Source organism: Nocardia sp. IFM 10818 (genome assembly GCF_054655275.1).
The window spans coordinates 1,817,499-1,875,169 of record NZ_BAAHJH010000001.1; the positions used below are offsets into that span (position 1 = coordinate 1,817,499).

At 68.8% G+C, this 57,671-nt stretch carries 42 protein-coding genes (2 of these 42 cut by a window edge); 23 read left to right on the plus strand and 19 right to left on the minus strand.

The window, feature by feature from the left end; all coding sequences use genetic code 11:
• The 3 genes from ACYQ5L_RS08130 to ACYQ5L_RS08140 all read right to left on the minus strand — a co-directional run.
• A protein-coding gene (locus tag ACYQ5L_RS08130; RefSeq protein ID WP_459956782.1) for an ABC transporter permease crosses the window boundary here: on the minus strand, positions 1-592 show its 5' portion. Its footprint begins 443 nt before the window's first position; the window shows 592 of its 1,035 coding nt (coding positions 1-592); it begins with the start codon at positions 590-592; the stop codon falls past the left edge of the window.
• Between the two features lie 10 nt (positions 593-602).
• On the minus strand, positions 603-1,364 hold the full coding sequence (locus tag ACYQ5L_RS08135) for an ATP-binding cassette domain-containing protein (protein ID WP_459956783.1): 762 nt from the start codon (positions 1,362-1,364) through the stop codon (positions 603-605).
• A gap of 96 nt (positions 1,365-1,460) precedes the next feature.
• The gene (locus ACYQ5L_RS08140; RefSeq protein ID WP_459963356.1) at positions 1,461-2,642 is read right to left on the minus strand and encodes an acetyl-CoA C-acyltransferase; all 1,182 of its coding nucleotides are present in this window, start codon (positions 2,640-2,642) and stop codon (positions 1,461-1,463) included.
• Positions 2,643-3,132: 490 nt separating this feature from the next.
• Between ACYQ5L_RS08140 and ACYQ5L_RS08145 the strand changes: the two genes are divergently transcribed.
• The 5 genes from ACYQ5L_RS08145 to ACYQ5L_RS08165 all read left to right on the plus strand — a co-directional run bounded on the left by ACYQ5L_RS08145 (position 3,133) and on the right by ACYQ5L_RS08165 (position 19,913).
• Positions 3,133-4,440 carry an MFS transporter gene (locus ACYQ5L_RS08145; protein ID WP_459956784.1) on the plus strand — a complete coding sequence of 436 codons (1,308 nt, stop codon included), beginning with the start codon at positions 3,133-3,135 and terminating at the stop codon, positions 4,438-4,440.
• Positions 4,441-4,576: 136 nt separating this feature from the next.
• The gene (locus tag ACYQ5L_RS08150) at positions 4,577-16,510 is read left to right on the plus strand and encodes an amino acid adenylation domain-containing protein (RefSeq protein WP_459956785.1); all 11,934 of its coding nucleotides are present in this window, start codon (positions 4,577-4,579) and stop codon (positions 16,508-16,510) included.
• 6 nt (positions 16,511-16,516) lie between these two features.
• The gene (locus ACYQ5L_RS08155; protein WP_459956786.1) at positions 16,517-17,836 is read left to right on the plus strand and encodes a hypothetical protein; all 1,320 of its coding nucleotides are present in this window, start codon (positions 16,517-16,519) and stop codon (positions 17,834-17,836) included.
• 30 nt (positions 17,837-17,866) lie between these two features.
• Positions 17,867-18,646, plus strand: a complete 780-nt coding sequence (locus tag ACYQ5L_RS08160) for an alpha/beta fold hydrolase (protein WP_459956787.1) — start codon at positions 17,867-17,869, stop codon at positions 18,644-18,646.
• 25 nt (positions 18,647-18,671) lie between these two features.
• Complete coding sequence (locus tag ACYQ5L_RS08165; RefSeq protein ID WP_459956788.1) at positions 18,672-19,913, plus strand: cation:proton antiporter; 1,242 nt, start codon at positions 18,672-18,674, stop codon at positions 19,911-19,913.
• A 125-nt stretch (positions 19,914-20,038) separates the two neighbouring features.
• Here the strand turns inward: ACYQ5L_RS08165 and ACYQ5L_RS08170 are convergent, their stop codons facing one another.
• Both ACYQ5L_RS08170 and ACYQ5L_RS08175 read right to left on the minus strand, forming a co-directional pair.
• The gene (locus ACYQ5L_RS08170; protein WP_459956789.1) at positions 20,039-21,424 is read right to left on the minus strand and encodes a decaprenylphosphoryl-beta-D-ribose oxidase; all 1,386 of its coding nucleotides are present in this window, start codon (positions 21,422-21,424) and stop codon (positions 20,039-20,041) included.
• Positions 21,425-21,497: 73 nt separating this feature from the next.
• Positions 21,498-22,571 (minus strand): AraC family transcriptional regulator, encoded by a 1,074-nt coding sequence (locus ACYQ5L_RS08175; protein ID WP_459956790.1) that lies wholly within the window; start codon positions 22,569-22,571, stop codon positions 21,498-21,500.
• 83 nt (positions 22,572-22,654) lie between these two features.
• Between ACYQ5L_RS08175 and ACYQ5L_RS08180 the strand changes: the two genes are divergently transcribed.
• Together ACYQ5L_RS08180 and ACYQ5L_RS08185 are read left to right on the plus strand one after the other, a co-directional pair.
• Positions 22,655-23,491, plus strand: coding sequence for an oxygenase MpaB family protein (locus tag ACYQ5L_RS08180; protein ID WP_459956791.1), 837 nt, complete (start codon positions 22,655-22,657; stop codon positions 23,489-23,491).
• 150 nt (positions 23,492-23,641) lie between these two features.
• Complete coding sequence (locus tag ACYQ5L_RS08185; RefSeq protein WP_459956792.1) at positions 23,642-24,037, plus strand: RidA family protein; 396 nt, start codon at positions 23,642-23,644, stop codon at positions 24,035-24,037.
• 116 nt (positions 24,038-24,153) lie between these two features.
• On the opposite strand, the gene ACYQ5L_RS08190 is transcribed toward ACYQ5L_RS08185, so the two are convergent.
• Positions 24,154-24,813 (minus strand): response regulator, encoded by a 660-nt coding sequence (locus tag ACYQ5L_RS08190; RefSeq protein ID WP_459956793.1) that lies wholly within the window; start codon positions 24,811-24,813, stop codon positions 24,154-24,156.
• Positions 24,810-25,928 (minus strand): sensor histidine kinase, encoded by a 1,119-nt coding sequence (locus ACYQ5L_RS08195; protein WP_459956794.1) that lies wholly within the window; start codon positions 25,926-25,928, stop codon positions 24,810-24,812. Before ACYQ5L_RS08195 ends, ACYQ5L_RS08190 begins: the two co-directional genes overlap by 4 nt.
• Before the next feature lie 186 nt (positions 25,929-26,114).
• Here ACYQ5L_RS08195 and ACYQ5L_RS08200 point away from each other — a divergent pair, with 186 nt between their 5' ends.
• Both ACYQ5L_RS08200 and ACYQ5L_RS08205 read left to right on the plus strand, forming a co-directional pair.
• Positions 26,115-27,857, plus strand: a complete 1,743-nt coding sequence (locus tag ACYQ5L_RS08200; protein ID WP_459956795.1) for a hypothetical protein — start codon at positions 26,115-26,117, stop codon at positions 27,855-27,857.
• Between the two features lie 105 nt (positions 27,858-27,962).
• Complete coding sequence (locus ACYQ5L_RS08205) at positions 27,963-29,339, plus strand: hypothetical protein (RefSeq protein WP_459956796.1); 1,377 nt, start codon at positions 27,963-27,965, stop codon at positions 29,337-29,339.
• 60 nt (positions 29,340-29,399) lie between these two features.
• On the opposite strand, the gene ACYQ5L_RS08210 is transcribed toward ACYQ5L_RS08205, so the two are convergent.
• A complete protein-coding gene (locus ACYQ5L_RS08210) occupies positions 29,400-30,776 on the minus strand; it encodes an MFS transporter (RefSeq protein ID WP_459956797.1) in 1,377 nt (458 codons plus the stop codon).
• 80 nt (positions 30,777-30,856) lie between these two features.
• The gene (locus ACYQ5L_RS08215; protein WP_379201505.1) at positions 30,857-31,063 is read right to left on the minus strand and encodes a heavy-metal-associated domain-containing protein; all 207 of its coding nucleotides are present in this window, start codon (positions 31,061-31,063) and stop codon (positions 30,857-30,859) included.
• Between the two features lie 240 nt (positions 31,064-31,303).
• On the opposite strand from ACYQ5L_RS08215, the gene ACYQ5L_RS08220 reads away from it, so the two are divergent.
• Entirely contained in the window at positions 31,304-32,470 is a 1,167-nt protein-coding gene (locus ACYQ5L_RS08220) for a glycosyltransferase family 4 protein (RefSeq protein WP_459956798.1), read from the plus strand.
• A gap of 12 nt (positions 32,471-32,482) precedes the next feature.
• On the opposite strand, the gene ACYQ5L_RS08225 is transcribed toward ACYQ5L_RS08220, so the two are convergent.
• The 5 genes from ACYQ5L_RS08225 to ACYQ5L_RS08245 form a co-directional block, all read right to left on the minus strand.
• Positions 32,483-33,250: a TetR/AcrR family transcriptional regulator gene (locus ACYQ5L_RS08225; RefSeq protein WP_459956799.1), complete on the minus strand. Its 768-nt coding sequence runs from the start codon at positions 33,248-33,250 to the stop codon at positions 32,483-32,485.
• Positions 33,251-33,259: 9 nt separating this feature from the next.
• A complete protein-coding gene (locus tag ACYQ5L_RS08230; RefSeq protein WP_459956800.1) occupies positions 33,260-34,777 on the minus strand; it encodes a cytochrome P450 in 1,518 nt (505 codons plus the stop codon).
• 83 nt (positions 34,778-34,860) lie between these two features.
• Positions 34,861-36,369, minus strand: coding sequence for a tripartite tricarboxylate transporter permease (locus ACYQ5L_RS08235; RefSeq protein WP_459956801.1), 1,509 nt, complete (start codon positions 36,367-36,369; stop codon positions 34,861-34,863).
• A gap of 1 nt (position 36,370) precedes the next feature.
• Positions 36,371-36,952, minus strand: coding sequence for a tripartite tricarboxylate transporter TctB family protein (locus tag ACYQ5L_RS08240; RefSeq protein ID WP_379201495.1), 582 nt, complete (start codon positions 36,950-36,952; stop codon positions 36,371-36,373).
• Positions 36,949-37,929: a Bug family tripartite tricarboxylate transporter substrate binding protein gene (locus ACYQ5L_RS08245; RefSeq protein ID WP_459956802.1), complete on the minus strand. Its 981-nt coding sequence runs from the start codon at positions 37,927-37,929 to the stop codon at positions 36,949-36,951. The genes ACYQ5L_RS08240 and ACYQ5L_RS08245 overlap by 4 nt, the downstream gene beginning before the upstream one ends.
• A gap of 170 nt (positions 37,930-38,099) precedes the next feature.
• Here ACYQ5L_RS08245 and ACYQ5L_RS08250 point away from each other — a divergent pair, with 170 nt between their 5' ends.
• From ACYQ5L_RS08250 to ACYQ5L_RS08260, 3 genes are all read left to right on the plus strand, one after another.
• Positions 38,100-39,680, plus strand: a complete 1,581-nt coding sequence (locus tag ACYQ5L_RS08250) for a sensor histidine kinase (RefSeq protein ID WP_459956803.1) — start codon at positions 38,100-38,102, stop codon at positions 39,678-39,680.
• Positions 39,677-40,348, plus strand: coding sequence for a response regulator (locus ACYQ5L_RS08255; protein WP_459956804.1), 672 nt, complete (start codon positions 39,677-39,679; stop codon positions 40,346-40,348). Before ACYQ5L_RS08250 ends, ACYQ5L_RS08255 begins: the two co-directional genes overlap by 4 nt.
• A 74-nt stretch (positions 40,349-40,422) precedes the next feature.
• Positions 40,423-41,676 (plus strand): glycosyltransferase 87 family protein, encoded by a 1,254-nt coding sequence (locus tag ACYQ5L_RS08260; protein WP_459956805.1) that lies wholly within the window; start codon positions 40,423-40,425, stop codon positions 41,674-41,676.
• Between the two features lie 18 nt (positions 41,677-41,694).
• On the opposite strand, the gene ACYQ5L_RS08265 is transcribed toward ACYQ5L_RS08260, so the two are convergent.
• Positions 41,695-43,860: a hypothetical protein gene (locus ACYQ5L_RS08265; protein ID WP_459963357.1), complete on the minus strand. Its 2,166-nt coding sequence runs from the start codon at positions 43,858-43,860 to the stop codon at positions 41,695-41,697.
• A gap of 222 nt (positions 43,861-44,082) precedes the next feature.
• On the opposite strand from ACYQ5L_RS08265, the gene ACYQ5L_RS08270 reads away from it, so the two are divergent.
• Positions 44,083-44,721, plus strand: a complete 639-nt coding sequence (locus ACYQ5L_RS08270) for a class I SAM-dependent methyltransferase (RefSeq protein ID WP_459956806.1) — start codon at positions 44,083-44,085, stop codon at positions 44,719-44,721.
• Here the strand turns inward: ACYQ5L_RS08270 and ACYQ5L_RS08275 are convergent.
• Both ACYQ5L_RS08275 and ACYQ5L_RS08280 read right to left on the minus strand, forming a co-directional pair.
• Positions 44,672-45,292 carry a phosphoribosylanthranilate isomerase gene (locus ACYQ5L_RS08275; RefSeq protein WP_459956807.1) on the minus strand — a complete coding sequence of 207 codons (621 nt, stop codon included), beginning with the start codon at positions 45,290-45,292 and terminating at the stop codon, positions 44,672-44,674. The genes ACYQ5L_RS08270 and ACYQ5L_RS08275 overlap by 50 nt on opposite strands.
• Positions 45,293-45,637: 345 nt before the next feature.
• On the minus strand, positions 45,638-46,123 hold the full coding sequence (locus ACYQ5L_RS08280; protein WP_459956808.1) for a cupin domain-containing protein: 486 nt from the start codon (positions 46,121-46,123) through the stop codon (positions 45,638-45,640).
• A 105-nt stretch (positions 46,124-46,228) separates the two neighbouring features.
• Between ACYQ5L_RS08280 and ACYQ5L_RS08285 the strand changes: the two genes are divergently transcribed.
• On the plus strand, positions 46,229-47,116 hold the full coding sequence (locus ACYQ5L_RS08285) for a LysR family transcriptional regulator (RefSeq protein ID WP_459956809.1): 888 nt from the start codon (positions 46,229-46,231) through the stop codon (positions 47,114-47,116).
• A 102-nt stretch (positions 47,117-47,218) separates the two neighbouring features.
• Here ACYQ5L_RS08285 and ACYQ5L_RS08290 read toward each other — a convergent pair whose 3' ends face one another.
• Complete coding sequence (locus ACYQ5L_RS08290) at positions 47,219-49,555, minus strand: bifunctional salicylyl-CoA 5-hydroxylase/oxidoreductase (RefSeq protein ID WP_459956810.1); 2,337 nt, start codon at positions 49,553-49,555, stop codon at positions 47,219-47,221.
• Positions 49,556-49,654: 99 nt separating this feature from the next.
• Between ACYQ5L_RS08290 and ACYQ5L_RS08295 the strand changes: the two genes are divergently transcribed.
• Positions 49,655-50,497: a PaaX family transcriptional regulator gene (locus ACYQ5L_RS08295; protein ID WP_459956811.1), complete on the plus strand. Its 843-nt coding sequence runs from the start codon at positions 49,655-49,657 to the stop codon at positions 50,495-50,497.
• A gap of 15 nt (positions 50,498-50,512) precedes the next feature.
• On the opposite strand, the gene ACYQ5L_RS08300 is transcribed toward ACYQ5L_RS08295, so the two are convergent.
• A complete protein-coding gene (locus tag ACYQ5L_RS08300) occupies positions 50,513-51,814 on the minus strand; it encodes an MFS transporter (RefSeq protein WP_459956812.1) in 1,302 nt (433 codons plus the stop codon).
• A gap of 137 nt (positions 51,815-51,951) precedes the next feature.
• Here ACYQ5L_RS08300 and ACYQ5L_RS08305 point away from each other — a divergent pair, with 137 nt between their 5' ends.
• The 7 genes in view from ACYQ5L_RS08305 to ACYQ5L_RS08335 are tightly spaced (at most 36 nt apart) and all read left to right on the plus strand, a layout consistent with a single transcriptional unit that may run on beyond the window.
• On the plus strand, positions 51,952-52,743 hold the full coding sequence (locus ACYQ5L_RS08305) for an SDR family NAD(P)-dependent oxidoreductase (RefSeq protein ID WP_459956813.1): 792 nt from the start codon (positions 51,952-51,954) through the stop codon (positions 52,741-52,743).
• 1 nt (position 52,744) lies between these two features.
• Positions 52,745-53,302, plus strand: coding sequence for a MarR family winged helix-turn-helix transcriptional regulator (locus ACYQ5L_RS08310; protein ID WP_459956814.1), 558 nt, complete (start codon positions 52,745-52,747; stop codon positions 53,300-53,302).
• A complete protein-coding gene (locus ACYQ5L_RS08315; protein WP_459956815.1) occupies positions 53,299-54,147 on the plus strand; it encodes an enoyl-CoA hydratase family protein in 849 nt (282 codons plus the stop codon). The genes ACYQ5L_RS08310 and ACYQ5L_RS08315 overlap by 4 nt, the downstream gene beginning before the upstream one ends.
• Before the next feature lies 1 nt (position 54,148).
• Positions 54,149-55,324, plus strand: a complete 1,176-nt coding sequence (locus ACYQ5L_RS08320) for an acyl-CoA dehydrogenase family protein (protein WP_459956816.1) — start codon at positions 54,149-54,151, stop codon at positions 55,322-55,324.
• A gap of 36 nt (positions 55,325-55,360) precedes the next feature.
• Positions 55,361-56,998: an AMP-binding protein gene (locus ACYQ5L_RS08325; protein WP_459956817.1), complete on the plus strand. Its 1,638-nt coding sequence runs from the start codon at positions 55,361-55,363 to the stop codon at positions 56,996-56,998.
• Positions 56,995-57,411, plus strand: a complete 417-nt coding sequence (locus ACYQ5L_RS08330) for a RidA family protein (RefSeq protein ID WP_459956818.1) — start codon at positions 56,995-56,997, stop codon at positions 57,409-57,411. The genes ACYQ5L_RS08325 and ACYQ5L_RS08330 overlap by 4 nt, the downstream gene beginning before the upstream one ends.
• 16 nt (positions 57,412-57,427) lie before the next feature.
• Positions 57,428-57,671, plus strand: the 5' portion of a protein-coding gene (locus tag ACYQ5L_RS08335; protein WP_459956819.1) for an acyl-CoA dehydrogenase. 953 nt of this gene lie beyond the right edge of the window; 244 of the gene's 1,197 nt are visible here — the first part of the coding sequence; its start codon is at positions 57,428-57,430; its stop codon lies off the right edge, out of view.

The following is a 57,671-nucleotide window of genomic DNA, read 5'->3' on the forward strand; positions in this document are numbered from 1 at the left end:
CGGCGGCCACCAGCACCAGGATCGGGATGCCGCCCAGCAGGGTGCCGAAACCCAGTGAGTTGCGCAGCTTCTCGGGCGCCGTGCGGGTGTCGACACCGCCGGTGATGAGCTGCGCCGCGCCCAGCGCCGCACCGAAAGAGCCGAGTGTGACGATCAAGGGCGGAATCTTGGCCTTGGCCACCAGGAAACCATTGATCAATCCCCAGAGCGCCCCGCCCGCAAGCGATATCAGCAATCCGAGCGCTATGAGGCCCCATCCCGCATGGGTGGCATCGCCGCCCGGGCTGAGCCGCTCCATGGTCTTGGCGGCCACCACCCCCGAGAAGATGAGCACCATGCCCACCGAGAGATCGATGCCGGCGGTGATGATCACGAAGGTCATCCCGACCGAGAGCACCAGCAGGACCGAGGTCTCGATCAGCAGGGTCTGCAGCGTGAACCGGGTCGGGAAGGCATTTGGGCGCAGGATGCTGAACACGAGATAGAGCACCACCAGCACGATCCCGATCCACAGCGTGCTGGCCCCCGCGAGCCGCTGCCACCGGGCCGGCGCGGGCAGCTCGGCGCTGTCGTTGTCGGCGCTCACGGCCATGCCGCCTCCCTCATGCCGGATCCTCGGTGTTCAGCGCGCCGGTCATGGCGCCGACCAGCTGTTCCAAGGTGGCGTCCGCGCCGAAGCGCGCCACCCGGCGTCCCAGCCGCAGCACCTCGATGCGATCGGCGACGGCCAGCACCTCGGGCATGTTGTGGCTGATGAGCACCACCGCGATGCCCTGATCGCGCACCCGGCGAACGACATCCAGCACCCGTTCGCGCTGCACCACGCCGAGGGCGGCTGTCGGCTCGTCCATGAACACGACCTTGCTCGCCCACATGACCGCGCGCGCCACCGCGACGGTCTGCCGCTGCCCGCCCGACAGCGCCCCGATCGGCACATCCGCGCGCGGCAGCACCACGCCGAGCCGCTGAAAGTGCTCGGCCGCTTGGGTTCTCATGCCTTTGCGGTCGAGCATGCCGAGCCATCCGGGCAGTCCCCCGCGGAACAATTCGCGCCCGAGGAAGAGGTTGGCGGCCGGATCCAGATCGGGCGCCACGGCCAGATCCTGGTACACCGTCTCCACCCCGAGCCGCCGCGCGGCCGTGGGCGAGGCCATCCGCACCGGTTTCCCGTCCAGCAGAATCCGCCCGCCATCGGGCTGTTCGGCGCCGGACAGGCATTTCACCAGTGTCGACTTACCGGCGCCATTGTCCCCGATCAGCGCGACGACTTCACCGGGACGAACCTGAAAGTTGGCCCCGCGCAAGGCTTCCACGCCGCCATACCGCTTGAGGAGCCCCTCGGCTTCCAGCACCACGGCAGGCATCGGCGATCACCCCGGCTACATTGCTCGAGCGGACGTCCGGTCCGCTCGCCGATCGTACGTTCGATCACCGTCCGCCGGGGCCGATACCGCGAAAGATCAGGCCACTTCGACGATCAGGGCGTCACCCTGGCCGCCGCCACCGCACAGCGCGGCCGCGCCCATGCCGCCGCCCCGGCGGTGCAGCGCATTGATGAGCGTCACGGTGATGCGGGCGCCGGTGCAGCCGAGCGGATGTCCCATGGCAATGGCCCCGCCGTGCACATTCACGATGTCCTCGGAGAGGCCGAGATCGTCGACCCCGGCCATGGCGACCGACGCGAACGCCTCGTTCAGCTCGTACAGGTCCAGGCCGGCGGGATCGACGCCGATCTTGGCCGCCGCCTTGCGAATCGCATTCGACGGCTGCGGCAGCAGCGACAGCGGACCGGCGGTGGTGCCCCAGGCCTTGATGGCGGCCAGCACCGGCAGCTCCAGTTCCGCCGCCTTGTCGCGCGACATGAGCACCAGCGCGGCCGCGCCGTCGGAGGTCTGCGAGGCGCTGCCCGCGGTAATGGTGCCGTCGGCGGTGAAAGCCGGTCGCAGCGCGGCGAGTTTCTGCGCCGTGGTGTCCGGGCGAATGCCCTCGTCCTGATCGAAGACGACCGGATCGCCCTTGCGCTGCGGCACCTCGACCGCGACGACCTCGTCGGCGAAGGCGCCGTTCTTCCATGCGGCGGCGGCGCGTTCGTGCGAGCGCGCGGACCACTCGTCCTGCCGCGCCCGGCTGTAGTGATGCGACAGCGCCTGGTACTCCTCGGTCGCCAGGCCCATCAGCTTGTGGTCGAACGGACAGGTAAGGCCATCGAAAAGCATTGTGTCCTTGAGTGTTCCGTCGCCCTGGCGATAGCCGAAGCGCGCCTTGTCGAGGACATAGGGCGCATTCGACATGGACTCCATGCCGCCCGCGACCACGATGTCGAACTCGCCCAGCGCGATCAGCGACGCCGCGCGTGCGATGGCGGTGGTGCCGGACAGGCACACCTTGTTCATGGTCTCGGCGGCCACGCTCAGCGGGATGCCGGCGCCGACCGCGGCCTGGCGGGCGGTGATCTGACCGGCTCCGGCCTGCAAGGTGTGCCCCATGACGGTGTACTCGACCCGGTCGCCCGGCAGCTGGGCGCGAGCGAGCGCGCCGGCAATGGCCTTGCTCCCGAGTTCGGTGGCAGCGAAGGGGGCCAGGCCCCCGCCGAACTTGCCGATGGGAATGCGAGCGTATCCGACTACGACGGCCTCGTTCATGCGATCGGACATTACCGTTCATCGCTATTTTTCTGAACGGGCTGCAATAAATAAAACCGACCAGTCGCTAATTTCATATCCATAATGATAGAGATGGAGTGTTAACATTTCAGAGCGAAGAACTATCTATGTGGGATTCCCACACCGCCGCGACCTGCGATATGTGGTCCGCGATCATTCGGTCACCCTTGCGAAAGGGTGTTGGATCACATACGCTTTCGATAGTTTGAGGCATCGGGCATGGCTACTCGTACTCCCCGAGGACAATGCGCCCTCTCCGTACAACGGACCGGGCGCTATTCAACTGCGCAAGAGGCACAATGGTTCCGAATTCCGGATCCGGAGATAATGCCGGATTCCATAAAGTAATGCCCGATTTCATTCGCCGGCCGGAGCGGGTTGTATGGCTGACGCGGGCCTAGAACGAAAGCGTGTAATCGGCGAAATCGTTCCGGCACGCGTGCTGGCGATGTGCAGCGGAATCACCTTCATGGCGTTTCTCGACTTCACGGTCGTCAATATCGCTTTCCCGGATATTCTGCGCGACTTCGAGAACACGCCGCTGGACACCCTGACGTGGGTCGTGAGCGGATACGCGGTCATGTTCGCGGCGCTGCTGGTCCCGGCCGGCCGGATCGCCGACAGCATCGGCCGCCGGACCGTCCTGCTCTGCTCGCTCGGCCTGTTCACGCTCGCCTCGCTCATCTGCGGTATCGCGCCGACCATCGGCCTGCTGATAGCCGGCCGGTTCCTGCAGGGCGCGGCGGCCGGCGGAATGATCCCGGCCGCACTGGGTTTGATCCTGGCGACCACGCCCCGCGAACGCATCCCGCGCGCGGTCGCGACCTGGTCCGCGGCCGCGGGCTTCTCGGCGGTCATCGGTCCCGCGGTCGGCGGCCTGCTGGTGCGCGTACTCGATTGGCGGTGGGTCTTCTTCGTCAACCTGCCCGTCGGCGCCGCGCTGCTGGCAGGCGGTCTGGCCGTACTGCCGGGACAGGTGCGGGTGGCCGGTGCGCGCTGGCCGGATCCCCTCGGCAGCATTGCGCTGGGCCTGGGCATCGCGGGCATTGTCAGCGCGCTCACCAAGGGCGATCACTGGGGCTGGGCGGATATCAGGACCATCGGTCTGGGCCTCGCCGGGCTGCTGCTCATCGGCGTGACGGTGCTGCGGTCGCGCGCACACGGTTCTCCGGCAATCGATCTCGCGGTGTGGCGCAGCCGCACCTACCGGATCGCCTGCCTCGGGCTCGCCCTGTTCAGCGCCAATATGTTCGCCTGGAATCTGGCCGCGCCGCTGTTCGCCACCGCCATCTGGGACTGGACGATCCTGGAGACGGGCGGAGCCCTGTGCATCGGCGCGGTCGGCTCCATGGCCGGTTCGCTGTCCGCCGGACGGCTGCGGACCCGGGCGGCGCAGGTGCGGGTCGCGATAGCGGCGGCCTTGCTGTTCGCCGTGAGCAATGCCATCTGGGCCTCGAATCTGTTCGGATCCACGCCGAATTTCTGGACCGGCTGGCTGCCCGCGGCGATTCTGGGCGGCGTCGGACTGGGTCTCGGATTCACCTGCCTGTCGACTCTGGCCGCGGGCGCGGTGGAGCCGCTGAAATTCGCGGGCGGGCTCGGTATGACGGTGGCGGCGCGCCAGGTCGGCGGCGCCGTCGGGGTCGCGGGATTCGCGGCCATCATGCTGTCGAGTGCCGAGCCGGGAAGCCTCTCCTCATTCCATTACGTATTCATTGCCGCAATGGCGGTGAACGTTTTATGCGCGCTCGTGGTGGCCGCATTGATACGCAACTAGCTACACAGCTCTGATCTGGCTTTGAGAAAACGGAAGTAATCCGATGTCTGCTACAGCTTTCCTTTTGATCGGTTCCGGTAGTGTGCTCGCGCGCTGCGGTGAGGCCCTCTTGGCGAAAGGGCACCGCATCAGAGCGGTGATTACCGATGACGCCACCGCTCGGGCCTGGGCCGTCAAGGCGGGTATTCCCGGATATGAACTCGGCGCGGCCGTCGATCGTGCACCCGAATGGGAATGCGATCTGCTGCTGAGTATCGGCAACTATGCCATTGTTCCGGACGAGTTGCTGGCGTGCGCGAAACGCATGAGCGTCAATTACCATTACGGCCCGCTGCCGGAATACTCCGGCCTGTACGCGCCGTCCTGGGCGATCGCCGACGGTGTGCGGGAGTACGCCATCACCTGGCATCGCATCGGCGGCAAGGTGGACAGCGGCGATGTCCTGCGGCGCGTCCCGGTGCCCATGGAAGCCGGTGAGACGGCGCTGTCACTCGGCCTGAAGTGCGACGACGCCGCGGTCGCGAGCCTGGCGGAGCTGATCGACGAGATCGTGGAGGGCCGCGAAACGGCCACGCCCCAGGATCTTTCGGCGCGCCGCTACTTCTCCCGGCACACCCAGTTCCCGGCCGAGGGCCTCATCGACTGGCAGCGCCCGGCCGATGAGATCGCCGCCATGGTGCGCGCCGCGGATTACGGCCCGTTCAGCAGCCCGCTGGTGTGGCCCAAGCTGAATATCAATGGCCGGTTCATTGCCGTGCGCGAAGCCCATACCGGCGCTGCCGCCGGTGACGCCGGGCCGGGCGAGGTCCTCACCTGTGACGAGATCTCCGGTCTGCGGATCGCCACCGCCTCCGGCATCGTGCAGCTGGCCCGCACCAGCACCCTCGAAGGCGATGCGCTCGATATCGCCACTCTCGCAACGTCTTACGGCCTCACGCCGGGCTTGATCCTGACCGCGCCCGGCGCCGCCGCCGCGAGCGCGATCACCGCCGCGGGCAAGGCCGCGTCCAAGGCGGGCGCGTACTGGCGCGAGCGCCTGACCGCGGGCGATCCGTATCGTCTGCCCTTTCCCGCCCCGGAGACCGGCGCTACGGCGGCGGCCGGTCCGGTCACCGTGCACTGCCGCGTGGAACTCGACGACCCGGACGAGATGTCGGCGACGGCGTACCTCGCCGGTGCGTGGTGCACCTTCTTGAACCGGGCGACGGGCGCGCCGGATATCCACCTCGGGATGGCCGCGCCGCGCGACGACATCGCGGCGGCCTACCGCGACCTGTTCGCGGCCTGGCTGCCGCTGTCCGCGCGCCTGGACGCGGCGACAACGGTTGCGCGGAATCTTGCCGAGGTCGGGCGGGAGTACACCACCGGGCAGGAGCAGGCGTGGCTGCGGCGGGATTTCATCGGCCGTGACGAGACGCTCCGGAAGCGCTGGCACGGCGGGGAATTGCTGCCCGATGTGGTGATCTCCAGCGGCGCCGCGGCTTTCACGGCCGAGGACCATCGGCCGGTGCTGGAACTGGTCGTTCTGGACGACGGCGAGACGGTCGAGTTCCATTACGACGCACAGCGTCTCGCGCGCACCGATGTCGAGCGGCTGGCCGGACAGTTCGGCGACTGGTGCGACCGGCTGCCCTCGCTCGCCGAGATGGCCCTGGGGTCGGCGCAGGTCGTCTCCGCGGCGGAACGCCGCACCCTGATAGAGGAATTCAACGCCACCGTCGATGACGCCGTGCTGGGCCGCGCCCTGCCGCGGCTCTACGAGGACGTGGCGGAAGTCCACCCCGACAGCACCGCCCTGATCTGCGCCGGCGCCGAGCTGACCTATCGCGACCTCAATGCGGACGCGAATCGCATGGCCCACGTGCTGGTGGACATGGGCATCGGGCGCGGCGATCTGGTCGGCGTGGCCCTGGATCGCTCCATCGATCTGGTGGCGGTGCTGCTGGCGGTCACGAAGGCGGGCGCGGCCTATGTGCCGATCGACCCGAACTTCCCGGCGGAGCGGATCCGCCAGATGGTCGAGGACGCCGACCCGAAGACGATCATCACGCCCGCCGTCACACCGGCGAGCCTGTCCGAGTGGGAATCGCGCTGCCTGAGCGTCGACGCCGCCCGGGACGGCTCCGAGAACGCCGAGAATCTCGAAAGAGACGTATACGCGGAAGATCTCGCGTACGTCATCTACACCTCCGGATCGACCGGCCGGCCCAAGGGCGTCGAGATCACCCATGGAGCGCTGTGCAATTTCCTGTTCTCCATGCGGCGGCAGCCCGGCTGCACGGTGTCGGACCGGCTGCTCGCGGTCACCACGATCTCCTTCGATATCGCGGTCCTGGAACTGTTCCTGCCATTGCTGTGCGGCGCGACGACCGTCATCGCCCAGGCGCACGAAACCATCGACGCCGCGGCGCTGCTCGCCCTGGTGCGCCGGCACGCCGTCACCATGGTGCAGGGCACCCCGGCCACCTGGCAGCTGCTGCTGGATTCCGGATGGCGCGGGGAGCCCCGCCTGGCCAAGATCCTGTGCGGCGGTGAGGCATTGCCGCGCCGGTTGGCCGATCGGCTGCTCGCCTGCGGCGACGAGGTGTGGAACATGTACGGCCCCACCGAGACCACCGTGTGGTCGAGCGTCTGGCGGGTGCGGGCGGGCGGCGAGGTGCTCATCGGCGAGCCGATCGCGAACACCCAGCTCTATGTCCTCGGCGCCGATCTGTCGCCGGTGCCGCTCGGTTTCCCGGGTGAGCTCTGCATCGGCGGCGCGGGCGTGGCGCGCGGGTATCGGGGCGATCCCGAGGTCACCCGGAATCGGTTCGCGGACAACCCCTTCCATCCGGGCGTCCTCTACCGGACCGGTGATGTGGCGCGCTTCCTGGAGCCCGGGCGGCTCGCCGTGCTCGGCCGTGACGACAACCAGGTGAAGCTGCGCGGCTACCGTATCGAACTGGGTGAGGTCGAAGCCGCCGTCGCCGCGCACGACGAGGTTTCCCGCGCCGTGGTCGTCGGTCGCAACGAGCAGCTGGTCGCCTACTGCGTGCGCGATGCCGCCCGTCCGGCCGGGACCGGCCGGGTCGACGGTGACGCCGTCGCCGAGTGGGCGGGCGCCTGGGATCGCGCCTACGCCACCGAGGCGGAGGATGCCACCTTCAACCCGGCGGGCTGGCACAACAGCTACGACGGGCTGCCGTTCTCCAATAGCGAGATGCGCGACTGGCAGATGGGCTCGGTGCGCCGGATCCTGTCGCACGCGCCGGAGCATGTCTTCGAAATCGGTTCCGGCAGTGGGCTCATGCTGTTCGGCATCGCACCGCACTGCGGGTCCTATCACGCCGTGGACGCCTCGCGGCGAGCGGTGGAGCTCACCCGCGCGCACCTGTCCTCGCTGCCGCACGTGGTCTGTGAACAGCGACCGGCCCATCAATTGCCGGAGGTGGCGGCCGGATCCTTCGACACCGTCATCGTGAACTCGGTGGCCCAGTACTTCCCCTCCCTCGACTACCTGACCTCGGTGATCGAATGGGCGACCGCGGCGGTCGGCACCGGACGCGTATTCCTCGGCGACATCCGGGATCTCGCGCTGCTCGAGGTCTTCCACGCCGATGTGATCGATTTCCGTTCCGGCGGCAGGCTCACCCCGGACGAGCTGGCCGGGCGCGTCGCGCAGGCCGTGCGCTCGGAGCGTGAACTGGTGATCTCGCCCGGCTATTTCGCCGACCTGCCGAGCCTGTTCCCGCGCATAACGCGCGTCGATATCGCGCTGCGGGACGGCCGCTATGTCAACGAGATGACCCGCTACCGCTTCGATGTCACCCTGCATATCGGCGACAGTCCGGTCACCGCCGCGGAGGTCACCGAAAAGAATTGGCGCGCCGAGCGGATCGACCTGGATTCGGTGCCCGGGCAACTCGCGGCCGCCGGCGGAAACGCACTGCGCCTGAACGACATTCCCAATGTCCGGCTGCGCGAGGTGCACGCCCGCGTCGGGACCGCGCTGGGCGAGTCGGCGGAACCCGCCGGACCATGGGTGGATCCGCGCGATCTCACCGCCATCGCCACCGCCGCCGGCCTGGAAATGGCGGTGCTGCCCAGTCGATCCGGTGACAAGTGGCGCATGGACGCCCTGTTCTGGCCCGCCGGTACGACACCGGATCTCGCCCTCCGGCCCGCCCGGCCCATGGCCCGCGGTGCGCTGGACGGCTGTGCGACCGTGCCCGCCGTCGGCGAACCGGTCAAGACCGCACTCGGCCGCCTGCTGAGACCGTGGCTGGCCGAGCGCCTGCCCGCCTATATGGTGCCCGCCTTCTTCGTCGAACTGGACGACCTCCCGCTCACACCCAATGGGAAGATCGACCGCACGGCGCTGCCGGATCCGGTGGCCGGTATCGAGGTCACGGCCAAACCCGCCACGGAACTCGAACGCGACATCCTGGCCATCTGGTCGGAGGTCCTCGGCCACGATCGCATCGGCCTCACCCAGAACTTCTTCGAGATCGGCGGCGACTCGCTGCGCGCCGTGCGCGTGCAGGCCGAACTGGAGCGGCTGCTCGGACGGCCGGTGTCCTCGGCGAAACTGTTCGAGCACTTCACCGTCAAATCCCTGGCCGCCGATCTGGCCGGGGTCGCCAAGGCCGGGCCGGAACGCATTTCGGCCTCCCGCCGCGCCGCCTACGACGAGGACATCGCCATCATCGCCATGGCATGCCGGCTGCCCGGCGAGGTGACCACGCCCGAAGAGTATTGGGAACTGCTCGAACGCGGCGGCGACGGCATTGTCGAGGTGCCGCCGGACCGCTGGGACGCCGACGCGCTCTACGACGCCGACCCGGAGGCGAAAGGTAAATCCTATTGCCGCGCAGGCGGTTTCGTCTCGCCCATCGATCTGTTCGACGCGCCGTTCTTCGGTATCTCACCGCGTGAGGCGCGCTCGCTGGATCCCATGCAGCGCATGGTGCTGGAGACCTGCTGGGAGGCGTTCGAGCGCGCGGGCTACACGCTGGAGCGATTGCGCGGCAGCCAGACCGGCGCGTTCATCGGCGTCGGCAAGAGCTCGGCCTATCACGAATACGGCCTGACCCTCGCCGGTGGCCTGGCCGATCTGGACGGGTACGTGGGCCCGGGGTCCGCCGGCGGCACAATGTCCGGGCGCGTCTCGTACGTGTTCGGTCTCGAGGGGCCGACCCTGACCCTCGATACGGCGTGCTCCTCGTCCCTGGTGACCACGCACCTGGCCTGTAATGCATTGCGGCAGGGCGAATGTGATCTCGCGGTCTCGGCGGGCGTGAGCCTCATGCTCTCGCCCGAACTGCATGTGGAGTTCAGCCGGCTGCGCGGGATGTCGCCCGACGGCCGCTGCCGGTCCTTCTCCGCCGACACCGAGGGCACCGGCTGGAGCGAGGGCTCCGCCGCGGTGGTGCTCAAACGCCTGTCCGACGCCCAGCGCGACGGCGATCCCATTCTGGCCGTGCTGCGCGGCACCGCCGTCAATCACGACGGCCACGCCGCCAGCCTGACCACGCCCAGCGGTCCGGCCCAGCAGCGGGTCATCCGCTCGGCGCTGGCCGCCTCCGGGCTGCAACCGGGCGATATCGACTATGTCGAGGCGCACGGCACCGGCACCAAACTGGGCGACCCTATCGAAGGCACCGCGCTGGCGGCGGTTTTCGGCGGCAGCCACACCGACGAGGAACCGCTCTGGATCGGATCGGCCAAATCCAATCTGGGCCACACCCAGGCGGCCGCCGGACTGGCCGGGGTGATGAAGGTCGTGCTGGCCATGCACAACAACACGCTGCCCCGCACCCTGCACGTCACCGCGCCCACCCCGGCGGTGGACTGGGACGACGCCAAGATGGCGCTGGTGCGGGAGAACCGGTCCTGGAAGCCGAACGGGCGGCCGCGCCGCGCCGGGGTCAGCTCCTTCGGCATCGGCGGCACCAATGCGCACGTGATCGTGGAGGAACCGCCGCAGCCGGTGATCGCGGAAGGACCGGCGGTCGCGCCGCCGGCCACCGTGCCGTTCCTGGTATCCGGTTACACCGATGCCGCCCTGCGGCAGCAGGCCGAGACCCTGCACCGGCATCTGGGCATGAATATCCAGGACCATCTCGTGGATGTGGCGCGCTCGCTGGCGACCACCCGCACGCACTTCCGGCGGCGGCTGGTGCTGCTGGTGCACGACCGCGGGGAACTGCTGGACAAGCTGGCCTCCTTCGCCCGCACGGGTGAGGCGCCGGCGGGGGCGGTGCGCACCGGCGAGCACGCCGAGGAACCGCGGCTGGCCATGCTGTTCACCGGGCAGGGCAGTCAGCTGCCGGGAATGGGCAAGGAGGTCGCCGAGGTCTATCCGGTGTTCCGGGAGGCCCTGGAAGAGATCGCGGCGCAGTTCACGGAGTTGGACAAGCCGCTGCTGGAGGTGATGTGGGCCGAGCCCGGCGGCGCCGAGGCCGAGCTGCTGAATCGCACCGATTTCACTCAGCCCGCGCTGTTCGCGCTGGAAGTGGCGCTGGCCCGATTGTGGGAGAGCTGGGGCGTGCGGCCGGAACTGGTGCTCGGGCACAGCATCGGCGAGCTCGCGGCGGCCCATATCGCCGGGGTGTTCGATCTGGCCGATGCCTGCCGTCTGGTAGCGGCGCGCGGCCGGTTGATGCAGGCGCTGCCCGGTGGCGGGGCCATGGCCTCGCTGGAGGCCGATGCCGACGAAACAGCGTTCGCCATCACGGCTTCGGGGCTGCACGGCAAGGTCGACATCGCGGGTCTCAATACCCCGGCGCAGACCGTGGTGTCCGGTGATGCCGACGCCGTCGAGCGCATGGCCGCGCATTTCGCCGCCGCGGGCCGGCGGACCAAGGGACTCACGGTGTCCCACGCCTTCCACTCGCATCACATGGACGCCATGCTGGCGGCGTTCCAAGCGGTCGCCGAGACGGTGCGGTTCAACCCGCCGACTCTGGCCGTTGTCAGCGGTCTGACCGGTGAACTCGCCGAGCCGGGGGAACTGGAGCAGCCCGCCTATTGGATTCGCCAGGTGCGCAGGGCCGTTCGCTTCAGTGACGGCATTGCCACCCTGCATCGGCAGGGCGTGAACACCTATCTGGAGCTGGGCCCCCAGCCGGTGCTGTCCGGCATGGGCGCGGCCTGCCTGTCCGAGGAGAAGTCGGTGGGGTGGGTGCCCTCGCTCCTCGCGGGTAAGGACGGCGCCGCGGTCGTGCAGCGCAGCCTCGCCGAATTGCATGTGCGTGATGTGCCCATCGACTGGAACGGCTACTTCGAGCCTTTCGGCGGTCAGCGGGTGGCCTTGCCCACCTACGCTTTCCAGCGGGAGCGCTTCTGGTTCGAGCCGCCGGTACAGCGGGCGGTCGGGGCCGGGCTGAACGACACCGGGCATGCGCTGCTCGGCGGCGGCGTATCCATCGCCGGTACCGAGATCACGGTGTTCACCACCGTGGTGGCGGCCGACGAGCCGGTATGGGTGCGCGAGCATCAGGTCTTGGGCGCGGTGCTCATGCCGGGTACCGCGTTCTTCGAAGCCATGCGCGCCGCGGGCCACGCCGTCGAGGCGGGGGAGTGGGATGTCTCGGACGTCATGCTCTTCGCGCCCCTGGTGCTGAATGCCGGGGCGCCGGTGCGCTTGCAGGTCACCGTCGGACCCGCCGCCGGCGGTGGCCGCCCGGTGCAGGTGTACAGCGCACCGGAGGACGGCGATGCCGAATGGCAGTTGCATGCGGAAGGCGTTCTCGTCCAGGCGCATACCGATACCGGCGCTGCCGTCGCCGTGCCGCCGCGCGCGGCGAAACGCATCGACGTCTCCGCCGTCTACAGCGATCTCGCCGATCTCGGCTACGGCTACGGACCGACCTTCCAGTGCATCGACGAGGCGTGGCATGTCGGCGAAGAGGTCTGGGCGCGGGCGGTGCTGCCGGAGACGGCGCAGTCCTCGGCCCTCGGCTACGGACTGCATCCGGCGCTGTTGGACTCGGCCATGCATTCGCTGCTGCTGACCCAGCGGCTGAAGAAGAAGACCGGCGACGATCTGTTCGTGCCCTTCGAGGTCGGGCGGCTGTCGCTGCGGGAGCCCGGACTGGGCGAAATCTGGGTCCGGGTGGCCGAATTCGAGCTGGGTGACGGTGAATTCTGGGCCTCGCTCGATATCTACAACACCGCTGGGGTGAATATCGGCCGGTTGCATCGGCTGCATGCCCGGCGCGTCGACCGGGCGGTGCTGCGGCGGCTGGCCGCGGCGGGCGTGGACCGGTTCCAGTTCGATGTCGGCTGGCGTCCCGTCGACACCGACGCCGTCGAGCTGGGCGGTTCCTGGGGCCTGCTGTGCCCCGCCGGTGAGGTGTCGTGGGCGCGCGAGGTGAAGACCGCCCTGTCGCGGGCCGGCATCCAGGTGATCAAGGTCCGGGACCTGGAAGGCGCCGAAGACCTCGATGGGCTGCTCTGCCTGTGGGATTCGGACGCGGAGGTGCTCTCGCAAGCGCACGAGTTCACCGCCACGGCCCTCGCTCAGCTGCAGGCCGCGGCCGAGACCGGGTTCGCACCGCCGCTGGTGTGGGTCACCCGGCGCGCGGTCGGCACCGGCGGCGACGACAGTGTCACCGGGCTGGGCGCGGGACCGCTGTGGGGTCTCATGCGGACGGCGCGCAACGAACATCCGGACCTGAGCCTGCGCCTGATCGATCTCGGTATCGAGGACACCGACCGGACGACGCTCCCACCGGCCCTGATGCTGGCCGCCGAACCGGAATGCGCGCTGCGCGGCGGACAGGTGCTGGCGCCGAAGTTGCAGCGCGCGAACGGCTCCCAGGATCTGCAGATTCCGGCCGAAGGGGCCTGGCAGCTGGAGATCGCCGCCAAGGGCCGCTTGGACGAGCCGCTGAGCGTCCGGGCCGTCCCGGGCAAGGCATTGGCCGCCAATGAGATTCGCGCAGAGGTGCAGGCCGCCGGGGTGAACTTCCTCGACGTGCTCAATGCGCTCGGCATGGTGGAGATCCCGGCCTTCGGGCTGGAATTCGCCGGTGTCGTCACCGAAGTCGGCGCGGACGTCAAGGATCTGCAGGTGGGCGATCCGGTGCTGGGCCTGGCCCGCGGCTGTTTCGCCTCCGAGGTGATCACCGACGCGCGCCAGGTGGTGCGCAAGCCCGAGACGCTGAGTTTCGAAGAGGCCGCGACCATTCCGATGACCTTCCTCACGGCGTGGTACGGACTGCACGAACTCGGCGCTCTGCGGCCGGGGGAGCGGGTGCTGGTGCACGCCGCGGCCGGTGGCGTCGGCATGGCGGCGGTGCAGCTGGCGCAACTGCACGGCGCGGAGGTGTACGGCACCGCCAGCCAGCCGAAGTGGGACGCATTGCGGGACATGGGGCTGGACGACGATCATCTGGCCTCGTCGCGTGATCTGGGCTTCGTCGATCACTTCGGAAAGAAGCTGCCCGGCAACACGTTCGATGTGGTCCTGAACTCGCTGGCGACCGAATTCATCGACGCGAGCCTGGGCATGCTCGGCGCCGGCGGCCGGTTCCTGGAAATGGGCAAGATCGATATCCGGGAGCAGTCCTGGATCGACCAGCACCACCCGGGCGTGACCTACACCGTCTACAACCTGCCCGAGGCCGGGCCCGATCGCATCCAGCGCATGCTGTCCGCCATTGCGGAGCTGTTCACGGCGGGGAAGCTGCGGCCGCTGCCGCTGCGCACCTTCCCCATGACCGCAACCTCCGAGGCCCTGCGCTTCATGGCCCAGGCCCGGCACGTGGGCAAGGTGGTGCTGTTGCCGGTCGAGCAGCGGCGGTTCCTGCGGACCGACGGCGCGGTGCTGATCACCGGCGGTCTCGGTGATCTCGGCCGCCGCGTGGCCGGCTGGCTCGCGAGCGCCCACGGCGTGCGTGATCTGGTGCTGACCTCACGGCGCGGCTTGGACACCCCCGGCGTGGACGCGATCCTGGACGAGCTGGCCGACCTCGGGGCGAAAGCGACCGTGGTGGCCTGTGATTCGGCGGATCCGGACGGGCTGCGGTCGGTGCTGACCCTGTTCGGTGCGGATCGGCCGCTGCGCGGTGTGGTGCACGCCTCCGGTGTGCTCGACGACGGCGCGCTGTCGGCCCTGACGCCCGAACGACTGGAAACGGTGTTCGCGCCCAAGCTCGACGGCGCCTGGCATCTGCATCAGCTCACCCAGGACCTGGAGCTGGACCTGTTCATGATGTTCTCCTCCATCGCGAGCATCATGGGCGCACCCGGACAGGGGAACTACGCCGCCGCCAATGCCTTCCTCGACGCGCTCGCACAGCTGCGCCGTGCCAAGGGGCTGCCCGCCACCTCGGTGGCCTTCGGTCCCTGGGAGGGCAGCGGTATGGCGGCCGGGCTCAGCGAGACCGACCGCGCCCGGTTCGCGCAACTGGGTCTGGATCGGCTCGCGCCCGAGGAGGGCCTGGAGCTGCTCGAAACGGCGGTGCGGGGCGGGCGCGCGCTCACCATGGCCGCCGCCTTCGACCTCAATCGGCTGCAACGCTATTACGAGGAGCGCGGCGGGATTCCGCCGCTGCTGCGCACCCTGCTCAGCGGCGGGTCCGGCGGGCGGGCGCGGGGCGCCGGCGGCGCGGATCTGCGCAAGCTGCTGAGCGAGGCCGCGCCCGAGGAACATCCGGCGGTCGTGCTGGGCATGGTGCGCGAAGAGATCGCCAAGACACTGGGTTTCGCGTCACCGGAGGATGTGGATGTCGATCTGCCTTTGCAGGACATCGGCATCGACTCGCTGACCGCGGTGCTCATGCGCAATCAGCTGGCGGATCTGACCGGGCTGGCGCTGCCCGCCAAGATCGCGTTCGATCATCCGAATCTCAAGGCGCTGAGCCAGTTCCTGCTGTCGAAGCTGCTGGAGGCCGGAGCGCCCGCCCCGGCCGCGGTGCAGCCGGCGGAGATCGGCTCGGCGGCGCCGGGATTCGATATGACGGCGATCCGCAAGGGGTTCCTGGATCCCGAGCTGCGGTTCGGCGGTGCCATCGCGAGTCGGCCGGAGTCGGTGTTCGTCACCGGCGCAACCGGTTTCGTCGGGGCCTTCCTGCTGCACGAGCTCCTCGCCGCCGACCTGATCGCGTACTGCCTGGTGCGGGCCGATGATGCCGAAGTGGCCATGAAACGCCTGGTGACCACGCTCGAAGGCTATGGGCTGTGGCGGCCGGAATTCGCACCGCTGCTCAACCCGGTGGTCGGCGATCTGACCCAGCCGCTGTTCGGGCTCGACGAGGAGAGCTTCGACCGACTGGCGGACCGGGTCGACGCCGTCTGCCACTCCGGTGCGCTGGTGGACTGGATGCGGCCACTGGACGATTACCTGGGCCCCAATGTGATCGGTGCGCACGAGGCGCTGCGGCTGGCCGCGCGCGGACGCGGCAAGGCGGTGCACCTCATCTCCACCTTCGCCACGCTGCCCAAGTACCTGGGCTACGAAGTCAGCGAGGACGATCGCGAATTCGGCTATCTCACCTCCAAGTTCATGGCCGAACAGATGGTCGCGGCGGCGCGCTGGCGCGGCGCGCGGGCCTCGGTGCACCGGTTGCCGTTCGTCAGCGCCGCGGCCAGCAGCGGCCACTTCCGGCTCGACCGCGGCGATTTCCTGCACAACCTGATCGCCGGCGGACTGGAAATGGGCAGCTTCCCCGAGCTGGACACCGATCTGTCGGCCGTGCTGCCGGTCGACTATCTGAGCAGGACCATTGCCGATCTGGTGCGGAACGATCCCGGTGCGGGGCGGGATTACGACTACGTCAATGCGCCCGCACCGAGTTTCGGCGGCTTCTTCGAACTCATCGGCGCGGTGGCGGGCGAGGTGGAGATCGTGCCGTTCGCGCGGTGGCGGGATCGGGCGCTCGCCCACGCCGCCGAGCATTCCGCGAGCCCCCTGGCCCGCATCGCCGCCGTGGTGGACGGCCTGACCGCCGAACAGGCCGCCGCCATGCTGGCGAGCCTGCCCGTGGGCGAGCACGTATTCGGAGCAGATCGGTACCCGGCGCCGCCGATCGACGCGCAGTATGTCCGGCGCTACCTGGACCGCATCGGATCAACAGGAGAGTAGATCGTCATGAGTGACACGCTGGATCAGGATCAGGCCCTTTCCGCGGCCATGACCGGCACCTATCAGAAGAGCGGGACCTTCCTGCACTCGTCCGCCGCCGCGCATGCCGAGAAGCTCATGCCGGTGCTGGACAAATACCCCGTGGACGCCGCGGAAGTGGCGCTGCGGCTGCCGCCCAACCGGGCGCTCAACCCGTGCGCCTTCTATCCGGAGCCGACGCCGACCGTGGTCGAGCAGATGAATCTCGACGACGATCTGGCCGACAATCTGGCCCGGCAATTGCGGTGCCAGGCCGTCATTCAGGAGAGCTACGCGGAAGCCTCGATCGGCAACTACTTCCCGTTGTCGACCATGTTCGAGAACTGCGTGCTGTTCATCCCCTCGGCGAAGCGCTTCTACGATCTCAATCAGGACATCGTGCACAAGCATTTTCCGGAGGTGGAGACCGCGGTGGTGAACGCCTTCGTGGTCACCGCCAACAAGCGGTCCTACGGCACGCACGCGGCCAGCGGCATCGCGCTGCAGATTCCGTCGCTGGTGAAGAAGCAGCTCGGATTCCCTACCGAATACCGCAGCTTCCACACCGCGCTGACCCCGACGCCGCTGGACCGGCAGCCGTTCGTCATCTTCGAGGAAGCCGAACAGGAGGCGCCCAACCTGCAGTTCGTCTACGAGAAGATGCTCGAATACGGTTTGGACAGTGAGGAGAAGGCCGCGGTCGACAAGGCCCTCTATCTGTTCCTCGAGGGCAAGCTGTCGGAGATCGACCTGCCCACCGTGCGCGATTTCCTCATGGCCAAGTACTGGTCGAAGAAATACGCGGACACGCCCTCACCCGGGTATTACTGCGACTCCCGCATCGGGGACGCGCTGGTGTTCGACAACTATCGCGCGCACGGCGACGGCACGCTGCCGAGTTCGCCCAAGGATCGGCTGACCATCGACTTCCGCTGCTTCAACCGGGTGCACTATCCGGCCGGCATGACCAGCGGGCTCGATTTCATCGTCGATCCCGAGGAGCGCAACCATCAGATCAAGCGGAAGCGGGCCTCGCTCGAATTCCTGCTCGCCACATTGGGTTACGAGGACATCGACGAGTTCCTGCGGCTGGTCTTCGGCAGCAGGCACACTGAGGACATCAACCCTTTCGGGTTGATGACCGATCTTCAGTTCGGGGTCTACAACAAGTCCGAGTACCACCTGCTGGACCAGAACCTCGACGACCACTACGAGCGGGTCGAGCGTCTGTACGAGCGGATCGAGAAGGAGGGGGAGTATGTGCTTCCGGCTCGCGCCAAGCAGTATCTCGATGCACTCTCACGCTGAACGACGTTCTCTCACAGAAGGATTGGCCACATGACCCGTGTCGTCGAAACCAGCCGCCTGGTCCGCGAATGGTTCCGGATCGCCAAACTGCCGCACGATCCGGCCACCAAGGAATTCCTCGGCCGCTGCCAGTCGCACACCATCAAGGTGGACGGCAAGGCCTACAAGTACTACCAGGCCGGCAGCGGGCCCACCGTGCTGCACGTGCACGGGGTCCGCAGCAATCTGGGCAGTATGGCCGCCATTGCCGAGGATCTGCTGGACCAGGGCTATCGGGTGGTGTTGTTCGACGCGCCCGCCCACGGCGAGGCGCTCGGCGACAGCACCGATCCCATCGAGGTGCGCGAGGTGATCCGGGCCGTCGGCGGGCAGTTCCCGGAACTGCACGCCGTGGTCGGGCATTCGCTCGGATCGCTGTGGTCGCTGTCCGCGTGGCGTGAGGGGCTGCGCGCGAAGGCGTTCGTATCGATCTCGGCGCCGGCGACCATGCGGTTCCTGGTGGACAAGATGGCCGACTTCATGCCCATCGAGCAGGATCAGCTCGACGAGCTGGCGGCGGCCATCGAGGAACGGCTGGGCGCGGACGTGTGGGAGGTCTTCTCACCGTCGGAGAACGCCAAGGGGGTCGATGTGCCGGCGCTGGTCATCCACGGCGCCGAGGACGATTACGTGCCGCCGGCCAACGGTGAGGCCCTGTACGCCGCCTGGCCCGGATCGACCCTCGAATTGATCGACGGCGCCGATCATTTCGACATCGTCGGCGCACCGGCGGTGCGCAAACTCATCTCCACCTTCCTGCGGGAAGCCTGAATCCAGCGGTTTGGCAGACGATCTCGTGACGAGCAACAGCACTACAGCCTTCTTTCTCAGCCTCGCCGTCGTGCTGGCCGCGGCGCGCGTGGTCGGGATCCTCTGCCGCCGCATCCATCAGCCGCCGGTGGTCGGGGAGATCCTCGCGGGCGTCGCCCTCGGCGCCATCCCGATGGTGCGCGACGATCTCTTCCCCGGCCAGCAGAAGTCCCTGCTGGCCGCGGTGGCGGCGGTCGGCCTGGCGGCCTTCATGTTCGTCATGGGCTTCGAACTCGACTTCGCCGACGTGTGGCGGCGGCGCGGCCGGCCCATCGTCATAGCAATGGGCTCGGTGGGCGTCCCCCTGATCGCGGGCACCCTGCTCGCGCTGCCGCTGGCCGTCCGCCACGGCCCCGGCTCACCCGCGGCCTTCGTCGCCTTCGTGGCCGTCGCCATGTCGGTGACCGCCATGCCGGTCCTGGCCCGCATCCTCGCCGACACCCGCCTGGACGGAACCTACGCGGGCAGAATGGCTTTCGCCGTCGCCGCCCTCGGCGACGCCGTCGCCTGGATAGCCCTCGCGGTCATCGCCGCGGGCGCCGGAACCCAGAGCGCGCACGGCTGGCGCATGGTGTTCCTACCCGTCTACATCCTGGCCCTGGTCTTCGTGGTCCGCCCCCTGCTGCGCCGCATGGTGTCCGCCGAGGGCGAGAGCCGCTCCTGGCGCGACGCCAGCCCCACCCTTCCCGTCATCGCCCTCCTCCTGGCCGTATCCTGCGCCGCCACCGAATGGATGGGCCTGCATTTCGCCTTCGGCGCCTTCGCCTTCGGCATCGCCTTCCCCCGCGCCGGCCTCACCCGCGAACCACAAGCCATCACCGGCCAATTCACCGCCGTAGCCGACCTCCTCATGCCGATCTACTTCGTCCTCGCCGGCTACAGCGTCGTCCTCCAAACCGTAGACACCACAGCAGCCCTCATCCTGATCGCGATCCTCTTCACAGCCATCGCATCCAAGACCGGCGGCGGCTACCTGGGCGCCCGCGCAGCCGGCATCAACCCCCCCGAAGCCCGCACCATCGCCATCCTCCTCAACACCCGCGGCCTGACCGAGGTCGTAATCCTCACCGTAGGCCTACAACTGGCCATAATCGACGAAACCTTCTACGCCCTGATGCTCGTCATGGCCCTCGTAACCACAGCCGCCACCGGCCCCCTCCTCTCCCTCTTCCGCCCCACCCGCAACACCCCCGCCATCCCCACCCCACCCTCTGTCATCGGACAGTGACGCCTCGACCGTGCAGGGCTGGCCGGTGATCTGAAACCTCACCGACCGGGAACTGGTGGCGGCCCCTTCTCGGCTTTTGCCGCCACCAGTTCCCGGTCAACGTCGTTTCGGATACGTGCGCGCGGTTAGGGGTGTGCTGTCGTGAGGTTGTCGTCCATGAGGTGCAGGCGGCGGGCAAGGTCGGAGACGAAGATCCGTTCGGGGTCGGCGCTGTCACGGATGCGCCGCCATTCCTCGAGCCGTGGGTACATGGCGCGGATCATCTCCGGGGTGGTGCGGGAGTCCTTGGCGAAGTACAACCGTCCACCGGCGTCGAGAACTCGCCGGTCGAGCTCGGCGCAGAAATCGCCCAGCCCGGGTTTGAGCGGGAAGTCCAGGCTGAGCATGAATCCCGGGTGCGGCCACGACAGCGGGGCGGCATTGGCGGGGCCCATGCGTTTGAAGACGTTCAGGAACGATCGGTGCCCGGAGCGTGCGATGGCGCGCACCGCGTCGGCGAGCTGTTGCTCGGCGCCGAAGGGCATCGAGAACTGGTACTGCAGGAAGCCGCGGCGGCCGTAGGCTCGGTTCCATTCACCCAGTAGATCCAGCGGGTGATAGAACTGCGTGAGGTTCTGGATCCGGCCGCGTGCTCGACGTGGGTACACCCGGTGCGCGGCCTCCGCGGCGATACGGGTGGTGAGGTTGTTGACCATCCCATTGGGGAAGATGTCGGGCACCGTGAACAATTGCGGTGCATCGAATTTCAGCGGTTCGCGGCGCAGCTTCGGCGGTAGCTGATCGAGTGTGGCCAGCGAGCCGCGGCTGAAACCGGCGCGACCGAGCTTCGGGCCGGTGCTGATGGTGTCGGGTACCGACATCGAATACTCGTAACCGTCATCGGAGCCGCCGGTGAGCAGTTCCATGGTTTCGTCGAGGTTGTCGGTGCGATCGTTGTCGACAATGAAGTACGCGGTTTCGGTGTGCTTCATCCGCACTCGCGCACGCACGATGATGCCGGTAAGCCCCATGCCGCCGACCGTGGCCCAGAACAGATCTGCCTCCGCTCCTTGCGGGGTGAGCGTTCGGAGTGTTCCGTCGGCGGTGAGCAGGTCCATCGAGAGCACGTGGTTGCCGAAACTGCCGTGGGAGTGGTGGTTCTTGCCGTGGATGTCGGAGGCGATCGCGCCGCCCACGGTGACCTGGCGAGTTCCCGGCAGCACAGGAACCCACAGACCGTGGGGCAAAACGGATCTCATCAGCGCGTCGAGGCTGACTCCGGCGTCGACGTCGACAACGCCGGAGCCGGGATCGATGTCGTGGATACGGTGGAAGGCGGTCATGTCGATGACCAGCCCGCCGCCGTTCTGCGCGGGATCGCCGTAGCTGCGGCCCAGCCCGCGAGCGATGACACCGCGCGATCCCGCCCTGCCGATCGCTTGGGCGACCGTATCGAGGTCGGGTGTGGAAAGCACCTGCGCCACAGACGATGCGGTACGGCCCCACCCGGACAGCGGACGGTGATCGACCATTGATCCCCCTTGAATGGAATTCACCTCGCCACCGTAGCCGCGCTCGTCGGCCTCACGCAGCGACCGAGGTGGGCTAGCGCGATGGTGTGGCGGTTCGGCGGGGGCTTTGGGGTCTGGGTGTTGTGCGGCGGAGGGTTTCGGTGAGGCCGCGGGCGTAGCGGCCGGGGGAGATGCCGCGCCATTGGCGGAAGGCGGCGGAGAAGCTGGAGGCGCCGGAGTAGCCGAGGCGGTGGGCTACTTCTTCCACGGTTAGGCCGGATTCGAGGAGTTCTTCGGCCAGGCCGCCGTAGATTTCGGAGGTGACCTGGCGGTAGGAGGTGCCTTCTTCGGCGAGGCGGCGGCGCATGGTGCGGAGGCTGAGGTGCAGGGTGGCGGCTACTTCGTCTTGGGTGACGCGGCCGCCTATGCGGTGGAGGAGGACGTTGCGGACGGTGCCGGCCAGGCCGCGGTCCATATTGCGGCGGCGGAGGAGGTCGGCGCATTCCTGTTCGAACAGGGCCGCGGTCAGGGGGCTCGCCTGCGGCATCGGGTGGTCGAAATCGGTGGCGTCGAAGACGGCGAGGTGGGGGCCGGTGCAGTCGGTGCTGGGGATTGCGAAGTGGTCGAGGACGTGTTGGAGGCGGGGGCGGAGGTTGGCGCCGATTTCGGCGCGGAGGATGGGGGCGGGGGCGCCGAAGGCGTGCATCCAGTTGGAGTGCATGGCGGCTACGTCGCGCTCGAGGAGGAAGCCGCGGAGGTCGGCGGGGACGTCGGAATCGTCGAAGTAGATCCATATCTCGTTGCCGCGGTCGATGTGCCAGGCTTCGGCGAAGGAAATGATCAGGTTGAAATAGCGCATGGTGAATTCGACCGCGGAGCGGCGGGTGGGGCTGCTCATCAGAGCGAGGGCGAAGATGCCGGCGGAGGTTACGGGAGTCCGGGCGCCGACGTCGATTCCGAGGCCCGGGCGGTCGTCGAAGGCTTTGACGATATTGCGGACCAGGGCGATTTCCTGGGCCGCCGTCACCTCGGCGCCGGGAGTGGTCAGCAGCGTGGGCGAAATGCCGGTGTCTCTTAAGCATTCGTCCAGCTCGAGGCCCCGATCCATGCCCGTCTCGACGAGAATCGCCGAAAACGCCACCGTTCGCCGCCGATCCCAGGACGCCACGTCACAATGGAACGCCGTCTGGCCAATGTGGGCAAGAATTTGGCCGGAATTCATAGCCGCCCGAGACGATTCGAGGTCTGCGTATGAGCCTGCCGCCGGACGAATCGGCCGAATTTCGCATTGCGGACCACATCTACGGAATCGCCGCATTCCTCGGCGGAATGGCCAATGTCATCATGCAATTGAGCCTGCCGCCGGTCGGATACGGGGTCTACGAGAGCGCCGTCGAGAGCGGCCGGGTGGATCGCCACCCCTTCAAGCGGCTGCGCACGACCCTCACCTATCTGGCCGTGGCGACCATGGGGACCGACGCCGAGCGCGCCGCCTACCGCGCCGCCGTCGACGCGCAGCACCGATTCGTCCGGTCCACGCCGTCGAGTCCGGTGCGCTACAACGCCTTCGACCGTGAACTGCAACTGTGGGTCGCGGCCTGCCTGTACCGCGGCTACCTCGACATCCTGGAGAAATTCCGGGGCGGAACCCTGGACGAGGCGATCGCCGACCCGCTCTACCGGCACTGCGCCCGGCTGGCCACCACCCTCCAGGTGCCCGCGGCCATGTGGCCCGCCGACCGGGCCGCCTTCGAGCGGTACTGGCAATCCGGCCTGGCCCGCGCCCACATCGATCCGGTGATCCGCGAGTACCTCGACGGCCTGATCGACCTCACCATGCTCCCGCTCCCGCTGCGCCTGCTCTGCGCCCGCCCGCACCGCTACCTGGTGACCGCCCTGCTGCCCGCCGAACTCCGCGCGCAACTGAACATGACCTGGACTCCGGCGCGGCAACGGCGATTCGATCGCTTCCTGCGGCTGCTCGGAGCAGTCGTCACCCACGCGCCCGAACCGATCCGCCTGCTGCCGGTGAACCTCTGCCTGTGGGATATGCGCCGCCGCATGCGCACCGGAAAGCCCTTGGTCTGACGGCCCGGCACACCGGCGAAAATCGCCTCGGAATACCTGACAGAAGATGTCGTGATTCGCTGGAACGCTTGCTGTTACGGCGTCACCGACAGCGGCCACCCGGTCGCTGGGCGTCCGCGCTTCAACGAATCGAACGGAACTGATGTGGTAGTGGAACGAACGGCTGTCAACCCGGTGTCGTGGTCGCAGGCAATGGGATTCAACCAGGCCGAGCTGGTCTCCGGGCACACCCGGACCCTGTACTGCTCCGGCCAGACCGCCATGAGCGCCGAGGGCGAGCCGCAGCACGACGGCGATATGGCGGCACAGCTGGCGCTGAGCCTCGACAATCTGGAGGCCGTGCTGAAAGACGCCGGCATGTCGCTGGCGGATCTCGTCCGGCTCACTGTCTACACCACCGACGTCGACCTGCTCTTCCAGCATTACGGCGTGCTGGCATCGCGCTTGGGCGCGGCCGGAGTCGCGCCGGCGACCACCATGCTCGGGGTGTCCCGGCTGGCCATCCCCGGCCAGATGATCGAACTCGAGGGCACCGCCGTCGACTGATCAGCCCGGATCGTCCGCGCGATGCATGGCGGCCACGCCGAAGGCCGGGTCCCGCCACTGCACCCGGCCCCAGCCCGCATCCTCGATGATGCGGGCGAGGCCGGCCTGGCGCGGCGTCAGGATCCGCGCGGAACGATCAGGCCGGATTCATACGCGAGAACGACGAGCTGGGCGCGATCGCGGGCGTGCAGTTTGGTCATGGCCCGGTTGATATGGGTTTTCGCGGTCAGCGGGGTGATGACCATGTGGGCGGCGATCTCGTCGTTGGACAGGCCCCGCGCGACCAGGATGACGGCCTCGCGTTCGCGGGCGGTCAGGTCGTGCAAGGCCGCGGATCCCGTGTGCGGCGGCTGGGTGACATAGCGGTCGATGAGTTTGCGAGTGATCGACGGAGCGAGCAGGGCATCACCGCGCGCGGCCACCCGGATGGCGTGCAGGAAGTCTTCCGGCTGAATGTCTTTCACCAGGAACCCGGCCGCACCGGCACGCAATGCGTCGAAGACGTACTCGTCCAGGCCGTAGTTGGTGAGGATGACGACGTGCATCGCGGTCAGCGCCGGATCCGCCGCGATACGGCGGGTGGCCTCGATACCGTCCACGCCGGGCATCTGGATATCGATGAGCGCGATATCGGGCAGATGCTCCCGGGCCAGCGCCACCCCCTCGGCGCCATCGGCGGCCTCGGCCACCACCTCGATATCGTCCTCGATATCGAGCAGGGCGCGGAAACCGCTGCGAATCAGCGGCTGATCGTCGACCAGCAGAACGCGAATCACGGCCGCTCCACGGGAAGTTCGGCGCAGACGCGGAATCCGCCCTCGACGCGCGGCGCGGCCCGCAGCCGCCCGCCCAGCGCGGTGACCCGTTCACGCATACCGAGCAGCCCGACGCCGGGCGAGGGTACGCGATCCGCAGCGCCCCGGCCGTCGTCGTCGACCTGGACGACCAAAGTATCCGGCCGGTAATCGATTCGGACCGAAGCCGTGTCCGCGGCGGCATGGCGGGCGATATTGGTCAGCGATTCCTGCACGATCCGGTACACGGTGCGATCCACCGCCACCGGCACGTCCTGCCGCTGACCGGCAATGGTCAGCGTCGCGTCCAATCCCGTTGTGCGAGCCCGCTCCACCAGCTCCGGAACCTGCGCCAGCCCCTGCCGCGGCCCGGCCCCGTCATCGCGCAACGCCTCCAGGGTGGCGCGCAGCTCCCGCGCGGCCTCCCGCCCGGCCTCCCGGATCGCCAGCAATGCCTCCGGCACCTCCTCACCCCGTTTGCGGGCCACGTGCACGGCGGCCTCGGATTGCACCTTGATCACCGAAATCTGGTGCGTGAGCGAATCATGCAGTTCCCGCGCGATGTGCAGCCGCTCCTCGTCGGCGCGGCGGCGCGCGGTCTCCTCGCGGGTGCGTTCGGCCTCGTCGGCCCGGCGCTCGGCCTGCCGCAGCGCCTCACCCGCCGCACCCGCCGCGATCAGCCAGGCGATCTCGAGCGCACCGCGGGCCTGCGCGAACGCCGCGCCCGTATCGTGCAGCGCGGCCAGCGCCGCGAGCGGCAGCGCCGCCAGCATGGCTACCGACACCGCCGCCGTGACCAGCCGATGGCCCGCCCGCGCCGCGGCGTACACCGCGAAGACGAACGCGACCGCCGGGACATCGAAACCGGCGGCCTGATAACCCAAGGCGCACAAGCCGGTTGCCGCGAGGACGGCGACCGGAGCCCGCCGGCGCGCCACCAGCGCCAGGCCGCTGCACACCAGCAAGGCGTAGCTCAGCGGGCCGAACATCGCGGGACCGGACGGCGAGTGCTGCCCGGACAGCCCGGCGACCAGCACGACCCCCGCCACACCGAGGGCGATCGCCACGTCTCCGAGACCGATTCGTCCCCATTTCATGGGTGCACCCTATCCGGGCGGGCGCGCCGGCACGTCCTGCTCACGCAGGAGCACCCGGCTACCGCACCGGCAGTAGCCCCGCTCGGGTCCCGGGCGCGGATTTGGGCACTGTGACTGGTCGCACAGGCTGTTCTTCGTGCTATTTCCTCTGGTAGGCAAGGAAATCGACTGGCAGCGTTGCAGGACATGATCAAGGTTGTCCGCCGGGCCGCGCTCCTGTCAGCAGTGGTCGCCATGGCGTGTACGGGAGCGTGTGCGGGCGTGGCCGCCGCCGATCCGGAACCGGTGAGTGCGGCGAGTGATCGGCAGGAGGAGGTGCTCTCCACCCGGGACGGAATCACCACCTCCTATGTGAGTTTCGCGCTGCCGCTGCCCGCGAACGCACCGGCGCATCCCGCGAGCTGCGATCGTGTCGGCATGCTGCGATACCGGGCGGCCGACGGTCCTTCGGACGCCCGGGACGCCGAGCACGTGGTGATCCAGCAGCAGGGATTGCACGGCGGCGCGGTCAATTCCGACAGCGTGGCCTTCAATACCGTGCACTCGGCGCTGGCCCAGGGGCAGCGGATCGAATACTGGGCGCTGGCCCGCCGCAGCACCTGCCTGGATGAGACCCGCGGCTTCGACTACGCGCTGGAAACCGGCAGCTATCTCGATGCGGTCGACTACTACTTCAATGGGATGCCCATCGACGGTGAGCGTTTCGCGGGTTTCGCAGCGCCCGCGGATCTGCCGGTGCTCGACTTCATGGGACTCGATCGGGTCGTGCGCGATCAGTACGAGGTGATGCTGCACGAGATTCCGGAGCAGGCCGAGCGTCAGCGCAAGTTCGTCTGCACCGGAATCTCCCTGGGCGGCTTGGTCACCGGCTTCTTCTCCGATTGGGATTTCGACGGCCGCCCCGGGGCCGATCAGTGCGCCGCGTTCGCCGCTCAGGACTCGATGATCTCCTCCGACCCGGTCGCCATCCAGAACACGCCGTTTCTGCACGATCTCACCAATGCCATTGTGGGACCTCTGGATTCGGTCCTGCAGAACGGCTTCCGCCTGAACGCGCTGCCGCGCACCTTCGGCTCCGTGCCCGGACTCGGCACCCGCGCCTTCGTGCTGCTGCGTTTGGCCGGACTGGCCGCGCACCTGGACCCTGACGGCGAAAGTCAACTGCTGGCGCATCTTCCGCGTGACCTGGACATCGACGGCACCCTCGGCACGCTGGGCGCACCCACCTGGGCCGCCTGGGTGTCCAATGGCGCGGACGGCTCCGGCTCGCTGCGGGACTACCGCTTCACCAATACCGCGCTGCTGGGCGTACTCATCGACAACAACTCCTCCAACTTCTCACTCTTCCAGCAGGGCGTGGGTGCGCTGGCGGGAGGGCCGGTGCAGGACAAGAGCTTTCCGAATCCGGGGGAGCTCACCCAGCTGCCGCTGCTGGGCAATTTCCTGCGCATCACCGCGGGCCCGCAGCGGAGGGTGGCGCCCACCGACCGCACCGCGCTCTACACCTGGCGCAACTACGACGACGTCACCGGTGTCCCGTACACCTCGCCCAATCACGAGGTCGCCGATATCCGCGATGTGGCACGGCAATTGGCGAGTGGCGGGCCCAGCGCGTACTGGGAGACCTATTTTCCGCTGCGGCTGGTCACCGATATCGCCGCCGGATTCGGCGGCGCGCGCAGTGGTGACCGCGCTGTCCTGCGCTATCACGGCATGAGCCGGCTGAAGCCGAACTTCGTGGCCTGGGCGGGCGACAGTCCCGTCCCACCCGCCACCGGCACGTTCTTCCCGACTCCGGCGCTCGCCCACGTGGTCACCCTGCCCGGCTACAACCACATCGACACCATCGGCGCCGCTCGCACCCAGAACGACGGACAGCCCGACCACAGCGGCTGGCAGTTGGCGCTGTTCATCCGCAGCCTCGGCTGATCAGGCGGCAATTCTGATTGCCATAGAGTCGCTGGTGAGCGTCTTGGCTGGTGAGAGACGTAACTGGCGATTGCTGAATTGTCCGGAGTGGGCCATTGTGGTGAGGTGCGGCGTCTGCGGGAAGCGCTCGAAGCGGTAGCGGTGTGCCTGGCGGCCGTGCTTGCCGGGCTCACCGTCATGGTGCCGATCGACCCCACCCTCGATTCCTCGCAGGCTTCGGCTCCCTGGGTCGACCTGGCGGTTTTCAATGTGCCGCGGGCTACGACGGCCGCCGCGTTCGTGGCCGTGCTCGCCGCCGTGTTCGCCGTGATGATGAGCGTGGCCTCGGCGTGGACCTCCGCCATGCTGGTCGCGGTGGCGCTGCTGGGCAATCAGGTGCTGTGGAGCAATGAGATCGGGTCGCAGTCGGCGCTCACCTATGTCGATTCGCTGTGGGCCGGGGCGCTCATGGGGTTGGTCGGCACCCTGTCGTGGTACCGGCGGACGACAGCGAGCGCCTTCTTGCTCGGTGCGCTGACCGGCATCCTGGTCGGTGATTTCACGCCCTCGCCGACGGCGGGGGAGGAGCCCTCGTTCCTGGACCGGTTCCTGCTCGATTCGCCGCACGCCGCCTCGGTGGCCGTGCTCGCCGTGCTGGCCGGAGCGTGCGCGCTGCTGTACCGGCACCGGCCGGCACCGGTGCGCAGGCTGGTGGACGTGATCCCGTTGCGGCCGATTCTGGCGGCGGGAATCGTGTTCCCGGCCATCCTGCTCACCTCGGAATGGTTCGCGCAGGACGGCTACGACATGCGGGTGCTGTGCGTGGGCGTGGTCCTCATCGTGCTGGCCGCCACCGCCGGGGCGCTCATCCTGCCCGGCCGGGACGGCATGCTGTTGCTGCTCATGGTGGCCTTCGCGGCGGCGGGCAGCACCCCGATCACGGTGCCGCGGCCCGACTGGGCGGTCCTGATCTTCGTGGCGGCCATCGCGCTCGGCCTGCTGGTCGGATATCGGCGCGGGCTGCCGCTGGTGGCGGCCGCGGTGACGGCGGCGCTGGCGGTCGGCTCGATCGTCACGGTGGTCACCGGTGTGCACGGCACCTTCACGGCTGTCCTCAGTGGCACGGCGGTGGCCTTCGTCGGCGGCTACTGTCTGGGCGCCGCGACCCCGCTGTTCCCCAGCATTCCGCCGCTGTGCATCGCGGTGCTGTTCGTGCCCTCGGCCGCGGTCGCCCTGTGGGGCAGGGAATTCGAGCGGGTGGCCTATTCGCCCACGTGGTACCGCCCCACCGAACCGGTCATGGCGGTCGCGCCCGGCGTCGTCGCCCTGGTCGTCACGGTCGGCTGCGCGGGCGGGATCGCTCTGCTCTACCGGGTGCGCCCGGCCACCAAGGAAGCGGTGCGCGGGCGCTGGGCCCGGATGCACGCGGCGGGCGAGCGGGGATCGGGCGCACCGGTGGTGCGGCCCATCCAGCCGGGCCACGTTTCGCCGACGGGCTTCTAGCCGCAATGGCGGGCGCGGGTCCGGCCCGCGCCCGCCATCGCGGCTGTCCGCCCGCTCCCGTCAAGCGGCGAGCGCGAACTGCCGGTCCGCCGCCCGCGCCGGCCAGCGCGGGTGCTCGGCGTCGATCACGTACACGTGGGTGTGCCGGTAGAGGCCCTCGCCCACGAGTTCGGCATCGCCCAGCCGGGCCGGGTCGATGGTTCCGGCCGCGTGCAGGTGGGTGATCTCGGCCGGATCCACGCCCGGCCACATCCGCGCCGCCACCGTGACACCGGCCGCGGCCAGCGCCGCCAGGGTCACCCAGGTGGCGGTGAAACCGGCTGCGGTGGTGAGCCATCCGGCGATCGGATAGGTGAGCAGCCAGGCCAGGTGCGACAGCGAGAACTGCGCGGCGAACAGCGCCGGGCGGTCGGCGGGCCGCGCGGAACGCCGCAGCACCTGACCGGTCGGGGTGAGAATGGCCGCGGTGCCCGCGCCGATCACCGACCACACCGCGATGGCCGCGGCCCAGCGCCAGTCGCCCGATCCGGCGGTCGACAGCGCGATGCCCGAGCCGAGTCCGGCCAGCAGCGTGGCGGCGCCGGTCAGCATGACCGGCCGGGCGCCGGTGCGATCCAGTACGCGGGGCAGCGACAGTGCGACGAGCATGGTGCCGAATCCATTGGCGGCCAGGAGCATCGCCACTCCGGACTGGGTGCCGCCCAGGGTGTCGCGCACATAGTTGACGGTATTGACCATGATCACCGAGCCGGCGGCCGCGACCACCAGGTTCAGGCCGAGCAGTCCGCGCAGGCGCGGGGTGGCGGCGAAGATCCGCATGCCCACGGTGATCCGCTCGCGGAAGCTGCCCTCGGTCGTGGCGGTGGCATTCGGGATGCGGGTGCCGATCACCAGCCCGGCCGAGATCACGAAGCCGATGGCGGTGCCGACGAACAGCCAGTGGAAGCTGATCAGCGTCAGCGCGGCCGCGGCCAGCATGGGGCTGAGCAGGGTCTCCATGGTGGCCGCCAGCTGCGCGGCCGACAGTGCCCGGGTGTAATCGCGTTCATCGGGCAGGATGTCGGGGATCACGGCCTGATAGGTCGGGGTGAAGGCGGCCGAGGCGGTCTGCAGGATCGCGATGAGCAGGTAGATCTGCCAGATCTGGTCGATGAACGGCAGCGCCAGCACGACCGCGGCCCGAATCGCGTTGAGCGACACCAGGAACAGCCGGCGCGGGAAGCGATCGGCGTAGGCGCCGACAATCGGTGCGACCGTGACGTAGACCAGCATCTTGATGGTGAGCGCGGTGCCGAGCACGGCGGCGGCGTCCGCGCCGGCGAGTTCGTAGGCGAGCAGTCCCAGTGCGACGGTGGTCAAGCCGGTGCCGAACAGGGCCGACACCTGCGCGGTGAACAGTCGCAGGTAATCGCGGTGGGTGAACAGGGAAGTGATCATGAGAGTTTCGTCCTGGAGCTCGTGCTCGCACGAATCCGCCTGCCCACCAGCCGCTTCCGGCGGCCGGTGGGCTGTCGACGTCAGTCGGCGAGCTGGTAACCGGCGGTGCTCACGGCGGTCGCGATCGACTCCCGGTCCACGGGGCGCTCGCTGTCGAATGAGACACGGCCACTGACGAAGTCGACATCCACACCGGTGACACCGGGCAGCTTGCCGACCTCCTTGCTGACGGAGTTGGCGCAGCAGCCGCAGGTCATGCCGGTCACGGTGACGGAGGTGGTGCTCATGGAGATCCCTTTCTCGTGATCGCCGGTCGGCGACGAGAGGAACCATACCCCCCTAGGGTATAGAGCGCAAGATCGCGGTCGGGCGTCCGGGGCCCTTGACGCCCGGTTGCCGCCCAGCGGCCGGTCTGTAGTGCGGCAGTGACAATTGTCTGGCGTGTGGTCTTGATAACTCTCGCGGCTGCTGCAATGGTGGGTGAGGATTTCTATTTCTTTCGCCCCTCAACGACGAGGAGATTTGCGATGAGTTCCGCGTTTTCATGCTCCACTACGCAGGGTCGTCCGCTACATATCGCCATGGTCGCCCCGCCGTATTTCGACATTCCGCCCGCCGGATACGGCGGTATCGAGGCCATTGTGGCCGAACTGGCCGATGAATTGGTGAACCGCGGGCACCGCGTCACGCTCTTGGGCGCCGGCAAATCGGGCACTCAAGCAGAATTCGTACAAATCTGGCAGGACGCGCTCACCGAACGGCTCGGCCAGCCATACCCCGAGGTCGTGCACGCCATGAAGGTGCAGAAAGCGATCGCGGAATTGGCCGGAACGAATTCCTTGGATATCGTGCACGATCACACCTTCGCCGGACCGATGAATGCTCCTTTTTATCGTCAGCTGGGAATTCCCACCGTGGTCACCGCGCATGGTCCGGTCGACGATCCGGATATGATCGACTACTACCGTTCGCTGGACGAGTGTGTGCAGCTCGTGGCCATCAGCGACCGGCAACGGGAATTGACGCCGGATTTCAATTGGATCGGGCGGGTGCACAATGCGCTGCGCCCCGAGGAATGGCCGTTTCGCCCGAAAAAAGAGGACTACGCGTTGTTCCTCGGCCGCTACGCCCCCTACAAGGGACCGCACTTGGCGCTCGCGGCCGCACACGCGGCCGGGATCCCGCTGGTGCTGGCCGCCAAGCTGAACGAGCCGCCGGAGAAGGCGTACTTCGAGGAGCGGATCCGGCCGCTGCTGACCGACTCCGATTCGGTCTACGGCGAGGCCGATGCGGTGGCCAAGCGGGAGCTGCTGGCCTCGGCCCGCTGCCTGCTCTTCCCGATCCAATGGGAGGAGCCCTTCGGCATCGTCATGATCGAGGCCATGGTGTGCGGCACGCCCGTGGTGGCGCTGCGCGGCGGCGCGGTGGCCGAGGTGCTCGAAGACGGTGTCACCGGCATCATCTGCGACGATCCGGCCGAGCTGCCCGATGCCATCGCGCGCGCCGGCGACCTGGATCCCCATGCCTGCCGCGAACGGGTGGAGCGGCTCTTCGGCGTCGACAAGCTCGGCGCCGGTTACGAGAGCGTCTACTACCGGGCGCTGGAAACCGTCCCGCAGCCGCCGTCGCTGCCGATTCTGCTGCCGGGCAGGGTGATTCGACGCGGATCGTCCGCCGTCAAGAGCCTGGCCTAGCCACCGCGCGGCTCACTCGGAATCGTCGTCCGGGCCCGCGCCGGTGCGGCCCGCGGCGGCGAAGAGAGCGCCGAGGGTGCTGGAGACCGTGGCCGCGCGGTCGAAGGCGTAGCCGAGCTCGCGCGCGTGGCCGTCGAACAGGTACCAGGTGGAGGAGGTGAGCAGGCGGGCGATGGTCTCCTGTCCGGGCCGGTCGGAATCATCGGCGCGGCCGAGGTATTCGGTGACGATGCCCTCGACGAGGCCGACCAGCCCGTGCACCAGCGGGTGGAACGGCGCGACATCGATGCCGAGCACCCTGGTCCAGGAGGTGAATCGCCGCCACAGGGCGTCGGCGATGTGCTGGCGGAAGGTGGCGACGGTATCGGTGGCCGCACCCGCGCCGGGCAGCGGCCCGAGCTGGGCGAAGCGATACAGGTTGGGATGCTCGCAGGCGTAGCGCACCACGGTGCGCATGATGTCGTACACGATCTGCTCGACGGTCTTGGCCGGGTCCAGCACCAGGATCGCCTCGAATTCCGCCAGATAGCGCTGGAATACGAACTCGCGGACGTAGGCGTCCAGATCGTCGCGGTTCTCGAACTGGCGGTAGATGACCGAGCGGGCCAGCCCGGCACGATCGGCGATCTGCGCGGTGGCGATCTCCGCGCCCGGCGGATGCTCCTCGATGAGCGCGACCGCGGCTTCCAGAATGGTGGTCCGGCGCGCCGAATTGTGTTCGTGCCAGCGCTGTCCGCCCGATCGCCGGCGATGCGGTCGCAGGTCGAGGGGCGGTCTCACGGTATCCGACTATACGGCCGCGCCGGACCGGCGCGGCTGGGCCGGGAAGCGCGGGCGCATGGGCAGCGGGCCGTCCGGGCCGCCGGTGAAGGAGATCTGCCGCCGCACCCGCTCGGGCGATACGGCGTCGAATTCCAGGTGCTGCGCGAAGGTGGCGACCACCAGGGTCGCCTCCATGCTCGCGAAACCCGAGGCGACGCACATGCGCTTGCCCGCGCCGAACGGGATGGCGGCCCGCTTCTGCTCGCGTTCCAGGTTCTCCGGCAGGAACCGGCTCGGATCGAATTCCTCGGGCCGCTCCCACACCCCGTGATGATGGTGCAGGCCGTGCAGGATGACCGCGACGGTATCGCCCGGCCGAATCCGGTAGCCGCCCAGCTCATCCGGGCCCTTGGCGGTTCTGGCCAGGCCGATCACCGGCGGCAGCAGGCGCATGGTCTCGGCGACGACCGCCTGCGTCCACGGCAGCCGTTCCACATCCGCCGCGGTGGCCGGGCGCGCGCCGAGCACCGATTCCACCTCCCGCCGCAGCCGGTCGCGGGCCTCGGGATGTTCGGACAGCAGCTGCCACACCCAGCTCAAAGCCGTTGCGGTGGTTTCCATTCCGGCGCCGATGAAGGTCATCAGCTCGTCGTGGATCTCCTGATCGCTGTAGCGGTAACCGGTTTCGGGATCGGCGGCGTCCATGAGCAGGGCCAGCAGATTGTCCTTGCGATCGATCCGCCCGGCGCGATGGTCGGCGATGAGCCCGTCCACCACCCGCTCGGCATGCCGCAGATCCCGCATGGCCCGCGGTTCCACCACCCAGCCCGCCATCCGCATGATCCGCATGGGCAGCCGGGAATTGGCGGGATCGGTCCGCCCGCGCCGCTGCAGCACCCAGGCCGAGATATTGTGCAGCGGATGGCTGAGGTTGGTCATGAACCCGCGCCCGAAGAACCGCAGCAGCCGCTCCAGCACCACCTCGGACATGGGCCCGGTGATATCGGTGCCGAACATGGTCCGCGACGTGATATCCAGTGTGAGCCGGTTCATTTCGGCCCCCACATCCACGATCCCGTCCGCCGCCGCCAGCCCGCGAATGCGCTCCACGGCCTCGGTGGCCGCCGCCACCATGACCGGCGCGAACCCGTCCACATTGCGCTTGGCGAAGATCGGCTGCACCAGCCGCCGATTCCGTTGCCACTGCTCCTCGTTCAGATCGGTGACCAGCCCCCGCCCGAACGCCACCGCGAGCATGTCGTACTCCGGGCTCTTCATGTAGTTGTTCTGATTGGTCACCAGCACCTGCCGCGCCAGCCGCGGACTCCGCACGATGACGAACCGCGCGAACGGCACGCGCGCCACCAGTACGTCATCCGCCCCCGGCAGATTCGCCGCATAATCCACCACCGTGTGATCCCGCACCCGCGGAATCACCCCCAGCGCCAGCCGCCACGACTCCCACCACCCGACGCGTGTGTCGTGCCACCGCAGAAAAGTGGGCGCCCACCTGGGCGGATAAAGCGAACGCGAGGAATCGGCCATGAGCTGGCTCCCTTGCTGAGCTGTTCAACCTGAGACAAGCTGTCCCACTCAAAATAATGAGACAGCGTGACTCGGTCAATGCTCTACGGCCGGGAATCGACCGGTTCCGGCCGGCGGTTGCGGACCAGGCGGGCGAGGAGTGGCCAGGCCAGGATTACCGCGATCACCGTGTAGACGGCGATCGAGAACCAGGTGTCGATCAGGCCGGTCAGGTCGCCGTTGCTGATCTGCAGGGCGCGGCGCAGCTGCCCTTCGGCATTCGGGCCGAGGATGGCGCCGATGATGGCGGGCAGGAGCGGAAAGCCATAGCGGCGCATGAGGAATCCGATCAAGCCGATGACCAGCAGCAGGATCAGGTCGGTGACGTCGCCGCTGACGGCATAGGCGCCGACGCTGGCGAAGAACAGGATTCCGGCATACAGGTACGGGCGGGGGATGCGGAGGAGTTTCGCCCACAGGGGAGCGAGGGGGAGGTTGAGGGCCAGCAGCAGGGTGGTGCCGATGAAGAGGCTGGCGATGAGGGTCCAGACCAGTTCCGATTCTCGTTGGAAGAGAAGCGGTCCCGGCTGGATGCCGTACTGCTGGAAGGCGGCGAGCATGACCGCCGCGGTGGCGGTGGTGGGCAGGCCGAGGGTCAGCATGGTGGTGAGGGTGCCCGCGGCCGAGGCGCTGGCCGTGGACTCGGGACCGGCGACGCCCTCGATGGCTCCCTTGCCGAATTCGTCCTTGTGCTTGGAGAGTCGCCGTTCGGTGGCATAGGACAGGAAGGTCGGGATCTCCGCGCCGCCCGCGGGGACCGCGCCGAAGGGGAAGCCGATGAGCGGCCCGCGCAGCCAGGGCTTCCAGGAGCGCTGGAAGTCGTTCCTGCTCAACAGGGCTCGGCCGACCGGGATGGCGGTGCCGGGGTTGCGGCGAAGATGGGCGGCGACCCAGAGGGCCTCGCCGACGGCGAAGAGGCCGACCGCCACGATGATCACGTCGATGCCGTCGGCCAGGTGCAGGGAGCCGAAGGTGAGGCGCTGCTGACCGGTGATGGGGTCGAGGCCGATCAGGCCGATCATCAAACCGATTCCCAGGGAGGCGAATCCGCGGATCCGGGAAGTGCCGAGCACCGAGGTGACGGCGATGAAGGCCAGCAGCATGATCGCGAAATAGTCGGGGGCGCCGATGTTCACGGCGATCTTCGCCACCGCGGGCGCCAGCAGCACCAGCAGCAGGGTGCCGCAGATGCCGCCGACGAAGTGGCCGATGGCGGCGGTGGCCAATGCCTGTGCGCCCCGGCCTTTTCGCGCCATGGGATGACCCTCGATGGCCGTGACCACCGAGGCCGTCTCGCCGGGGGTGTTCAATAGGATCGACGTGGTCGAGCCGCCGAACATGCCGCCGTAGTAGATCCCCGCGAACATGATGAACGCGCTGGTCGGCTCGACGCTGTAGGTGATGGGCAGCAGCAGCGCCACCGCCATGGCCGGCCCGATGCCGGGCAGCACCCCGATGGCGGTGCCGAGCAGCACGCCGACGGCCGCCAGCAGCAGATGGGTGGGGGTCAGCGCGGTGCCGAACCCCTGCAATAGATCTCCCAGCACATCCAACTCAGAACACCCCCTCCAGTGGACCGCCCGGCAGCGCCACGCCGAGCAGGTTCACGAATACGACATAGGTCACGAGCGAAAGCGTCACCGCGACAAGCGGATCGCGCACGAAATGCCTGCTGCCGAGCGCATAGGCGGCCCCCCAGAACAGCAGCAGACCGGAGATCGGAAAACCGACCAGGTCGATGAGCATGATGTTGGCCACGAACACGCCGATCAGCAGCAGTACCGTGCGCCATTCCAGAGGCGTGTCGAGGTCGATGTCCTCGCCCGCCTCGGCGTCGCCGCTGCCGCCGCGCACCACGTCCACGGCCAGCGCGACCGCCACCACCAGCAGCAGCAGTCCGACCAGGACCGGCACCGCCTTCGGCCCGACCGGACCGCGCTGGGTGAAATCCGTCGACATGGTCAGGGCGTCGAACAGCACCAGCCCGCCCGCACCGGCCAGCAGGACGGCCACGACGAGTTCGGACCGCTCCTTCAACCACGCCGATGCGGAGGGCGCGGGTGCTTTCGTCGGTGCGGACCCGGCGGTCGGTGCGGCCCCGTCGATCCCGGAACCGGGATCGCTGGGCTCCGTCATGCCAGCCCCAATTCCGTGAGCACCGTGCCGACCTGATCGGTCTGCTTCTGAATGAAGGTCCCGAAATCCTCGCCGGTGACGAAGGCGTCGTCCCAGCCATTGGTGGCCAGCGCGTCCTTCCACTGCTGCGAATCGTGCATGCGGCTGTAGGCGTCGATCAGCGCCTTGCGGTCCGCGTCGCCGATGCCGGGCGGGGCGACCACACCGCGCCAGTTGGTGAATTCCACATCGATGCCGGCCTCTTTCAGCGTCGGCGCGTCGACATCGGCGATCCGCTTGGGCCCGGTCACCGCGAGCACCCGGAGCTCACCGGCCTGGATCTGGTCCAGGTATTCACCGACTCCGGAGACGCCGAAGGCGATCTTGTTGCCGAGCACCGAGGCCAGCAGTTCGCCGCCGCCGTCGAAGGGCACGTAGTTCACCGATTTCGGCTCGATGCCAATGGCTTTGGCCACTAGCATGGGCGCCAGATGATCCGGCCCGCCGGGCGAGGAGCCGCCGCCGACCGGGACCGCGCCCGGATTCGCCTTCCACTCCGCGATGAGCTGTTTGATGTCGGTGTACTTGGAATTCTTCGACACCACGAGGATGTCGGGCTCTTCGATCAGCTTGGCGATCGGCGTGGTGTCGGTCAGCTTCGACGGCGACTTATTGGTGTAGACGCTGCCGACCACGCCCAGGCCCATCTGCATGACGAGCTTGCCATTGCCGTTCTCGCCCACCAGCCGGCCCAGGCCGACCGTGCCGCCCGCGCCGGGCAGATTGAAGACCTCGACCGAGCGCGCGATGCCGGCGTCCTCCATGGCCTTGGCGGAGGTGCGCGCGGTGATGTCATAGCCGCCGCCGGGGGAGTTGGGCACCATGATCCGGACGCCGGTCAGTTTGTCGCCGCTCCCGGACCCGGTGCCCTGGCACGCGGTGAGCGTGATGGCTGCGACGGCTGCGACCAGTGCGGTCAGCAACGGGGAAGTTCTCACTGTGGATCCTCATCTCGCAACATCGAGTTGGCTCGAATTGTGAGGTGGACCACTCGGTCTGTCTGCCTTGCGTAAGCAATGTTCGTTTTGCTCATAGTGTTCGCGGCGAAAACGACCCGGGCATACCGGGCGCGCGACGAGACTGGCGGCAGGCGACGGCGCCGGGAGGTATGAGAGACGTGGGCAAGAAGGGCTCGCTGGCACGACGGCTGCTGGCCCTGCAGCTGACGATTGTCGTCGCCCTGCTCGCGGCGGTCGCGGCGGTGGTGGTCGCCCAGGTGGGAGAGACCTTCCGCGCCACCGAATCCCGGCGCATGCTCGGCGTCGCCGAGGACGTGGCCGCCAATCCCAGCCTGCGGATCCTGCTGGAAGATCCGAAACAGCATCTGCGGCTGGCGCCCTTCGCCACCGCGGCGCAGGTGGCCTCCGGCGCCGATGTGGTCGCCATCGCCCGCACCGACGGCACCGTGCTCACCTCGCAGCACCCCGCCGATATCGGTGCGCCGCTGGCCCTGGCCGATTCGACGGTGACCGACGGGCGGGCCTGGGTCGGGGAGATCGGCGGCGCGGTGGTGGCGCACGTCCCGGTCATCGGGCAGGGCGATCACGAACTGGTCGGCTATGTCGCCGCGCGCAAACAGCTGCCCGCGTTCTGGACGATTCTCACCGAGTCGTTCCCGCGCCTGCTCGGCCTGCTGGGCCTGGCCTGCGCGCTGGGCATCGCGGGATCGCTGTCGGTCGCCTGGTGGGTGAAGCGGCAGACGCTCGGGCTGGAACCGGCCGAGATCGCCGGGCTCGTCGAGCACCGCGAGGCCATGCTGCACGGCATCCACGAGGGCGTGGTCGGTTTGGATCAGCAGCAGCGGATCACGCTGGTCAACGATCAGGCCAGGGCGCTGCTCTCACTCGGCGACGTGGTCGGCCGCAGCGTGCACGACCTCGGCCTCAACGAACGGATCCTGGATGTCTTCACCGGGCGGGCCGAGGGCACCGATCTGATCGGCCTGCGCCGCGGCAAGGTGCTGATCATGAACCGCACCCCGATCCGCTGGGATCAGCGCACCCTCGGCGCGGTGATCACCCTGCGCGACCGCACCGAACTCATGCGACTGCGAGATCAATTGACCGAGAACCGCAATACCACCGATACGCTGCGCGCCCAGGCGCACGAGTTCAGCAATCGGCTGCACACCATCGCCGGTCTCATCGAACTCGGCGAATACGACGAGGTGCGGCGCTACGTCGAACTGGTGAGCGCCGGCCGCGACCAATGGCAGGCCGAGGTCACCGGCCGCATCGGCGATCCGGCGGTCGCGGCACTGCTCATCGCCAAGGCCAGCCGCGCGGCCGAACAGGGTGTGCGACTGCGGCTGTCCGGGACCACCGAGTTACCCGAGGTGGACGACGCGCTGTCCGCCGATCTGGTGACCGTGCTCGGCAATCTGGTCGACAACGCCCTCGACGCTCTGCACGATCCGGCGGGCTGGATCGAGGTCGAGCTATGCCGGGTGGGCGCGGAGGTGCGGGTCGTGGTGCGCGATTCGGGACCCGGCGTCGCCCCCGATATCGCCGAGGAGGTGTTCCGGCACGGCTTCACCACCAAGGCCGCCGAACAGGGCGGCCTGCGCGGCCTGGGCCTGGCCATCACCCGGCAGGCCTGTGTGCGCCGCGGCGGCTCGGTCTCGGTGCACAATGCCGAGGGCGCCGTCTTCACCGCCACCCTCCCGCTCACCCCCGCGGCCGCCCGATGATCCGGGTCCTGGTCGTCGACGACGATTTCATGGTCGCCAAGGTGCACAGCGGATACGTCGCCCAGACACCCGGTTTCGAGGTCGCCGGGGTGGCCCATACCGGCCGCGACGCCCTGCGCCTGATCGCCGACCTCCGCCCCGACCTGGTCCTGCTCGACATCTACCTGCCCGATCTGGACGGCCTGTCCGTGCTGCGCGGCATCCGCGAGACCGCCGAGGCCACCGACGTCGTCATCATCAGCGCCGCCGACCACGTGGACACCATCCGCGCGGCCGTGCGCGGCGGCGTCCTGCACTATCTCGTCAAACCCTTCACCTACAGCGCCCTGCACGATCAACTGCGGCACTTCGCCGAACTGCACACCAAGCTCAGCGCGCTCGATCGCGCCGACCAATCCGATATCGACCAGGTCTTCGGCGCCCGCCCCCGCGGCACGGTGGCGCTGCCCAAGGGCCTCACCGCCCAGACCTCCGAGCTGGTGGCCCGCGTCCTGCGCGCCGCCCCCGACGACCTGTCCGCCCAGGAATGCGCCGACGCCGCCGCCCTGTCCCGCGCCAGCGCCCGCCGCTACCTGGAACACTTCGCCGACACCGGCCGCGCCGAGGTCCGCCTGCGCTATGGCGGCACCGGCCGCCCCGAACGCCGCTATCGCTGGACCGGCGCCTGATCCGGCCCGCTCGCGGCGGGGGCGGCCCGCATAGCGTCGGTGGGCGGGGTCGCGGGCCGGTATAGTCGCCGCGGATGAGTTGTTCCACTGCTGTTGCTGTGCCGAAGTCGCTGGACCGCCGATTCGGGCGGGTGATGTGGCTGGTTCCGGCGTTGACCGCCGGCTTTGCGGCTCTGTGTTTGATGACGCCGCTGTGGCCGTTCGAGGAGATCTCGCGCGGGTTCATCGATCTGCAGGTGTATCGGCTGGGGGTCGAGACGCTGCGCGACGGCGGCGACATGTATGGGCAGCTGCCGCAGACCACCATCGGAATCGGGCTGCCGTTCATCTATCCGCCGTTCGCGGCCCTGGTACTGGCGCCGTTCGCACTGCTGCCGTGGAATGTGGCCACGGTCGCGTTCTTCGTAACCTCGGTGGCGGCGGTGGCGCTGTCGCTGTACCTGGTCGCCCGCCGGGTGTGGCCGGGGGAGGACCGGCGCCGACTGGCGCTGTGGGTGACGGCTTCCGCGACGCCGCTGGCGCTGCTGCTGGAACCGGCTCGCTCGACGCTGGACTTCGGGCAGGTCAACCTGCTGTTGATGGCGCTGGTGGTGGCCGACTGCCTGACCGAGAAGCCCAAGTGGCGGCGCGGCATGCTCATCGGGATCGCGGCCGCGGTCAAGCTGACCCCCGCGGCCTTCGTGCTCTACTTCCTCGTTCGCCGCGACTACAAGGCCGCGGCCACCGCCGCGATCACCGGGGCCGCCGCGACCGCGCTCAGCTTCCTGGTGCTGCCCTCGGCCTCGATCAAGTACTGGTTCGGCGGCATGGGCAATGTGGAGGGTCTGAGCGGATCGTCCTTCCACACCAATCAGTCCATTCAGGCCGTGCTGGCCCGCTTCGAGATTCACAAGCCGCTGTTCACCGTGCTGTGGCTGCTGTTCGGCGCCGCACTGCTGGCCCTGGTGGTGGTCGCCATGCGCCGCGCCACCGACTTCCCGCCGCTGGCGCTGGCCATCAATGCCGTCTTCACCCTGCTGGTCTCGCCCATCTCCTGGTCGCATCACTGGATCTGGATCGCCCCCGCCCTGCTCGCCATGCTCGGCTACGCGACGCTGCAGCCGTGGCGGCGCGCCTGGGGCTGGTACCTCGCCACCGCCCTCACCACCGCCGTGTTCGTCTACGGCCCGCAGAACTGGCTGCCCGGCGACGACGATCGCGAATCCGCGTGGACTCCCTGGCAGCACGTCATCGGCAACACCTACATCTGGCTCAGCGTCCTGCTGGTGGCATTGTTCGTGTTCGCCGCCCGCCGCCGCACACCCGCGTTGGCCTCGACCGCCGTTTGACCCTGCGTACGGATGCCGTCAGGTCGCGACATCCGTCAGCTCGGGAGCGGGGCCCTCGGTCGCGGGCGTCTCGGCCGGATCCGGCTGCCGCCGGGCGCGGAGGTGGAGCCACTGCAGGAGGCCGAGGCCGAGCAGGCCGAGCGCCGCGGTGGCGATGCCGATCTTCCACCCCGGCGGCCGCCAGGTCAGCACGAGTTCGGCATCGTGCGTGCCCGCGGGCACCTGGACCGCGACGAACGATTTGGCGACCGTGGTGATCGGAACAGGATTGCCGTTCAGGGTGACTCGATAACCGGGCCAGCCCAGCCGTGCGAAGACGATGCGGCCGCCTTCGGCCGAGGTCACCCGGACCCGGCTGGTGGTGTCGGTTTCGGAGATCGAGCTCGCGGTGACGTTCTTGGTGTCGGAGATGCGGCCGTTGGCGCCGGAGATCGGCCCGGCCTCGCGTTCCAGCACCGCGATGTAGCGCTCGTGGCCCGGGTAGTCGACCCATTTCCAGCCGGTGGGGGCCGGCTGGTTCGGGGCATCCGGGAACAGCGCCCGTTGCAGCACGACGCGATCGAGTTTCATCAGGTCGACGAGGGGGCGGCCGGTCGCGGGTTCGGGGGCGAACATGCGGCGGTAGGCGTCGGGACAGACGCTGCCGTCCCAGCGCATGCACAGCATTTCGCCGAAGTAGTAGTGCCCGCTCGGGGTGTAGCCGTTGACATAGCGGAGCTCGACCGCCCGGGCGTAATTGCCGAAGACGAGGGAGCCGTAGGCGCCCTCGACGCTCTTGTCCCCGGGCTGCAGCAGCGCGCGATCACCGAGTTGGATCGTGGTGCCGGTGAAATCGGGGAAGGCGGCCTTGGCGTCGGAGCGCTTCGCGGGCAGATTCCAGGTCATCGGCGTGGGTTGCGCCGCCTCGACCTGGTAATACGCGATCGGGAACAGGGCGGCGACGGCCAGCCCGGCCGCGGCTGCCGCACCCCTGGTCCGGCCCAGCCACATGGCCGCGGCCACCAGCCCGCCGAGCACGAGCGCGGCGATCACGTGGCCGATCACCGCATGCGGATCGGCGGAGAACGACCGCGCCCACAGGGCCAGGATCAGCACACCCGCCGCGATTCCCCGCGCCCTCGGATTCGACAGCGTGCCGAAGCGGCCGAGCAGCACGCACACCAGCACCAGCAGGCCGATGGCCAGCATGGGCAGCACGCGAACCGGCCAGCGCAGCGGCCCGATCGAACCCGGTCCGGCGGTCCACATGAGCATGATGACGGAGAAGATGCCGACCGCGCTCAGCTCCCGCCACGCCTCGCGCGCCCGCCGCCAGTCGATGAACGCCAGCGCCGGAATCAGGAACCAGGCGATATAGGTGACCGGCATGGGTTGCACATAGCCCCACCACGAGGTGAACGCGGGACGGGCGCTCGGCAGGCTGGCATTGAGCGATTCCGACCATGGCACCGTGAGGAATTGGTCGTTGATGATGCTCGAGACGCCGCGCCAGGTCACCTTGGCCGAGAGCATGGACGGCAGGAAGGTCAGCAGTCCGGCGAGCCCGGCGCAGGCCGCCGCGGCCGTCAGCCGGGCCACCGGCTGCCACTTGCGCTGATGGATCAGTTCGCCGGCCGCCACCGCCAGCAGCATGAGCATCGCTTCGACCGCCGGAAAGATGTACTGCGTCGTAATCGTCAGGTACAGAAAGACGAAGACCGGAATCGGCCCGCCGGTCCCGCGGGTGTATCGCACCGATGAGGCCCACGCGTGCACCATCCACGCGGTGCCGGTGAGCGCGGTCATCCAGCTGGCCTCGTCGAAGAACAGGAAGAACCCCGAGAGCGGCAGCGCGATGCCCGCGGCCGCGGACCAGGCGGGCCGTCCGCGGTAGGCCAGGCAGATCCGGTAGACGCCCAGCGCGGCGATGATCGAGAAGATCAGCTTCACGACCGTGGCGTACAGCGCCACATTGTCCACCGACGGCGCGATCAGATCGATGAGTAGCTGCGGCGGATTGAACAGGCCCGCATCGTCCATGGTGTTGTTGCCCGCCATCCACTGCTCGGGCACCATCACCGGAAAAGTGCCCTCGCGCAGCTGCCGGCCCAGGTCCACCCACAAGGCGGTGTATTGGGATTCGGTGTCGTCGGTGAAGAAGTGCCGGGCATTGGCGAGCAGCACCGCGGCATATCCGAGGATCACGCCGACCGCGGTGACCGCTCCCCACCGATACACATCCCGCCGGGAAATCGTCTCTTGCTCACAACCGTGCACCGCACTGTCCTTCACGAGTTCCCCACCGTACCGGGTGGCACGCCCTTCGGCATCGGACTAGAGTGCGCTGTGATCGGGCCCCGCGGAAACTCCGGGCGGTACAGCGTTTTTCGTACCGAGGCCATCCTCGACCACGATCACGGGACATTCGTGAACACAAGCTTCATCTATCGGCACGAAACGATCTACAACCTTTTGATGCGCGGCTTGTACCGCCGCCATTACGCCGAGAGGTTCCGCGCCGTCGCGGCCCTCATCCCCGACGGCGCCGAAGTGCTCGACCTCTGCTGCGGCCCCGCCACCCTCTACACCCGGCATCTGCGCCGAAAAGCGGTGACCTACACCGGATTCGACCTCAACGAACGCTTCGTCGCCCGCCTCACCGCGGCCGGCGCGCGCGGCGAGGTGTGGAATCTGCGGTCCGAAACCCCTTTGCCCGCCGCCGATTACGTCGTCATGCAGGCGAGCCTGTACCACTTCCTGCCCGATCCGCAGCCGGTGCTCGACCGCATGCTGGCCGCCGCCCGCACCCGGGTCATCCTCACCGAACCGGTCCGCAACCTGGCCGGCAGCCGGAACCGGGTGGTGGCGAAGCTGGGCAGCCGGCTCACCGATGCGGGCGAGGGTTCGCAACCGCGCCGCTTCACCGAGGACACCCTGGACGCCTTGTTCGCCTCCTACCGTGAGCGGGTCGGCGAATCCGGTCTCATCGCGGGCGGGCGCGAGAAGCTCTACGTGCTCAATGCGCAGGGCCGGATGGCGGTGCCCCGGCCGCCCGTGCGGCCCTGACGAATTCGCGCATCAGGTCGTGATCCTTGACGCCGCGGCTGGATTCCACGCCGCTGGACACGTCCACGCCCCACGGCCGCGCGGCGGCGATGGCCTCGGCGACATTCGCCGGGGACAGCCCGCCCGCGAGCAGCCACTGTCCGGTCGGCGGGGTGGCGGTCAGCGCGCCGAGATCCCAGCGGTCCCCGGATCCGGCCACGGGAGAGTCGAGCAGCAGCCACTCCTCGCCGTACGCGCCGGTGTCCACCGCGGTCTCGGCGGTGAGCGAGGTGGCGCGCAGCAGCCGCAGCCCGGCCAGCTCCGCGAAGGCCGAACGGGGATAGGAACCGTGCAACTGCAGGGCGTCCACCCCGGCCGCGCGCGCCAGCTCCCCGGCCTCGGCCGCCGGGATACCGTGCACCACGCCGACCGACAGCACCCGCGGCGGCACCCCGGCGAGCAGGTCCCGGACGGCCTCGACCGATATCTGCCGCGGGCTGGTGGTGAAAACGAACCCGACGGCATCGGCGCCGGCCGCGACCGCGGTGGCCACATCCTCCTCGGTCCGCAGACCGCACAGCTTCACGAACACACTCGAACCCTATGCGATGCGCATCCGCCGCCCCCAGGGCCTGGTTCGCCCGGATCGGGTGAACCGTGAGTTTGCGGGTATGCCCCGGTTATGGAACTGCTCGTCATTCTCGCGATCCCGGTGGCCGTGGCGATCTGGGTGATCCGCCGCAAACGGCGGGGCCTGCCGACCGACGTCCGGCCGACCTCGTCCGATGAGGGGCGCTGAGCACCGCCACCTGCCGACCGGCCTCACCATGCGCACCGATACGCCCGATATCCCGGCCTCGATCGAGGTCGTCGTTCCGTAGCGCCCGGCGCCGCCGAATCGACCGAGTCGTCGGCCCTTCGGTGAACGCGACCGCATCTAATCCCGCGCACGCCATTCGATGCCCGGCAGGAAATGCACGTCGTAGCGCTGCTGTTCGGGCAGCAGGCTGTCGAAGTCGGCCCGGCCCTGCTGGATTCGGCCGAGGTGGCGGAAGTAGTCGAAGCGGTCGATGCCGGGGCCGAGGACGATGAGCAGGTCGGCGGTGGAGCCGGGAGCGGCGCCGAAGGCGTGCGGGAGGTTCGGCGGGACGACGATCAGGCTGCCCGCGGCGACCGTCTCCGATCGGCCGTCGAGATAGAACTCCATGGTGCCGCCGAGTACGTAGAACAGCTCGGTGGAGCGCGCGTGATAGTGCGGGGCCGCCCCGTCCGCGCCCGCGCCGAGGGTGAGCCGGTTGGCGCCCAGCGCGCCGCCGGTATCGGTGGCGTCGGCGAGCAGGTGGAAGGCGCCGCCGTGCGGGAGCTCGACGGTTTCCGCGGTCGCGGCCGGGACGATCAGGGCCGCGGCGCTGGTGGACGACATGGTGCGCTCCTTCGTTCGTGGTCGATCAAGTGCATCGCGGGAAGAAGCCGCGAACCAGATGCGGTTGTCGCACACAGTGATCACGGAACGAGATGGATCGGAGCCATGGTGGAGCTGCGGCAGCTGGAGTACTTCGTGGCCGTCGCCGAGGAGGGCGGATTCGGTCGCGCGGCACAGCGGCTGAATATCGTCCAGTCGGCGGTGAGCCAGCAGATCGGGCGGCTGGAACGCGAGCTCGGGGTGCGCCTGTTCGACCGGTCGCGGCGGCATGTGCGGCTCACCGGCGGCGGCGAGCGGCTGCTCGCCGAGGCCCGGCTGGTCCTGGCCGATGCCGATCGGTTGCGCGGGGTCGCGGCCGATATCGCCGGCGGCGTGGAGGGCGTGCTGCGGGTGGGCACCGTGCATGCGCCCGGAGACCGGGTGTACCGCGCGCTCAACGAGCTGGCCTTGATCGCGCCGCGCCTGCGGGTGCGACCCCGGCGACTGCCGCCCGCCGAACGGCTCGCCGCCGTGCGCTCGGGCGAGCTGGATGCCGCCTTCGTCCGCGCGCTGCGTCACGCGCCCGGGCTGGAAGTGCTCGACGTGTGGTCGGATCCGCTCCATGTGGCGCTGCCCGCCGATCATCCACTGGCCGCGCGCCCCGGTCCGCGTCTGGACCAGCTGGGCCGAATCCCCTTGCGCCTGGCCGCCCGCGAGGCCAACCCGCCCTTCCACGATCTGATCACCGAGGCCTGCCGCGCCGCCGGCATCGACCCACCCGCCGGACCGCCGTTCACCACGCTGCAGCACACCTTGACCGAGATCGCCTCCGGCCCGCCGTCATGGACGGTCTTCTACGAAGTCGCCACCCTGCCCACGGTCCACGGCGTGACGATCACGCCGCTGCCGGACGTGTCGGTGCCCACCGCGCTCGCCGTCCCCCCGGGCCCGCCCACCCCCGCCCTGCGTCATCTACTCGAAGCCCTGCACCGCATCCCGGGCCCCGCCGCATGATCCCCGGAGCAGGGCCACCCAGTCATCCCGGCGCGCTTGTGGCCGGGATCCACACCTTTGACCTGAGCTGAGCAGTCCGGGGTGTCGCGACGACGGGCTCGGTTATCGCTTCGCCGCGGCGGCCGCCTGTTCGCGCTGGATAGTGGTCTCGAATTGCCTTTTGCCGGACCGGTATTGCTTGGGCCAGGCAATATCGGTGTAGCCGATCTTGGCGGCCTCGGTGAGCGTCCAGGCCGGATTGGCCAGGTGCGGGCGGGCGATGGCGCACAGGTCGGCGCGGCCGGCGGCGATAATGCTGTTCACGTGGTCGGCCTCGGAGATGGCGCCGACGGCGATGGTGGGGATCCCGGCTTCCTGGCGGATGCGGTCGGCGAAGGGGGTTTGCCACATGCGGCCGAACCGCGGTTGTTCGGACTTGCTGACCTGACCGGAGGAGCAGTCCACGAGATCGGCTCCGGCATCGGCGAATGCGCGGGCGATGGCCACGGATTCGGCCGGGGTGACGCCGCCGGGCACCCAGTCGTGCGCGGAGATGCGCACCGACATCGGGCGGTCGGCGGGCCAGACCGCGCGCACCGCCCGGAACACCTCCAGCGGGTAGCGCAGCCGGTTGTCCAGTGCGCCGCCATAGTCGTCGTCGCGTCGATTGGTGAGCGGGGAGATGAAGCTCGACAGCAGATAGCCGTGCGCGCAGTGTAATTCGAGCCAGTCGAAGCCCGACCGTGCGGCCCGCTCGGCCGCGGTGACGAATTGCGCTGTGATGGCGTCCATTTCGGCGCGGGTCAGGGCGCTCGACCATTGGCTCTCACCGGGCAGATACTGCTGCGGGGAGGCCGACACCAGCGGCCAGTTCGGTTCGGCCTCGTCGATCAACGGCTGGTCGGTGCCGTCCCAGGCGCGGCGCGTGGAGCCTTTCGCTCCGGAATGCCCCAGCTGCACGGCGATTTTCGCATCGGAATTGGCGTGCACCCAGTCGACGATCCGCTGCCAGGCCAGGCCCTGTTCATCGGTGTAGAGACCGGGGCATCCCGGCGTGATCCGCCCTTCCGGGCTCACACAGGTCATCTCGGTGAACACCAGGCCCGCGCCGCCCAGCGCCCTGGAACCGAGATGCACCAGGTGGAAGTCGCCGGGCAGGCCGTCGACCGCCGAGTATTGGGCCATGGGGGAGACCACGACGCGATTCTTCAGGGTCACCGAGCGCACGGTGTAGGGGGTGAACATGGGCGGCACGGCCGGTTCGTCCGCGCTGCGCGCCACCCCCGCCCGCCGGTCGAACCAGCGCTCGTAGCCCTCCAGCCACTCCTTGTCGCGCAAGCGCAGATTCTCGTGGCTGATCCGCTGGCTGCGGGTGAGCATGGAGTACATGAACTGCTCGGGTTCGAGCTGATCGCAATATCGTTCGCCGCAGACCTCGAACCACTCCATGGCATTCCAGGCCGCGTTCTGCAGGCGCAGCACATCGATCTCGCGGACCCGCTGATAGTTCTCCAGCACCGTGGGCAGCCGGTCGGGGGAGTCGCCGTGTTCCCGGAACTGGCGCACCAGCTCGATGGCGTCCTCCAGGGCCAGCTTGGTGCCCGAGCCGATGGCGAAGTGCGCGGTGTGCGCCGCGTCGCCCATGAGGACCACATGGCTGTTTCCATTGTGCCGCCACCACTTCGCGCAGGTGATGCGCTGGAAGTTCGACCAGGCGTTGCCGCGCAGGTGCCTGGCATTGGTCATGAGCTTGTGGCCCGCGAGATTGTCGGCGAACAGGCGCTGGCAGAACTCGATCGACTCGTCCTGATCGGCGGTGTCCAGTCCGTGCGCCCGCCACACGTGTTCGGGGCATTCGACGATGAAGGTCGAGGTGTGCGCGTCGAACTTGTAGATATGCGCCTGGAACCAGCCGTGCTCGGTCTTGACGAAGTCGAAAGTGAAAGCGTCATAAGGTCTTTCGGTGCCCAGCCAGATGTACCGGTTGGGCCGCGCCACGATGTCGGGCTCGAAGACCTCCGCATGCCTGGTCCGGGTCTTGGAGGAGACCCCGTCGCCGGCGATGATCAGGTCGGCGTCCGGGAACTCCGCGTCCGACTCGACCTCGCGCTCGAATTCCAGTCGCACGCCGAGCTCTTCGCAGCGCTCCTGCAGGATATTGAGCAGCCGCTTGCGGCCGATGCCGACGAATCCGTGCCCGCCGGAGCGCAGGGTACGGCCCTTGAACCGCAATTCGATGTCGTCCCAATGGTTGAACGCGTCCTGGATCCGGGCCGCAGTGACCGGATCCCACTCGCGCATGCCGTCCATGGTGGCGTCGGAGAACACCACGCCCCAGCCGAAGGTGTCGTAGGGGCGATTGCGTTCGACCACGGTGATGGCGTGGGTCGGATCGAGCTGCTTCATGAGCAGTGCGAAATACAGTCCGGCGGGACCGCCGCCAATGCAAACGATCTTCATCAGGTGATTCCGTTCCTTGTTCGTATGCGGCGAACAACCTTGAAAATATCTCGTCATTTGGACGATCGCAACGAAACCGTCATAAATTATCGTGCTCGTATGACTCGCGCGACGTCCGATCCCGCCCAGCGCCACGCGGCGAACAGTCAGCCCCGCCGGCTCATCGTCACGCTGTTCGGTCTGTACGCCCGGGAGACGGGCAATTGGCTGTCGGTCTCGGCGCTGGTCCGGTTGATGGCCCAGCTCGAGGTGGAGGAGCCGGCCGTGCGCGCCGCGGTGAGCAGGCTCAAGCGCCGGGGGATCCTGGTGAGCAAGAAGACATCCGGCGGCGTCGGCTACGAGTTGTCCGCGGCGGCGCTGGATATGCTGCGGGAGGGCGACGCGCGCATCTTCGAGCGGCGGCGCGCGACCGCCGCCGACGGCTGGCTGCTGGCGGTGTTCACGGTGCCCGAATCCGAGCGGGAGCAGCGGCACAAGCTGCGAACGCAGTTGACCCGCATGGGATTCGGCAATGCCGTGCCCGGATTCTGGGTGGCGCCGGGCAATCTGTACGAGGAGACAAGGCGCACGCTGGAGCGGCTGGAGCTCGACCGCTATGTCGAGCTGTTCCGGGGCGAGCACCTGGCCTTCGGCGATGTGCGCGACAAGGTCGGGCAGTGGTGGGATCTCGCGGGATTGGAAGCGCTGTACGGCGCGTTCCTCGAACAGTTCGGCCCCCTCCGGAAACGCGCCGCGCGGATGTCGCCGCGCGACGCGTTCGCCGGGTACGTGAATGCCCTCACGGTCTGGCGCAAACTGCCGTATCTGGATCCCGGCCTGCCCATCGAACTGCTGCCCGGCGACTGGCACGGCGCCCAGGCGGGGGAGTTGTTCGATGAGCTGCGGCGCGAACTCGCCGGTCCGGCACACGATTTCGCCGCCGCGGTGATCGCGGGCGACTGAGGCCGCCCGTATTCGCTACACGGGTGCGCGCGGGACGGCGAAGGCCGTGGCCGCGCCCAGGACGGCGAAGGCCGCGAAGGCGTAGAAGTTGATCTGCCAGCCCCAGCCCAGGCCGACCAGGAACCCGCCGATGAGCGGTCCGGTAATGGCTCCGATCCGGCCGAACCCGAGGGTGAAGCTCAGCGCCGTCGCGGTGAGCGACTGCGGATAGTGCGTCGAGCAGTAACCGCCGACGAGGATCTGCGTGCCGATGGACCCGAGCCCGGCGAGGGCGACCAGCCCGAGCATGAGGGCGAAGGGGAATTCCAGGCTCATCAGCACCACCGTCAGCGCGGCCAGCAGGAAACAGGTGACCACCACCCGCTTGGCGCCGATCCGGTCCGCGATGGACGAGGCGCCGATGGCTCCCGCAATGGCCCCGGCATTGAGCACCAGCAGGAAGGTCAGCGCGGCGCCGAGCGCGAATCCGGCTTCCCGCATGATCTGCGGCAGCCAGGTGTTCAGGCCGTACACCAGCAGCAGGCCGCAGAAGTTGGTGAGGGCGAACAGGATCGACGAGGCGATCCAGCGGCGGCTGAACAGGGTCGCCAGGCTCGACCGCGCCCGATCCGGGCCGTGGTCCTCCGCGGCGACGATGTCGGAGTACACCAGCCCGTATTTCGCGGCCGTCGCACGGGCCTCGTCGACGCGACCGGACCGCGCCAGGTAGGCCACCGATTCCGGCATGAGCTTCCAGGTGAGCGGTAGCAGCGTGATCAGCGACAGCGCCCCGAGTGCGTACATGAGGCGAAAGTCGAAGCGCGGGAGAACGATCAGCGCCAGCGTGGCCGCGCCGACGCCGCCGACGGAGTAGCCGCTGAACATGACCGCGTTCGCGGTCTGCCGATGCCGGCGGGGTGCGAACTCCACGGTCAGCGCCACGCAGGTGGGCACGACGCCGCCCAGCCCGATGCCGGTGAGGAAGCGCAGCAGCGCGAAGGCCTCCGGGGAGGGCGCGGCGGCGGTGAGCAGCATCAGGATGGAGAACCAGGCGATGCTGATGAGCATGATGCGGCGGCGGCCCAGCCGGTCGGTCAGCACGCTCACGGCCAGGGTGCCGATCAGCATGCCGACCAGTGCCAGCGAGCCGATGACCCCGGCGGTGGACTTGGTCAGCTGCCACGGCTCGTAGGCCAGGATCGACGGCAGGGTGGATCCGAAGACCACCAGGTCGTAGCCGTCGAAAACGATTGCGACGAAACAGAGTACGAGGACGATGTGGCCGCGCCAGCGCGTGGTGGCGGTGGTGGTCGCGGCGAGGGGATGGGGTGAAGCCACGGTGAGTCCCTAGAAACGAGGGGTGATGCCGGGCCATCGTATGACTAATTTTTGGCCATCGTCAGGAAAACAGTATGAATTTGCTTCACAACTAAAGTTTCTGCCGTAGTGTGGGCGCCACGCTTCAGGAGGCCCATATGACCTACAACGGGACCACCACCGGCCTGGCGGGCCGGCACGCACTGGTCACCGGCGGCTCACGCGGAATCGGCGCGGCCATCGCCCAGCGCCTCGCGGATTCCGGCGCGCGGCTCACCATCCTGGCCCGCGATCTCGACGCGGCCGCGAAAACCGCTGACTCACTGCCTGATTCGGCACGGGCGCACGCGGTCTCCGGTGATGTGACCGAACCGGATTCGGTCGCCGCCGCCTTCACCGCCGCCCGGGAACGGCACGGACCCATCGATATCCTGATCAACAATGCCGGGCAGGCGCGCAGCGCGCCGCTGCACCGCACCGGCGACGACCTGTGGCAGCGCATGCTCGCGGTCAACCTCACCGGCGCATTCCTGTGCGCCAGAGCGGCATTGGCCGATATGCTCGCGACCGGCCACGGGCGCGTCGTCACGGTTGCCAGTACCGCCGGGCTGCGCGGCTACTCCTACGTCTGCGCCTACACCGCGGCCAAGCACGGTGTCATCGGGCTGACGCGGGCGCTGGCGCACGAGTTCGCGGGCACGCCGATCACCGTCAATGCCATCTGCCCGGGTTTCACCGATACCGACCTGCTGCGCGAGAGCGTGGCCGATGTCGTGGCCGCCACCGGCCGCGACGCCGAGCGAGCGCGGGCGGCCTTCGTCGAGCACAATCCGCAAGGCCGCTTGATCCAGCCCGAGGAGGTCGCCGAGGCGGTGACCTGGCTCTGCTCGGACGCGGCCAGATCGGTGACCGGCCAATCGATTTCGGTCAGCGGCGGCGAGGTGATGTGACGTGACGGGCCCCCGGCCCGACGGTGCGCGCACCATTGCCGACCACCGCATCGGCGTCGAGGCCCGCGCGGCCTCCGGCGATCATCTGGACGTGCGCACCTGGCTGCGACTGCTGGCCACCACCAATGAGATCGAACAGGAGATCCGCACCCGGCTGCGCGAGCGGTTCGGAACCACCTTGGCGCGCTTCGACTTCCTGGCCCAGTTGGAACGCCACCGGGACGGCCTGCGCATGAGCGCGCTGTCCCGCTATCTCATGGTGACCGGCGGCAATGTCACCGGCCTCACCGATCAACTGGTGGGGGAGGGCTGGGTCGAGCGCATCCCCGACCCGATCGACAAGCGCGCCACCCTGGTGCGCCTGACCCGGCTCGGCCGCACCCGTTTCGCCGAGATGGCGGCCGAACACGAATGCTGGCTGGGCGAGATCTTCGCCGGATTCGGCGATGCCGACCAGCAGACCCTGTACGAACTGCTCGGCAAACTCCGCGTCCAGCTGGCGCACCCCCCGGGCGGCGACTCCGCCGCTCCCCCAACGAATTCCACGGGACTCTCATGACCGACCCCCATCCCGCGCTGCTCGCGGGCAATCGCACCACCCTCGCCGGCTATCTCGCCGAACACTTCCGCTGGGAGGTGGACGACGGCGTCGGGACCATCACCTTGAACCGCCCCGAGCGCAAGAACCCGCTCACCTTCGAGTCCTACGCCGAACTGCGCGACCTGTTCCGCAGCCTGGCCCATGCCACCGATGTGTCGGTGGTCGTCGTGCACGGCGCGGCCGAGAACTTCTGCTCCGGCGGCGATGTGCACGACATCATCGGCCCGCTCCTCGGTTTGCGGGCGCCCGACCTGCTGATGTTCACCCGCATGACCGGCGATCTGGTCAAGGCCGTGCGGGCCTGCCCGCAACCGGTGATCGCCGCGGTGGACGGCGTGTGCGCCGGCGCGGGCGCGATCCTGGCCATGGCCGCCGATCTGCGCGTCGGCACCGCCCGCAGCGCGACCGCCTTCCTGTTCTCCCGCGTCGGCCTGGCCGGCTGCGATATGGGCGCCTGCGCCATGCTCCCCCGCATCATCGGGCAGGGCCGCGCGGCCGAGTTGCTCTACACCGGCCGGGTCATGACCGGCGACGAGGCGTACGCGTGGGGGTTCTTCAATGAACTCACCGAGCCGGAACTGCTGCTCGGCGCGGCGGGATCGCTGGCGCGCCGGCTGGCGGACGGACCGACCTTCGCGCACGGCATGACCAAAACCATGCTGCACCAGGAATGGTCGATGACCATCGAGCAGGCCGTCGAGGCGGAAGCGCAGGCACAGGCGCTGTGCATGCTCACCGAGGACTTCACCCGCGCCTACGAGGCGTTCGCCGCCAAACGGCGTCCGGTCTTCGAAGGGAACTGATATGTCCGGCGATCATTGGGACTGGCCCTTTCTCACCGACGACCATCGGGCGCTGGCCGTTTCGCTCGACGAATGGGCCGCGCTGCACCTGACCGCGCCCACCGACCTCGATGCCGACGGCCGCTGCCGGGAACTGGTCCGCCTGCTCGGCGGCGCGGGATGGCTGCGATACACGGTGGCGGGCAAGGCATTCGGCGGCGCGCGAGAGGAGCTGGACACTCGCGCGCTGTGCCTGTTCCGGGAGACTCTCGCCCGCTACGACGCGCTCGCCGACTTCGCCTTCGCCATGCAAGGTCTCGGCTCGGGCGCCATCAGCCTCGCGGGCGATGACGACCAGAAGCGCCGCTATCTGCCGCGGGTCGCGCGGGGACAGGCGCTGGCCGCCTTCGCCCTGTCGGAGACCGATGCGGGCTCGGATGTGGCCGCACTGTCGTGCGCCGCCCGCGCCGACGGACCGGACCATGTGCTCGACGGCGAGAAGACCTGGATCTCCAACGGCGGCATAGCCGATTTCTACGTGGTGTTCGCCAGGACCGGGGAGGCCGAAGGCGCACGCGGGATTTCGGCGTTCATCGTGGATGCCGGGACCCCCGGCCTGCACATTGCCGAACGCATCGAGCCCATGTCACCGCACCCGCTGGCACGACTGCGCTTCGACGGCTGCCGGATTCCGGCCGCCCAGCGCCTCGGCGCACCGGGCGAGGGCTTCTCGATCGCCATGCGCACCCTCGACGTCTTCCGCACCTCCGTCGCGGCCGCCGCGCTGGGCTTCGCCCGTCACGCCCTGGCCGCGGCCATCGACCACGCCACCACCCGGAACATGTTCGGCGGCAAGCTGTCCGACTTCCAGCTCACCCGGGCCAAACTCGCGCAGATGGCCACCACCATCGACAGCGCCGCCCTGCTCACCTACCGCGCGGCCTGGGAGCGTGACCGGGGGCGATCGGTGACCCGCGCGGCGGCCATGGCCAAAATGGCCGCCACCGAAGGGGCGCAGCAGGTCGTCGATGCCGCCGTCCAGCTGCACGGCGGGCGCGGCGTCGTGCACGACCATCCCGTCGAACGCCTCTACCGCGATATCCGCGCCCTGCGCATCTACGAGGGCGCCACCGAGGTGCAGCAATTGATCATCGCCCGCGAACTGCTGCGCGACGCCACGCTCACCCGCGTGCCCTGAGCTCTCGAAACACCCTCTCTCCCAAGGTCGTATCCCATGACCAGTGCTCATATCGACACCTTCGCCACCGACAACCTGCCCCCGGTCGAGCAATGGCCCGAATTCCTGCTGGACCTGCCGGAGCTGCGCTTCCCGGATCGAATCAACTGTGCGGCCGAACTACTCGACCGCCATCTCGCCGAGGGCCGCGGCGACCGGCCGTGCCTGCGCGGACCCGGCGTGCGCTGGACCTACGCCGACCTGCACGAGCGGGTCAACCGCATTGCCGCGGTGCTCGTGCGGGATATGGGTCTGGTGCCCGGCAACCGGGTGCTGCTCAACGGCCCGAACACCCCCATGCTCGCGGCGTGCTGGCTGGCGGTGGTGAAGGCGGGCGGCATCGCCGTCACCGCCATGCCGCTGCTGCGCGCCAAGGAACTCGTCGTCATGATCGACAAGGCGCGCATCACCCACGCGCTGTGCGATGCCGCCGTGGCCGATCGGCTGGAGCCGGCGCGGGTCGCCGGATCGACGCTCGGCCGGGTGCGGTACTTCAATACCGCCGCGGGTGACGGCCTCGAGGCGGCCATGGCCGCGCACGACGGCCGGTTCGAGGCGGTGGCCACCGCCGCCACCGATGTCTGCCTGATCGCCTTCACCTCCGGCACCACCGGAATTCCCAAGGCCACCGCCCACTTTCACCGTGACGTGCTGGCGATCTGCCGGTGCTTCCCGCGGCATATCGTGCGCCCGGAACCCGATGACGTATTCATCGGAAGTCCGCCGCTGGCCTTCACTTTCGGGCTCGGGGGACTCGTATTGTTCCCGATGTCCATCGGTGCGTCCACGGTGCTGCTGGAACAAGCCGGTCCGCCCGCCCTGGCCGCGGCCATTGCCGAATACGGTGCGACCGTGCTGTTCACCGCCCCGACCGCGTACCGCGTGCTGGCCCGGGAAGGCGCGGCGTTGCGCGCCACACCACTGCGCAAGTGCATCTCGGCGGGCGAGGCGCTCTCGGCGAGCACCCGCGCCCAGTGGCGGGAGGCCACCGGCATCGAACTCATCGACGGCATCGGCGCCACCGAGATGCTGCACATCTTCATCTCCGCCGACGAACGGCACGCCCGACCCGGCGCGACCGGCACGGCCGTGCCCGGCTATCAGGCGCGCGTCGTCGACGAGAACGGGCAGCCCGTCGGCCCCGGCGTCGTCGGCCGGCTCGCGGTGAAGGGTCCGACCGGATGCCGCTACCTCGCCGACCCGCGGCAGACCGAGTACGTGCGCGACGGCTGGAACTACACCGGCGACGCCTACTCCATGGACGAGGACGGCTACTTCCACTTCCATGCCCGCGCCGACGACATGATCGTCTCCGCCGGCTACAACATCGCCGCGCCCGAGGTCGAGGACGCGCTCGCCGCCCATGCCGCGGTGGCGGACTGCGCGGTCGTCGGCGCACCCGACGAGGAGCGCGGCCAGATCGTCGAGGCCTATGTGGTGCTGCGGCCGGACTATCCGGCGGCAGCCGAATTAGTCAGGGAACTACAGGATTTCGTGAAAGAGACCGTCGCCCCCTACAAGTATCCGAGGTCCATCGTGTTCGTCGAAGCACTGCCCCGCACACCGACCGGGAAGTTACAGCGATTCCAGCTGCGCCGGGACCCGGCGCGCGATGAGACGGGGGTCGCGCGGTGAGGGTGCTGCAGCCGCCGGCCTGGCCGCGCCCGCGCGGTTACGCCAATGGCGTCGCCGTGCGCGGTGAAATGGTGTTCGTGGCGGGCATGGTCGGCTGGGACGCCGACGGCGTCTTCCGGTCCGCCGAACTCGCCGATCAGGTCCGGCAGGCCCTGCGCAATGTGGTGGCCGTGCTCGCCGAGGCGGGCGCCGAACCCGCGCACATCGTCCGCATGACCTGGTATCTCACCGATGTCGAGGAGTACTCCCGGGCCCAGCGTGCCATCGGCGCGGCCTACCGGGAGATCATCGGCGATTTCGATGTCGCCATGACCGCCATCGAGGTGAACCGCCTCGTCGAACCGCAGGCGCGGGTCGAGATCGAGGTCACCGCCGTCATCGCCGACGGCCCGCACGCCAGGAGCATCGCATGAATGTCAGGAGCATCGCATGAGCGGCCGCGCCCCGGCCGCCGCCCGGTCGGCCTTCCGCTGGGATGATCCGCTGGCGCTGGACGAGCAGCTGACCCCCGACGAGCGGGCGGTGCGCGACGCCGCCCGCGAATTCTGCACGCGGCGACTGGCTCCCAGGGTGCTCGAGGCCTTCCGCGCCGGGCACACCGATCCCGCCATCTTCCGGGAGATGGGCGCGGTCGGGCTGCTCGGCCCGACCATTGCCGAGGAATACGGGGGCG

Coding starts and splice junctions, on each gene's coding strand:
- ACYQ5L_RS08210 (WP_459956797.1), bottom strand. CDS start 30,776: ATGATCACTTCCCTGTTCACCCACCGCGATTACCTGCGACTGTTCACC.
- ACYQ5L_RS08250 (WP_459956803.1), top strand. CDS start 38,100: ATGAGAGACGTGGGCAAGAAGGGCTCGCTGGCACGACGGCTGCTGGCC.
- ACYQ5L_RS08315 (WP_459956815.1), top strand. CDS start 53,299: ATGACCGACCCCCATCCCGCGCTGCTCGCGGGCAATCGCACCACCCTC.
- ACYQ5L_RS08155 (WP_459956786.1), top strand. CDS start 16,517: ATGAGTGACACGCTGGATCAGGATCAGGCCCTTTCCGCGGCCATGACC.
- ACYQ5L_RS08160 (WP_459956787.1), top strand. CDS start 17,867: ATGACCCGTGTCGTCGAAACCAGCCGCCTGGTCCGCGAATGGTTCCGG.
- ACYQ5L_RS08170 (WP_459956789.1), bottom strand. CDS start 21,424: ATGGTCGATCACCGTCCGCTGTCCGGGTGGGGCCGTACCGCATCGTCT.
- ACYQ5L_RS08220 (WP_459956798.1), top strand. CDS start 31,304: ATGAGTTCCGCGTTTTCATGCTCCACTACGCAGGGTCGTCCGCTACAT.
- ACYQ5L_RS08295 (WP_459956811.1), top strand. CDS start 49,655: ATGACTCGCGCGACGTCCGATCCCGCCCAGCGCCACGCGGCGAACAGT.
- ACYQ5L_RS08145 (WP_459956784.1), top strand. CDS start 3,133: ATGGCGTTTCTCGACTTCACGGTCGTCAATATCGCTTTCCCGGATATT.
- ACYQ5L_RS08320 (WP_459956816.1), top strand. CDS start 54,149: ATGTCCGGCGATCATTGGGACTGGCCCTTTCTCACCGACGACCATCGG.
- ACYQ5L_RS08240 (WP_379201495.1), bottom strand. CDS start 36,952: ATGACGGAGCCCAGCGATCCCGGTTCCGGGATCGACGGGGCCGCACCG.
- ACYQ5L_RS08230 (WP_459956800.1), bottom strand. CDS start 34,777: ATGGCCGATTCCTCGCGTTCGCTTTATCCGCCCAGGTGGGCGCCCACT.
- ACYQ5L_RS08200 (WP_459956795.1), top strand. CDS start 26,115: ATGATCAAGGTTGTCCGCCGGGCCGCGCTCCTGTCAGCAGTGGTCGCC.
- ACYQ5L_RS08325 (WP_459956817.1), top strand. CDS start 55,361: ATGACCAGTGCTCATATCGACACCTTCGCCACCGACAACCTGCCCCCG.
- ACYQ5L_RS08285 (WP_459956809.1), top strand. CDS start 46,229: ATGGTGGAGCTGCGGCAGCTGGAGTACTTCGTGGCCGTCGCCGAGGAG.
- ACYQ5L_RS08135 (WP_459956783.1), bottom strand. CDS start 1,364: ATGCCTGCCGTGGTGCTGGAAGCCGAGGGGCTCCTCAAGCGGTATGGC.
- ACYQ5L_RS08140 (WP_459963356.1), bottom strand. CDS start 2,642: ATGAACGAGGCCGTCGTAGTCGGATACGCTCGCATTCCCATCGGCAAG.
- ACYQ5L_RS08290 (WP_459956810.1), bottom strand. CDS start 49,555: ATGAAGATCGTTTGCATTGGCGGCGGTCCCGCCGGACTGTATTTCGCA.
- ACYQ5L_RS08280 (WP_459956808.1), bottom strand. CDS start 46,123: ATGTCGTCCACCAGCGCCGCGGCCCTGATCGTCCCGGCCGCGACCGCG.
- ACYQ5L_RS08260 (WP_459956805.1), top strand. CDS start 40,423: ATGAGTTGTTCCACTGCTGTTGCTGTGCCGAAGTCGCTGGACCGCCGA.
- ACYQ5L_RS08195 (WP_459956794.1), bottom strand. CDS start 25,928: ATGAAATGGGGACGAATCGGTCTCGGAGACGTGGCGATCGCCCTCGGT.
- ACYQ5L_RS08305 (WP_459956813.1), top strand. CDS start 51,952: ATGACCTACAACGGGACCACCACCGGCCTGGCGGGCCGGCACGCACTG.
- ACYQ5L_RS08180 (WP_459956791.1), top strand. CDS start 22,655: ATGAGCCTGCCGCCGGACGAATCGGCCGAATTTCGCATTGCGGACCAC.
- ACYQ5L_RS08215 (WP_379201505.1), bottom strand. CDS start 31,063: ATGAGCACCACCTCCGTCACCGTGACCGGCATGACCTGCGGCTGCTGC.
- ACYQ5L_RS08255 (WP_459956804.1), top strand. CDS start 39,677: ATGATCCGGGTCCTGGTCGTCGACGACGATTTCATGGTCGCCAAGGTG.